Annotated in this window: 43 protein-coding genes and 1 tRNA gene (1 of these 44 cut by a window edge); 11 read left to right on the top strand and 33 right to left on the bottom strand. The window is 73.1% G+C overall.

Annotated elements, in window-relative coordinates:
• The 15 genes from ACZ4UX_RS13320 to ACZ4UX_RS13250 form a co-directional block, all read right to left on the bottom strand.
• Positions 1–944, bottom strand: partial view of an MraY family glycosyltransferase gene (locus ACZ4UX_RS13320; RefSeq protein ID WP_352289373.1) — the 5' portion only. 400 nt of this gene lie to the left of the window's left edge; only the first 944 of its 1,344 coding nucleotides appear in the window; the start codon lies at positions 942–944; its stop codon lies off the left edge, out of view.
• 132 nt (positions 945–1,076) lie between these two features.
• Positions 1,077–2,381, bottom strand: coding sequence for a serine hydroxymethyltransferase (locus tag ACZ4UX_RS13315; RefSeq protein ID WP_359803150.1), 1,305 nt, complete (start codon positions 2,379–2,381; stop codon positions 1,077–1,079).
• Between the two features lie 123 nt (positions 2,382–2,504).
• Positions 2,505–3,155 (bottom strand): arsenate reductase/protein-tyrosine-phosphatase family protein, encoded by a 651-nt coding sequence (locus ACZ4UX_RS13310; RefSeq protein WP_329492247.1) that lies wholly within the window; start codon positions 3,153–3,155, stop codon positions 2,505–2,507.
• Between the two features lie 29 nt (positions 3,156–3,184).
• The gene (locus ACZ4UX_RS13305; protein WP_329489610.1) at positions 3,185–3,832 is read right to left on the bottom strand and encodes an L-threonylcarbamoyladenylate synthase; all 648 of its coding nucleotides are present in this window, start codon (positions 3,830–3,832) and stop codon (positions 3,185–3,187) included.
• 78 nt (positions 3,833–3,910) lie between these two features.
• Positions 3,911–4,777 (bottom strand): peptide chain release factor N(5)-glutamine methyltransferase, encoded by an 867-nt coding sequence (gene prmC / locus ACZ4UX_RS13300; RefSeq protein ID WP_329489609.1) that lies wholly within the window; start codon positions 4,775–4,777, stop codon positions 3,911–3,913.
• Positions 4,778–4,837: 60 nt separating this feature from the next.
• The gene (gene prfA, locus ACZ4UX_RS13295) at positions 4,838–5,914 is read right to left on the bottom strand and encodes a peptide chain release factor 1 (protein WP_329489608.1); all 1,077 of its coding nucleotides are present in this window, start codon (positions 5,912–5,914) and stop codon (positions 4,838–4,840) included.
• A gap of 127 nt (positions 5,915–6,041) precedes the next feature.
• Positions 6,042–6,263, bottom strand: a complete 222-nt coding sequence (rpmE, locus tag ACZ4UX_RS13290; RefSeq protein ID WP_329489607.1) for a 50S ribosomal protein L31 — start codon at positions 6,261–6,263, stop codon at positions 6,042–6,044.
• A gap of 192 nt (positions 6,264–6,455) precedes the next feature.
• A complete protein-coding gene (locus tag ACZ4UX_RS13285; RefSeq protein ID WP_465706687.1) occupies positions 6,456–7,601 on the bottom strand; it encodes an LCP family protein in 1,146 nt (381 codons plus the stop codon).
• 126 nt (positions 7,602–7,727) lie between these two features.
• Positions 7,728–9,842 (bottom strand): transcription termination factor Rho, encoded by a 2,115-nt coding sequence (gene rho / locus ACZ4UX_RS13280; RefSeq protein WP_465706686.1) that lies wholly within the window; start codon positions 9,840–9,842, stop codon positions 7,728–7,730.
• A gap of 604 nt (positions 9,843–10,446) precedes the next feature.
• Entirely contained in the window at positions 10,447–11,382 is a 936-nt protein-coding gene (gene thrB, locus ACZ4UX_RS13275) for a homoserine kinase (RefSeq protein ID WP_465706685.1), read from the bottom strand.
• Positions 11,383–12,079: 697 nt separating this feature from the next.
• The gene (gene thrC / locus ACZ4UX_RS13270; protein WP_329489603.1) at positions 12,080–13,168 is read right to left on the bottom strand and encodes a threonine synthase; all 1,089 of its coding nucleotides are present in this window, start codon (positions 13,166–13,168) and stop codon (positions 12,080–12,082) included.
• An 8-nt stretch (positions 13,169–13,176) separates the two neighbouring features.
• Positions 13,177–14,469 (bottom strand): homoserine dehydrogenase, encoded by a 1,293-nt coding sequence (locus ACZ4UX_RS13265; RefSeq protein WP_465706684.1) that lies wholly within the window; start codon positions 14,467–14,469, stop codon positions 13,177–13,179.
• Positions 14,470–14,605: 136 nt separating this feature from the next.
• A complete protein-coding gene (gene lysA / locus ACZ4UX_RS13260) occupies positions 14,606–15,997 on the bottom strand; it encodes a diaminopimelate decarboxylase (RefSeq protein ID WP_465706683.1) in 1,392 nt (463 codons plus the stop codon).
• 87 nt (positions 15,998–16,084) lie between these two features.
• Positions 16,085–17,746, bottom strand: a complete 1,662-nt coding sequence (gene argS / locus ACZ4UX_RS13255) for an arginine--tRNA ligase (RefSeq protein WP_352289355.1) — start codon at positions 17,744–17,746, stop codon at positions 16,085–16,087.
• A 73-nt stretch (positions 17,747–17,819) separates the two neighbouring features.
• Positions 17,820–18,248 carry a response regulator gene (locus ACZ4UX_RS13250; protein WP_352289352.1) on the bottom strand — a complete coding sequence of 143 codons (429 nt, stop codon included), beginning with the start codon at positions 18,246–18,248 and terminating at the stop codon, positions 17,820–17,822.
• A 178-nt stretch (positions 18,249–18,426) separates the two neighbouring features.
• Between ACZ4UX_RS13250 and ACZ4UX_RS13245 the strand changes: the two genes are divergently transcribed.
• A tRNA-Arg gene (locus ACZ4UX_RS13245) sits at positions 18,427–18,498 on the top strand.
• A gap of 145 nt (positions 18,499–18,643) precedes the next feature.
• Here ACZ4UX_RS13245 and ACZ4UX_RS13240 read toward each other — a convergent pair.
• From ACZ4UX_RS13240 to ACZ4UX_RS13220, 5 genes are all read right to left on the bottom strand, one after another.
• A complete protein-coding gene (locus tag ACZ4UX_RS13240; protein WP_465706682.1) occupies positions 18,644–18,994 on the bottom strand; it encodes an LppX_LprAFG lipoprotein in 351 nt (116 codons plus the stop codon).
• A 93-nt stretch (positions 18,995–19,087) separates the two neighbouring features.
• On the bottom strand, positions 19,088–20,083 hold the full coding sequence (locus tag ACZ4UX_RS13235; RefSeq protein WP_465706681.1) for a trypsin-like serine peptidase: 996 nt from the start codon (positions 20,081–20,083) through the stop codon (positions 19,088–19,090).
• A 274-nt stretch (positions 20,084–20,357) separates the two neighbouring features.
• Positions 20,358–21,905 (bottom strand): MFS transporter, encoded by a 1,548-nt coding sequence (locus ACZ4UX_RS13230; protein WP_465706680.1) that lies wholly within the window; start codon positions 21,903–21,905, stop codon positions 20,358–20,360.
• A 246-nt stretch (positions 21,906–22,151) separates the two neighbouring features.
• Positions 22,152–23,855, bottom strand: a complete 1,704-nt coding sequence (locus tag ACZ4UX_RS13225; protein ID WP_329489596.1) for a DUF885 domain-containing protein — start codon at positions 23,853–23,855, stop codon at positions 22,152–22,154.
• A gap of 64 nt (positions 23,856–23,919) precedes the next feature.
• Entirely contained in the window at positions 23,920–24,609 is a 690-nt protein-coding gene (locus ACZ4UX_RS13220; RefSeq protein WP_465706679.1) for a rhomboid-like protein, read from the bottom strand.
• A 259-nt stretch (positions 24,610–24,868) separates the two neighbouring features.
• On the opposite strand from ACZ4UX_RS13220, the gene ACZ4UX_RS13215 reads away from it, so the two are divergent.
• The gene (locus ACZ4UX_RS13215; RefSeq protein ID WP_465706678.1) at positions 24,869–25,603 is read left to right on the top strand and encodes a TetR/AcrR family transcriptional regulator; all 735 of its coding nucleotides are present in this window, start codon (positions 24,869–24,871) and stop codon (positions 25,601–25,603) included.
• A 99-nt stretch (positions 25,604–25,702) separates the two neighbouring features.
• Here the strand turns inward: ACZ4UX_RS13215 and ACZ4UX_RS13210 are convergent, their stop codons facing one another.
• A complete protein-coding gene (locus ACZ4UX_RS13210; protein ID WP_465706677.1) occupies positions 25,703–26,554 on the bottom strand; it encodes a fumarylacetoacetate hydrolase family protein in 852 nt (283 codons plus the stop codon).
• Positions 26,555–26,926: 372 nt separating this feature from the next.
• Here ACZ4UX_RS13210 and ACZ4UX_RS13205 point away from each other — a divergent pair, with 372 nt between their 5' ends.
• The 3 genes from ACZ4UX_RS13205 to ACZ4UX_RS13195 all read left to right on the top strand — a co-directional run bounded on the left by ACZ4UX_RS13205 (position 26,927) and on the right by ACZ4UX_RS13195 (position 35,219).
• Positions 26,927–29,560 carry a PKD domain-containing protein gene (locus tag ACZ4UX_RS13205; protein ID WP_465706676.1) on the top strand — a complete coding sequence of 878 codons (2,634 nt, stop codon included), beginning with the start codon at positions 26,927–26,929 and terminating at the stop codon, positions 29,558–29,560.
• Positions 29,561–29,803: 243 nt separating this feature from the next.
• On the top strand, positions 29,804–32,482 hold the full coding sequence (locus ACZ4UX_RS13200) for a PKD domain-containing protein (protein ID WP_465706675.1): 2,679 nt from the start codon (positions 29,804–29,806) through the stop codon (positions 32,480–32,482).
• Between the two features lie 94 nt (positions 32,483–32,576).
• Positions 32,577–35,219 (top strand): PKD domain-containing protein, encoded by a 2,643-nt coding sequence (locus tag ACZ4UX_RS13195; RefSeq protein ID WP_465706674.1) that lies wholly within the window; start codon positions 32,577–32,579, stop codon positions 35,217–35,219.
• Between the two features lie 18 nt (positions 35,220–35,237).
• Here the strand turns inward: ACZ4UX_RS13195 and ACZ4UX_RS13190 are convergent, their stop codons facing one another.
• The 7 genes from ACZ4UX_RS13190 to ACZ4UX_RS13160 all read right to left on the bottom strand — a co-directional run bounded on the left by ACZ4UX_RS13190 (position 35,238) and on the right by ACZ4UX_RS13160 (position 42,125).
• Complete coding sequence (locus ACZ4UX_RS13190; protein ID WP_465706673.1) at positions 35,238–36,482, bottom strand: serine/threonine-protein kinase; 1,245 nt, start codon at positions 36,480–36,482, stop codon at positions 35,238–35,240.
• 93 nt (positions 36,483–36,575) lie between these two features.
• Positions 36,576–37,565 (bottom strand): ABC transporter substrate-binding protein, encoded by a 990-nt coding sequence (locus ACZ4UX_RS13185; RefSeq protein WP_352289328.1) that lies wholly within the window; start codon positions 37,563–37,565, stop codon positions 36,576–36,578.
• A gap of 59 nt (positions 37,566–37,624) precedes the next feature.
• On the bottom strand, positions 37,625–38,377 hold the full coding sequence (locus ACZ4UX_RS13180; protein ID WP_359803317.1) for an amino acid ABC transporter ATP-binding protein: 753 nt from the start codon (positions 38,375–38,377) through the stop codon (positions 37,625–37,627).
• Positions 38,378–38,397: 20 nt separating this feature from the next.
• Positions 38,398–39,414 carry an amino acid ABC transporter permease gene (locus ACZ4UX_RS13175; protein WP_465706672.1) on the bottom strand — a complete coding sequence of 339 codons (1,017 nt, stop codon included), beginning with the start codon at positions 39,412–39,414 and terminating at the stop codon, positions 38,398–38,400.
• Positions 39,415–39,454: 40 nt separating this feature from the next.
• On the bottom strand, positions 39,455–40,405 hold the full coding sequence (locus ACZ4UX_RS13170; protein WP_329489588.1) for an ABC transporter substrate-binding protein: 951 nt from the start codon (positions 40,403–40,405) through the stop codon (positions 39,455–39,457).
• Positions 40,402–40,962, bottom strand: coding sequence for a GNAT family N-acetyltransferase (locus ACZ4UX_RS13165; protein ID WP_352289319.1), 561 nt, complete (start codon positions 40,960–40,962; stop codon positions 40,402–40,404). Before ACZ4UX_RS13165 ends, ACZ4UX_RS13170 begins: the two co-directional genes overlap by 4 nt.
• Positions 40,959–42,125, bottom strand: a complete 1,167-nt coding sequence (locus ACZ4UX_RS13160; protein WP_465706671.1) for an LLM class flavin-dependent oxidoreductase — start codon at positions 42,123–42,125, stop codon at positions 40,959–40,961. Before ACZ4UX_RS13160 ends, ACZ4UX_RS13165 begins: the two co-directional genes overlap by 4 nt.
• A gap of 753 nt (positions 42,126–42,878) precedes the next feature.
• Here ACZ4UX_RS13160 and ACZ4UX_RS13155 point away from each other — a divergent pair.
• The 3 genes from ACZ4UX_RS13155 (at position 42,879) to ACZ4UX_RS13145 (ending at position 48,634) form a co-directional block, all read left to right on the top strand.
• Positions 42,879–43,919: an amino acid ABC transporter permease gene (locus tag ACZ4UX_RS13155; RefSeq protein WP_352289314.1), complete on the top strand. Its 1,041-nt coding sequence runs from the start codon at positions 42,879–42,881 to the stop codon at positions 43,917–43,919.
• Complete coding sequence (locus ACZ4UX_RS13150) at positions 43,916–45,946, top strand: FAD/NAD(P)-binding protein (RefSeq protein ID WP_465706670.1); 2,031 nt, start codon at positions 43,916–43,918, stop codon at positions 45,944–45,946. The genes ACZ4UX_RS13155 and ACZ4UX_RS13150 overlap by 4 nt, the downstream gene beginning before the upstream one ends.
• Positions 45,947–46,348: 402 nt before the next feature.
• Positions 46,349–48,634, top strand: coding sequence for an FdhF/YdeP family oxidoreductase (locus ACZ4UX_RS13145; protein WP_465706669.1), 2,286 nt, complete (start codon positions 46,349–46,351; stop codon positions 48,632–48,634).
• Between the two features lie 48 nt (positions 48,635–48,682).
• On the opposite strand, the gene ACZ4UX_RS13140 is transcribed toward ACZ4UX_RS13145, so the two are convergent.
• Positions 48,683–50,272 (bottom strand): C40 family peptidase, encoded by a 1,590-nt coding sequence (locus ACZ4UX_RS13140; RefSeq protein ID WP_359835012.1) that lies wholly within the window; start codon positions 50,270–50,272, stop codon positions 48,683–48,685.
• A gap of 384 nt (positions 50,273–50,656) precedes the next feature.
• Between ACZ4UX_RS13140 and ACZ4UX_RS13135 the strand changes: the two genes are divergently transcribed.
• On the top strand, positions 50,657–51,841 hold the full coding sequence (locus tag ACZ4UX_RS13135) for an inorganic phosphate transporter (protein WP_465706668.1): 1,185 nt from the start codon (positions 50,657–50,659) through the stop codon (positions 51,839–51,841).
• Between the two features lie 26 nt (positions 51,842–51,867).
• The gene (locus tag ACZ4UX_RS13130; protein WP_329489580.1) at positions 51,868–52,122 is read left to right on the top strand and encodes a hypothetical protein; all 255 of its coding nucleotides are present in this window, start codon (positions 51,868–51,870) and stop codon (positions 52,120–52,122) included.
• A gap of 85 nt (positions 52,123–52,207) precedes the next feature.
• On the opposite strand, the gene ACZ4UX_RS13125 is transcribed toward ACZ4UX_RS13130, so the two are convergent.
• Together ACZ4UX_RS13125 and ACZ4UX_RS13120 are read right to left on the bottom strand one after the other, a co-directional pair.
• Positions 52,208–53,704 (bottom strand): MDR family MFS transporter, encoded by a 1,497-nt coding sequence (locus ACZ4UX_RS13125; RefSeq protein ID WP_465602188.1) that lies wholly within the window; start codon positions 53,702–53,704, stop codon positions 52,208–52,210.
• Between the two features lie 215 nt (positions 53,705–53,919).
• Positions 53,920–54,378: a MarR family winged helix-turn-helix transcriptional regulator gene (locus ACZ4UX_RS13120; protein WP_329489578.1), complete on the bottom strand. Its 459-nt coding sequence runs from the start codon at positions 54,376–54,378 to the stop codon at positions 53,920–53,922.
• Positions 54,379–54,489: 111 nt separating this feature from the next.
• Between ACZ4UX_RS13120 and ACZ4UX_RS13115 the strand changes: the two genes are divergently transcribed.
• Entirely contained in the window at positions 54,490–55,533 is a 1,044-nt protein-coding gene (locus ACZ4UX_RS13115) for an ABC transporter permease (protein WP_329489577.1), read from the top strand.
• Between the two features lie 40 nt (positions 55,534–55,573).
• On the opposite strand, the gene ACZ4UX_RS13110 is transcribed toward ACZ4UX_RS13115, so the two are convergent.
• Entirely contained in the window at positions 55,574–56,788 is a 1,215-nt protein-coding gene (locus tag ACZ4UX_RS13110; RefSeq protein ID WP_465706751.1) for an ROK family protein, read from the bottom strand.
• Between the two features lie 151 nt (positions 56,789–56,939).
• Complete coding sequence (locus ACZ4UX_RS13105) at positions 56,940–57,461, bottom strand: GtrA family protein (RefSeq protein ID WP_329489576.1); 522 nt, start codon at positions 57,459–57,461, stop codon at positions 56,940–56,942.
• Positions 57,462–57,671 lie beyond the last annotated feature (210 nt).

The raw sequence follows: 57,671 nt of genomic DNA, 5'->3' as shown, positions 1-57,671 counted from the left end.
TGGAGGAGCCGGTGGTGCAGGTGCCGCTTGTCCGCGGCGAACGGCGACTGGCCGGCCCAGGTGCGGCGCACCACGGCGAGCAGCAGGTCGGCCAGCGGCAGCGCGATGACGGTCAGCGGCAGCAGCAGCGGGATGTAGATCGGGACCAGGGCGTGCACGGTGGCGGTCTGCGAACCGGTCTCGCTGGTGATGAGGTCCGGGTCGACCCGGCCGGTGATGGAGATCGCGGCGACGGCCAGCATCAGGCCGAGCATCATCGAGCCGGAGTCGCCCATGAAGATCCGCGCCGGGTGCAGGTTGTGCGCCAGGAAGCCCAGGCACATCCCGATCAGCAGCACGCTGAACAGCACGGCGGGCGCCGCGTCGGTGATCGTGTAGCCGTACCAGAGCCGGTACGAGTAGAGGAAGAACGCCATCGCGGCGATGCAGACCATGCCGCCGGCCAGACCGTCCAGGCCGTCGATGAAGTTCACCGCGTTGACCATGACGACGACCATGGTGACCGAGATGACCATGCCCTGGGTGGGGCTGACCGCGACCGCGCCGACGCCGGGCACCGGCAGGGTGATCACGGTGACGCCCTGCCAGACCATCACACCGGCGGCGATCATCTGACCGCCCAGCTTGACCAGGGCGTCGACGCCCCACTTGTCGTCGAGCACGCCGAGCAGCCACATGATCCCGGCGCCGGAGAGCAGCGCGCGGATGTCGGTGCCCTGCGAGAACACCTTGCTGAGGTTGTCCAGTTGGGAGGCGACCAGGATGCCCGCGCAGAGCCCGCCGAACATGGCGATGCCGCCCAGCCGGGGCGTGGGCTCGCGGTGCACGTCACGGGCGCGGACCGGCGGCATCGCGCCGGCCGCGATCGCGAACTTCCGGACCGGGCCGGTCAGCAGATAGGTGACGGCCGCAGTGCAGAACAGCACCAGCAGATACTCACGCACCACTGGCCTCCTGCGTCACTGTCCGACGGGTCGGTACCGAAGGTACTCCCGTGCCTGTCCGGGGTTCGAGGTGCGTCGCCACGGCACACACCTTATTGAGTCGGACGCCCGACGCGTGCATCGCGGTTCGCCCTACCGGGTAGGAGAGTGCGACGCCCCCCGGCCCGGGGCGGCGAAGGCGCCCGCCAGCTCACGGACCCGGGCCCCGATCCGGACGTCCGTGCCTTCGACGAGCAGGCGACCGACCAGTGCGGCGATCTCGGCCAGCTCGGCCTCCCCCATGCCCTGGGTGGTGACGGTCCCGCTGCCGAGCCGGATCCCGGAGGCCTCGGACGGCGGCGCGGAGTCGTACGGCAGCGCGCACTTGCCAAGCAGCAGACCGGCGGCGGCGCAGCGGCGCTCGGCCTCGGCCCCGCTGACCCCGAGCGGTCGGACGTCGGCCGTCACCAGATGGGTGTCGGTACCGCCGGTCAACGGGCGCATCCCGGCCTCCGCGAGCCCCGCTGCCAGCACCCGCGCCCCCGCGACCGTGCGGTGGGCGTAGGCGCGGTACTCGGGGGTGCCCGCCCGGGCGAAGGCGACGGCCTTGCCGGCCACCTCGTTCATCGCGGCGCCGCCCTGGCTGAACGGGAAGACCGCCCGGTCGATCCGCTCGGCCAGCTCGGCGGTGGAGAGCAGCAGGCCGCCGCGCGGGCCGCGGAGCAGCTTGTGGGTGGCGGCCACGGTGACGTCCGCGTACGGCAGCGGGGACGGCGCCACACCGGCCGCGACCAGGCCGGTGGTCTGGGCGACCGAGGCGATCAGATAGGCGTCCACCTCTTCGGCGATCGCCCGGAACGCCGCCCAGTCCGGGTGCCGGGGGTGGGAGATCGAGCCGGCCACGATGGCCTTCGGCCGGTGCCGGCGGGCGAGCTCGCGGACCTGGTCGAGGTCGATCAGGCCGTCGTCCTCGCGCACCCCGTAGCCGATGAACTCGAACCAGCGGCCCGAGAAGTTGGCGCGCGAGCCGCAGCTCAGGTGGCCGCCGTGCTCCAGCGACATCGCCAGCACCACGTCACCGGGGCGCAGCAGCGCGGCGTACGCCGCCAGCATCGCCGAAGTGGCCGAGCGGGGCTGGACGTTGGCGTGCGGGGCGGCGAACAGCTGACGGGCCCGGTCGATCGCCAGCAGCTCGGCGGCGTCCGCCAGGGCGCAGCCGGTGTGGTGGCGCCGTCCGGGGTAGCCCTCGGCGTACTTGTCGATCAGCGGGCCGCCCAGGGCGGCCAGGACGGCCGGATCGGTGAGGTTCTCCCCCGCCAGCAGCTGGATCGTCTCGGCGCGGCGCTCGGCCTCGGCGGCCAGCAGATCGGCCAGCTGCGGGTCGGCCCGGCGCAGCGCTTCGGACGCCCACCGCCCCGTCGTCTCGGAGGAACCGGTCGCGGCATCGGTGACGGTCATGGCGGAGCTCCCGGGCAGCGTCGGGCAGGTGCCTCCAGCGTAGGACCGGGCCCCGCCCGCGGCCTGCCGACGCGGACCCGATGCACCCGCCCGGGCGGCGCCGGCCCGGGGGCCGGCGGCGGCTCACCGCACGGAGCGCGGGGAGGGCATGCCGGTGAGGGCGGTGACCACCGGGTCCACCGCGTCGAATATCTCCTCGCCGCAGTTGCGGAACATGCCGATCGGCGCGCCGTACGGGTCGTGGACCTCGTCGGACTCCGGGCTGGCGGCGAGCAGCCAGCCTCGCAGCGCGGCCGCGGCCCGGACCAGGGCGCGGGCCCGCTCGGTGACGTCGGCGCCGCGGCGCGGATCGGGCAGGGTGCCCGGGTCTATCGTCCGGACCAGGCGGGTGAACTCCTTCAGGGTGAAGGTGCGCAGCCCCGCCTCGTGACCCATCGAGATCACCTGGGCGCGGTGGTCCAGGGTCGCGGTGAGCACCAGGTCGGCCTCGACCACGTGCTCGTCGAGCAGCTCGCGGCCGGCGAAGCCGCCGCTGTCGGCGCCGTACTCGTCCAGCACCGTGGCGGCGTGGTCCTCCATCGGCGCGCCCACGTGGCCCCAGGTGCCGGCGCTCTCCACCAGGATCCGGCCGGCCACCCGGGGGCTGAGCCGGGTGTCCAGTTCACGCCGGGTGAGCCGCTCGGCGATCGGCGAGCGGCAGATGTTCCCGGTGCAGACGAACAGGATGCGGAAGTGGTCCAGCGGCCTGGGGCCCACGCTCAGGTACGGCGATATGCCGGGCCCGGAGTGGAGGGAGGCGGTCGTCAACTGCCGGCCTCCAGGTCGGGGACGACCTCCCTCAGCTGCTCGGCGCTGATCGCGCCGGCCCGCAACAGGACCGGGACCTTGCCCGTGACGTCGACGATGGAGGAGGCGACGGCGTGGTCGGCCCGGCCGCCGTCCAGGTAGACGGAGATCGCGTCGCCGAGCTGCTGCTGGGCCTCGTCGCAGGTGGCGGGGGACGGGCCGCCGGTCAGGTTGGCGCTGGAGACGGCGAGCGGGCCGGTGGCGTTCAGCAGCTCGATCGCGACCGGGTGCAGCGGCATCCGGACGGCGACCGTGCCGCGGGTCTCGCCGAGGTCCCAGCGCAGCGAGGGCTGGTGCTTGGCGACCAGGGTCAGCCCGCCCGGCCAGAAGGCGTCGACGAGCTCCCAGGCCTGCTCGGAGAAGTCCGTGACGAGGCCGTGCAGGGTGGTCGGCGAGCCCACCAGGACGGGCGAGGGCATGTTGCGGCCCCGGCCCTTGGCGGCCAGCAGTGCGGCGACGGCCTCCGGCGAGAAGGCGTCGGCGCCGACCCCGTACAGGGTGTCGGTGGGCAGCACGACGATTTCGCCGCGGCGGATGGCCGAGGCGGCCTCGCGCAGACCGGTGGCGCGGTCCCCGGCATCGGCACAGTCGTAGCGGCGGCTCATCGGTGCGGTCCCCTTCCGAGATGACTCATGACGGCGTTCACAGCGCGGCTCCGCGCCCGGTGGTGGTGCACCGGGTGTTCACAGCGAGACCCTTCGGGCCGTCGTGAAGCGGGGCCGGTTGTTGAGGTCGCGGTGGTCGGCGGTGTCCGTCCAACCACCTTCCTCGTTGAAGATCCACGGCACCTGGCCGCCCTGCGTGTCGGCGTGCTCGATCACCACGGCGCCGCCCGGGCGCAGCAGGCGGGCGGCGACCCGCTCGATGCCGCGGATGGTGTCCAGCCCGTCCTCGCCGGAGAACAGCGACATCTGCGGATCGTGGTCGCGGGCCTCGGGGGCGACGTACTCCCACTCGGTGAGCGGGATGTACGGCGGGTTGGAGATCACCAGGTCGAAGCGGCCGTCCCAGGAGCGGTCGTCCTCGAAGGCCTTGGTGGCGTCGCCGGCGTGCAGGGTGACCCGGGCCCGGTCGGAGCTGGCCTCGATGTTGCGCCGGGTGTACCGCAGCGCACCCTCGTCCAGCTCGAAGGCGTGCACCGTGGAGCGCGGCAGCTCCTGGGCGAGGGCGAGCGCGATGGCCCCGGAACCGGAGCAGAGGTCGACCACCAGCGGCTCGGCGACGTCCATGTCGCGGACGGCGTCTATGGCCCACTCCACGACCGACTCGGTCTCCGGGCGGGGCACGAAGACGCCGGGGCCGACCGCCAGCTCCAGGTAGCGGAAGAACGCGCGGCCGGTGATGTGCTGCAGCGGTTCACGCGCCTCGCGGCGGGAGACGGCCTCCCAGTACCGGGCGTCGAAGTCCGCGTCCTTCACCGTGTGCAGCTGGCTGCGCTTCACGCTGTGGACGTGCGCGGCCAGCTCCTCCGCGTCGAAGCGCGGCGACGGCACGCCGGCCGCGGCCAACCGCTGGGTGGCCTGGGCCACCTCGGCAAGCAGCAGGTTCACGAACGACCTCTTGTTTCTGCGCTGCGGCTTCTCTGGTGCATTCGGGCCCGGAGGCCGGTCTCAGTTCTGCTGGGCCGCGGCGAGCTTGGCCTCGGCGTCCGTGTCCACGCAGGACTGGATCACCGCGTTCAGCTCGCCGTCCAGGACCTGGTCCAGGTTGTAGGACTTGAAGCCCGTGCGGTGGTCCGAGATGCGGTTCTCGGGGTAGTTGTAGGTGCGGATGCGCTCGGAGCGGTCCACCGTGCGGACCTGGCTGCGACGCGCGTCCGAGGCCTCCCGCTCGGCCTCCTCCTGCGCGGCGGCCAGCAGCCGCGAACGCAGGATGCGCATCGCCTGCTCCTTGTTCTGCAGCTGGCTCTTCTCGTTCTGGCAGGACGCCACGATACCGGTCGGGAGGTGGGTGATCCGGACCGCCGAGTCGGTGGTGTTGACGGACTGCCCGCCGGGACCGGACGAACGGTAGACGTCGATCCGCAGGTCGTTGGCCACGATCTCGACCTCGACCTCCTCGGCCTCGGGGGTGACCAGCACGCCGGCCGCGGAGGTGTGGATGCGGCCCTGCGACTCGGTGGCGGGGACGCGCTGCACGCGGTGGACGCCGCCCTCGTACTTCAGCTTGGCCCAGACGCCCTGGCCGGGTTCGGTGCTGCCCCTGGTCTTCACGGCCACCGAGACGTCCTTGTAGCCGCCGAGGTCGGACTCGTTGGCGTCGATGATCTCGGTCTTCCAGCCGATCCGCTCGGCGAAGCGCAGGTACATCCGGAGCAGGTCGCCGGCGAAGAGCGCCGACTCCTCGCCGCCCTCACCCGCCTTGATCTCCAGGATGACGTCCTTGTCGTCGTTCGGGTCACGCGGGACGAGCAGCAGGCGCAGCTCCTCGGTCAGCTCCTCGCGCCGGGCCTCGGAGTCCTTCACCTCGGCGAGGAACTCCGGCTCTTCGGCGGCGAGTTCGCGCGCTGCCTCGATGTCCTCGCCGGCCTGGCGCCAGGCCCGGTAGACCCGGGTGATCGGCGTCAGCTCGGCGTACCGCTTGGCGAGCTTGCGCGCGTTGGCCTGGTCGGCGTGGACGGAGGGGTCGGCCAGCCTCGTTTCGAGGTCGGCGTGCTCGACGAGGAGCTCTTCGACTGCCTCGAACATGAAGGGGCCTTCTTCCCTGGGAACCGGTGGAGGGATGACACGGACGAGTCGTGGGACGCGAACGGCGCCGGTCTCCAGCGCCCCCGGAACGAGTACGGGGGCACCGGAAACCGGCGCCGAGGGAGCGCTAGGCCTTCGCGCTGTGCTGCTTGCCGAAGCGGGCCTCGAAGCGGGCCACGCGGCCACCGGTGTCGAGGATCTTCTGCTTGCCGGTGTAGAACGGGTGGCACTGCGAGCAGACCTCGGCGCGGATCTCGCCACTGGTCTCGGTCGAGCGGGTGGTGAACTCGGCGCCGCAGGTGCAGGTCACATGGGTGACCACGTACTCGGGGTGAACGTTGGGCTTCAAGGGGATCTCCTAGGTTCGGGAGGGCACCGGGTCGGCGGCTTGAATGCCGCACGTGAACCGGGACCGACGTACCAGTCTGCCAGGACCGGTCGCTTCTTCCCAAACCGGGTCGCGTTCCGGGATATTCCGGGCCCGGCCGACGGGACCGCCGGGGCGGCCACGGGGGCTGCCACCGGCCGGCCGGCGGGCGGGTCAGCGCCGCGGCGAGGGGCTCGCCGCGGTGCCCGCGGCGGGCTGCGCGGAGGCCCTGCCGGAGGCCTTGGGGGCCGCCGTGGGGGCCGCCGGGGTGGTCTGGGCGGGGTTCTGCGGCTGCTCGGCCAGGACGGCCTGCGGGAGCGGCTGGTCGGCCTTCAGGGCCGCCCAGAGCTGGTCGGCCCGGGGCTGCTGGGCGACCACCCGGTTGGCGTCGCCGGGCGCCGTCACCACCGGCAGGGTGACCATCGAGAGCTGGTCGGGTCCGATCCCCTTGAGTTCCTCGGCCAGCCCCACCAGCGAGTTCACCGAGGCCAGCGCCGAGTCGGTGGTGATGCTGCGGGTCAGGGTGTCGCCGACCGACCAGAGCTTGACCGGGTTGCCGAACAGCCCGATCCCGCCGGCCTGTCCGAGCAGCGACTTCACCATCTGCTTCTGCAGCTCGATCCGGCCGAGGTCGCTGCCGTCGCCGACGCCGTGCCTGGTCCGGACGAAGGCCAGCGCCTGCTGCCCGTCGAGGTGGTGCTCGCCGGCCGCGAGGTTCAGCCCGCTGTCCTTGTCGTCGATCGGGACGGTGGTGGTCACGGTGGCCCCGCCGAGCGCGTCGACGACCCGGGCGAAGCCGGCGAAGTCGATCTCGATGTAGTGGTCCATCCGCAGGCCGGTCAGCGCTTCGGTGGTCTTGACCGCGCACGCGGCGCCACCGGTCTCGTACGCGCTGTTGTACATCGCCCGCTTGGCACCGGCGGCGGTCTTGCCCTTGCCGTCCGTGCAGTCGGGGCGGGTGACCAGGGTGTCCCTGGGTATCGAGACCACGTCGGCCCGGGTGTGGCCCTGGTCGACGTGCACCACCATCGCGGTGTCCGAACGGGCGGTGTCGCCGGTGTCCCCACCGGCCAGCGCGCCGTTCCCGCCGGCCCGCGAATCCGAGCCCAGGACGAGGATGTTGAACGAGCCGTCGGTGGCGGACGGCGGCCGGGCCGTGCCCAGCCGGGCGTCGATGTCGACGCTCTTGATGTTGCCGTTCAGCTTGAAGTACGCGTACCCGGCCGCACCGGCGCCGAGGACGACGAGCGCGGCGAACGCGCACGCGGCCACCCTCAGGACCGTGCGGCGGCGGCTCGGGATCCTCTTGTGGTCGGCCATACGGTCCAGAGTAAATCGGACAACATGATCCATAGGGTTCCAAATGTCCCAACTCTGGAACAAGCAGAGAACCCTGGCCCGCTCGCGCGGACCAGGGTTCTGTGCTCACGAGCCGCTCGGCAGCGGTCAGTCGCCGGACCCGGGGGTCGTCTTGGCGATCTGCATGAGGAACTCGGCGTTGCTCTTGGTCTGCTTCATCTTGTCCAGCAGCAGCTCGATCGCCTGCTGCGAGTCGAGCGCGTGCAGCACCCGGCGGAGCTTCCAGACGATGGCCAACTCCTCGCTGCCCAGCAGGATCTCCTCCTTGCGGGTGCTGGAGGCGTCGACGTCGACGGCCGGGAAGATGCGCTTGTCCGAGAGCTTCCGGTCGAGCTTGAGCTCCATGTTGCCGGTGCCCTTGAACTCCTCGAAGATGACCTCGTCCATCCGCGAGCCGGTCTCGACCAGCGCGGTGGCCAGGATCGTCAGCGAGCCGCCGTTCTCGATGTTGCGCGCGGCACCGAAGAACTTCTTCGGCGGGTACAGCGCGGTCGAGTCGACACCACCGGACAGGATGCGGCCGGAGGCCGGCGCCGCCAGGTTGTAGGCGCGGCCCAGGCGGGTGATCGAGTCCAGCAGGATCACCACGTCGTGGCCCAGCTCCACCAGGCGCTTGGCGCGCTCGATGGCCAGCTCCGCGACGGTGGTGTGGTCCTCCGCCGGGCGGTCGAAGGTCGAGGAGATAACCTCGCCCTTCACCGACCGCTGCATGTCGGTGACCTCTTCCGGACGCTCGTCCACCAGGACGACCATCAGGTGGCACTCGGGGTTGTTGTGGGTGATCGCGTTGGCGACCGCCTGCAGCACCATCGTCTTACCGGTCTTCGGCGGCGCGACGATCAGACCGCGCTGGCCCTTGCCGATCGGCGACACCAGGTCGATGATCCGGGTGGTCAGGATGCCCGGGTCGGTCTCCAGGCGCAGTCGGTCCTGCGGGTAGAGCGGGGTCAGCTTGTTGAACTCGGGACGGCCGCGGCCGCTCTCCGGGTCCATGCCGTTGACGGAGTCCAGCCGCACCATGGCGTTGAACTTCTCGCGGCGCTCGCCGTCGCGCGGCTGGCGCACCGCGCCGGTGATGGCGTCACCCTTGCGCAGGCCGTTCTTGCGGACCTGGGCGAGCGACACGTAGACGTCGTTCTGGCCCGGCAGGTAGCCGGAGGTCCGGACGAACGCGTAGTTGTCGAGGATGTCGAGGATGCCCGCGACCGGGATCAGCACGTCGTCGTCGCCGACCTGCGGCTCGGCGGGGCCGACCTCGAAGCCCTCGCGGCGGGTGCCACGGCCCCGGCGGTCACGGTAGCGGCCGCGGCGGCCGCGACGGCCGTCGCCGAACTCGTCGTCGTCGTAGCCGCCCTGCTGCGCCTGCGGCTGGGCCTGCTGGCCACCGCTCTGGCGGCTCGGCTGGCTCTCGCCCTGACCGCCCTGCTGCTGGCCCTGGCCACCCTGGCCCTGACCCTGGCCGCCCTGGCGGTCGGCACGGTCCCGGCGGTTGCGGCGGTCACGACGCGACTCGCGGGAGTCGGCGTCCTGGCCGGCCTGGGCGTCGCCGCCCTCCTGGCGGCCCTCGCGCTCGCCGCCCTCGCGGCGGTCGCGGCGGTCCCGGCGGTCCCGGCGGGTCTCGGTACGACCCTCCTCGCGGCCCTCGAAGCCGCGGGACTCGGCCGGGCGGGCCTCGGCCTGCTTGGCCTCGGTGGCGACGGCGGCGGGCGCCTCGGCGACCGCGTCGGCGGTCGGCGCGCCGGCGGCCGAGGTGGCCCGGCGGCGGGTGCGCTCGGCACGGGCCGGCGCGGCGGTCTCGGCGGCGGCCTGGACCGGGATGTCGATCTGGGCCTGCTCGTCGGCGGCCGGGGCCTCGGCCTGGGCGGCCTTGGTCCGGCGGGCGGGCTTCTCCGCCGGCTCGGCGGAGCCGGCCTTGGCGGCGGTGCGCTTGGCGGCCGGAGCGGCGGCGGGAGCGGCACCGGCGGCGAGCAGCGGGTCCCCGCCGCTCTTCTCCTTGATGGCCTCGATCAGCTGGCTCTTGCGCAGGCGTCCCGTGCCGCTGATACCGAGCGTCGAGGCGAGCTTCTGCAGCTCGGCCAGGACGAGGCCGTCCAGGCCCGCGGCAGCGGTGCGACGGCGCCGGGCCGGGGCCGCGGGGGCGGCGGCTGCGTCCGACGCCTCGGCGTCCGGGCGCGCGCCCATCAGATCGGTGGTGTCGCTCACTAAGGGTCCTTCCCTGGAGCGGACGTCGGCCTGTCTGGCTCGGCGACCGGTTGTGCTGTCCTGACCAACGCTCGACTGCGTCGGTCCGAGGCGGTGATCCCCCGGATGGCGGGTAGCCAGTCGGAGGAGAGCTGCGAGGTGCGGTGCGTGATGCACGGTGGTGCTGATTGGCGCGGTGGGACGGTCGCATGCCGACCCTCCCCCAGCCGGCCATGGCCGGGTGGTACCCCCACGCTGCCTGCGAATCCCGGGCCCCCGTCGCGTGACGGTGGCCCGCGCTCCGCCCGTCCTTGCCTCAAGGTGGGAGGCCGCGGGTGGGAGTCAGGTGCCGTCACGGCTTCGGGATGCGGCCGCAAGTCGCGCAGGCAGGCTGCGTACGCGCTGCGGTGGGCTCCCGGAGAATCGTCGCCCCGTACATCGCCGGGACTCCGCCTGGGCGGAGTGCTGGGATCGGGACGCGGCGCACCGAGCCCCGGAGGGCACCTGGTGCAGCAATGAGGTTAACACTACCGACCCCCTCAGACATTCCCCAGCCTTGCGCTTGCCAATCGTGTCCGGACGGTCCGGCCCGGACACGGCCGGATCCGGGCCGCCGGACCGGTGCTCAGCCGTCGAGCGGGAGCACCGAGGCCCCGGCCCGGTCGAGCTCCAGACGGTGTGCGGCGAACACCGCACCGCCCTGACCTGCGTCCTCGGCGAAGGCCAGCACCTTGCCGGCGCCCGCCTCGTCGGTGAGCGCGAGTACGGTCGGGCCGGCGCCGGAGATCACCGCGGGGATGCCCTCCGCGCGCAGCGCGCCCACCAGGGCGGCGCTGTCCGGCATCGCGGAGGCCCGGTAGTCCTGGTGCAGCCGGTCCTCGGTCGCGGCGAGCAGCAGCTCGGGCCGGCGGGTCAGCGCCTCGACCAGCAGCGCGGCACGGCCGGCGTTGACGGCGGCGTCGGCCAGCGGGACGGTCCGGGGCAGCAGACCGCGGGCGGTCTCGGTGAGCACCTCGGTCGCCGGGACGAAGACCACCGGGACGACCCGGTCGGACGGCTCCAGGGTGACGGCCTTGGCCGACTCCTCGTCCGTCCAGGCCACCGTGAAGTTGCCGCGCAGGCAGGCCGCGACGTTGTCGGGGTGGCCCTCCAGCTCGGAGGCGAGGGCCAGCAGCGCGTCGTCGTCCAGCGCGGACGGGCCGCCGATGGTGACGGCACGGGCGGCCACGATGCCGGCGCAGATCGCGGCGGAGGAGGAGCCCAGGCCACGGCCGTGCGGTATCCGGTTGGCGCAGACCACTTCGAGGCCGCGCGGCTGGCCGCCGAGCCGGTCGAAGGCGGCGCGCATCGCGCGCACCACCAGGTGGCGCTCGTCCCGGGCGAGCGTCTCGGCGCCCTCCCCGGCGATGTCGACGGTGAGCCCGGAGTCGGCGACCCGGACGACCACGTCGTCGTACAGACCCAGCGCGAGTCCGAAGGCGTCGAAGCCCGGGCCGAGATTGGCGCTGGTCGCGGGAACCCGGACCCGGACGGCGGCGGCACGGAACGCAGGACCGGCCATGCGGTGGACTCTCCTGGGGAAATCGGGCGGCGCGAAGCGCGTCGGTGCGAGGGTGGGAGGGGGCCGCGGGCCCCGATCGGGGTGGGCGGTCACAGCCGTCGTCGCGACCCCTGGAGGGGTCGGACCCGGGGCATGTGCCACACGGCCGAACCCAGAGTATCGAAGAGAGGTTCCACAGTGGTACACCCCGTGGGCCTTCGATCTGGTGTGTTGCCGTTTCTGGCCGGAATACGTGCCGGAATGGCACCGGAATACGTGGCTGAATTGACACAAAAGTGTCAGCCGAGAACGGCTGTGGGCCGCCCCCCGAAAGGGGGGGTCGGCCCACAGTGTGTTCGCCCGCTCGCCTCCGGGGCGCTCGACCCGGCGCCGACACTCGTCGCTCCAACGCCCCTCGTTCCTCGGGGCGTCCTCGCTTCTCCCTTTCGGCACCGGCGCGCCCCTTCGGCTCGGGGCGGGTTCGGCTCGGGGTGGGGTCGGCTCGGAGTGTCCTCGCTTCTCCCTTTCGGCACCGGCGCGCCCCTTCGGCTCGGGGCGGGGTCGGCCCGGGGCGGGGTCGGCTCGGAGTGTCCTCGCTTCTCCCGCCCCTACGGCGTCGCCGTGCCCCCTCGGCTCAAGGCGGGGTCGGCTGGGCGGATCCTGGTCCGGGGGCGGTGATTCGGCCAGGTCAGGCGGGTTCCGGTCAGGCGGGTTCCGGTCAGTCGAGCAGGCCGAGGCGCTGGGCGGCGGCCTCGGGGTCGATCGGGACGATCTGCGGCTGCGGCGCGCCGGCCACCGCCCAGTCCGGGTCCTTGAGGCCGTTGCCGGTCACCGTGCAGACGATCCGCTGGCCCGGGTCGACCAGGCCGGCCTCCGCCTTGGCCAGCAGGCCGGCCACCGAGGCGGCCGAGGCGGGCTCCACGAAGACACCCTCCTGCGCGGCCAACAGCCGGTAGGCCGAGAGGATCTGACGGTCCGTCACCTTGTCGATGAGGCCGCCCGACTCGTCCCGCGCGGCGAGCGCGTAGTCCCAGGAGGCGGGGTTGCCGATCCGGATCGCGGTGGCGATGGTCTGCGGCTTGAGCACCGGGGCGCCGTCCACGATCGGGGCCGAACCGGAGGCCTGGAAGCCCCACATGCGCGGCGTCCGGGTGGACAGTCCGTCGGCGGCGTACTCGCGGTAGCCCTTCCAGTACGCGGTGATGTTGCCCGCGTTGCCGACCGGGAGCACGTGGATGTCCGGCGCGTCGCCGAGCATGTCCACGATCTCGAAGGCGGCGGTCTTCTGGCCCTCGATCCGCACCGGGTTCACCGAGTTGACCAGCGCCACCGGGTACTTCTCGGACAGTTCACGCGCAAGGGTGAGGCAGTCGTCGAAGTTCCCGTCCACCTGAAGGATCTTGGCGCCGTGGACCAGTGCCTGGCCCATCTTGCCGAGCGCGATCTTGCCCTGCGGCACCAGCACCGCCGACACCATCCCGGCGCGCACCGCGTAGGCGGCGGCGGAGGCCGAGGTGTTGCCGGTGGAGGCGCAGATGACGGCCTGGGCGCCGTCCTCCTTGGCCTTGGAGATGGCCATCGTCATACCGCGGTCCTTGAAGGACCCGGTGGGGTTGGCACCCTCGACCTTGAGGTAGACCTCGCAGCCGGTGCGCTCGGAGAGCACCTGGGCGGGCACCAGCGGCGTGCCGCCCTCCAGCAGGGTGACCACGGGCGTGGTGTCGCTGACCGGCAGGCGGTCACGGTACTCCTCGATCAGCCCGCGCCACTGGTGGGTGTGCGCGCCTCTGGCGATCACGGCGTTCATGGCTCTTCCTACTCCCCTTCGACCCGCATGATGCTGGCCACGTCCCGCACGCTGTCCAGCGCGCGGAGCTTGTCGACCGTCGCCGACAGGGCGGCGTCGGTGGCACGGTGGGTGACCACGACGAGCGAGGCGTCGCCGTCGCGGCCCTGCTGGCGCACGGTGTCGATGGAGACCCCGTGGTCGGCGAAGACGGACGCCACCTGGGCGAGCACGCCCGCGCGGTCGTCCACATCGAGACTGACGTGGTACCGGGTGACGACCTCGTCCATCGGCTTGGCCGGCAGCCGGGTGTACACCGAGTCGCCGGGGCCGGTGGCGCCGGCGAGCTTGTTGCGGCAGACCGCGACGAGGTCACCGAGGACCGCCGAGGCGGTCGGCGCGCCGCCCGCGCCCGGGCCGTAGAACATCAGCCGGCCGGCCGCCTCGGCCTCCACGAACACCGCGTTGTACGCCTCGCGGACCGAGGCCAGCGGGTGCGTGAGCGGGATCATCGCGGGGTGGACCCGGGCGGTGACGGACGCGCCGTCGGCCGCCCGCTCGCAGATCGCCAGCAGCTTGACGACGCAGCCCATCTGCTTGGCGGAGGCGATGTCGGCGGCGGTCACCTCGGTCAGGCCCTCGCGGTAGACGTCCGCCGCGGTGACCTTGGTGTGGAACGCGATACCGGCCAGGATCGCGGCCTTGGCGGCGGCGTCGAAGCCCTCCACGTCGGCCGTCGGGTCCGCCTCCGCGTAACCGAGCGCGGTGGCCTCCTCCAGCGCCTCCGAGTAGCCGGCGCCGGTGCTGTCCATCTTGTCGAGGATGAAGTTGGTGGTGCCGTTGACGATCCCGAGCACCCGGTTGACCTTGTCCCCGGCCAGGGACTCGCGCAGCGGGCGGATCAGCGGGATCGCGCCGGCCACCGCGGCCTCGTAGTACAGGTCCACCCCGGCCTCGGCGGCCGCGGCGTGCAGCTCGGTGCCGTCCTTGGCGAGCAGCGCCTTGTTGGCGCTGACCACCGAGGCGCCGTTGCGGAACGCCGACAGGAGGAGGTGTTTGGAGGGCTCGATGCCACCCACCACCTCGATCACCACATCGATGTCGCCCCGGTTGACCAGGGCCTCGGCATCCGTCGTGATCAGGTGCTCCGGCACGCCCGGGCGCACCCGCCCGGCCCGGCGGACCGCGATGCCGGCGAGCTCGACCGGCGCGCCGATGCGCGCGGCGAGGTCGGCGGCGTCCGTCGTCATGATGCGCGCCACCTCGGAGCCCACCACACCACAGCCCAGCAACGCCACCTTCAGCGGCCGCGTACGCATCATCCGACTCCGCTCTGCATTCTTCGTGCTTCGGTTTCCGGCGGTATTTCGGGGATCCGCCGGATCTTCGGTCTGTACCAGTCTCCGGGACTTTCCGTACGGATCTACGGTCGTTCCATGATCTGAGACAAGAATTTCGTCATCCGATATCGAGACGCAGGAGATCCTCCTCCGTCTCGCGCCGGACGATCACCCTGGCCGCACCGTCCTTGACGGCCAGCACGGGAGGCTTCAGGGCGTGGTTGTAGTTGCTCGCCATCGAGCGGCAGTACGCACCGGTGGCGGGCACCGCGATCAGGTCGCCCGGGGCCAGGTCGGCCGGCAGGAAGGCGTCCCGGACGACGATGTCGCCGGACTCGCAGTGCTTGCCGACCACCCGGACCAGCATCGGCTCGGCGGCGCTGGCGCGCGACACCAGGGCCACCGAGTACTCGGCGTCGTAGAGCGCGGTGCGGATGTTGTCCGACATGCCGCCGTCCACGCTGACGTAGGTGCGCAGACCCTCCAGCGGCTTGATCGTGCCGACCTCGTACAGCGTGAAGGCGGTCGGGCCGACGATCGCGCGGCCGGGCTCGACGGAGAGCCGGGGGGCGCTCAGGTTCGCGGCGGCGCACTCGCGGCGGACGATGTCGGCCAGCGCGGCGGCGATCTCGGCCGGCTCGCGCGGGTCGTCCTCGCTGGTGTACGCGATGCCGAGGCCGCCGCCGAGGTCGATCTCGGGCAGCTCGACGCCGTGTTCGTCGCGGATCTCGGCGAGCAGGCCGACCACCCGGCGGGCGGCGACCTCGAAGCCGGCCGTGTCGAAGATCTGCGAGCCGATGTGCGAGTGGATGCCGCGCAGCTCCAGGCCGGGGTGGCCGAGCACCCGGCGGACCGCCTCGGCCGCCGCGCCCCCGTTCAGCGAGAGCCCGAACTTCTGGTCCTCGTGGGCGGTGGCGATGAACTCGTGGGTGTGCGCCTCGACGCCGACCGTGACCCGGATCAGCACCGGCTGGCGCACGCCCTGCCGGCCGGCGATCGCGGCCAGCCGCTCGATCTCCTCGTAGGAGTCGAGCACGATGTGGCCGACGCCGGTCTTCACCGCGTGTTCGAGCTCGTCCACCGACTTGTTGTTGCCGTGCAGCGCGATCCGCTCCGGCGGCATCCCGGCGGCCAGCGCCACGGCCAGTTCGCCGACGCTGCACACGTCGAGGTTGAGGCCCTCCTCGTGCAGCCAGCGCACGACCGCCTTGGACAGGAAGGCCTTGCCCGCGTAGTAGACGTCCGCGCCGGTGCCGAAGGCCTCGCGCCAGGAGCGGGCCCGGGTCCGGAAGTCGTCCTCGTCCATGACGTAGGCCGGGGTGCCGAACTCGGCGGCGAGCCGCTTGACGTCGAGGCCGCCGACGGTGACCACGCCGTCCGCACCGCGGGCGACGGTCTTCGACCAGACCTTGGGGTCGAGCGCGTTCAGGTCGCTCGGCGGCGCCTGGTAGTGGCCCTCGGTCAGCACGTCGCCGTGCCGGGGGCCTGCGGGGTGTGCGGAGCGGCTCATCTCTGCTTACTTCCTTGGCTTATGGCGAGGGGCGGCGACGGTCCTCGTTGACCGTCCGCCGCCCCCGCTGTGCGCTTGGGGGTGGTCCTACATCCGCTCGGGCGCCGTCACGCCCAGGAGCGTGAGGCCGTTGGCCATGACCGTGCGGGTGGCCTCGACCAGCCACAGCCGGGCCCGGTGCGTGTCGTTGAGCTCTTCGTCGCCCTTGGGCAGGAACATGCAGTTCTCGTACAGGCGGTGGTACTTGCCCGCGAGGTCCTCCAGGTAGCGCGCGACCCGGTGCGGCTCGCGCAGCTCGCCGGCCGTGGCCAGGATCCGCGGGAACTCGCCGAGGGCGCCGAGGACGTCGTTCTCCCACTGGGTGGCGAGCAGCTCGGGTTTGAAGTCCCCGGCCGGGCCCTTGTCGACGCCGAGCTCCGCGGCCTTGCGGGCGACGCCGCACATCCGGGTGTGCGCGTACTGGACGTAGTAGACCGGGTTCTCGTTGGTCTGGCTGGTCAGCACGTTGATGTCGAGCGTGATCGTGGAGTCGGTGGAGGAGCGCGCCAGGGTGTACCGGGCGGCGTCCACGCCGATCCAGTCGACCACGTCGTCGATGGTGATGATGTTGCCGGCCCGCTTGGACATGCGGACCTCTTCGCCGTCGCGAAGCATCTTCACGAACTGGCCGATCTTGACCTCGATGTTGCGGTCCATGTCGTCGCCCGCGCAGGCCGAGATGGCCTTGAGGCGGTTGACGTAGCCGTGGTGGTCCGCGCCCAGCATGTAGACGGAGACCTCGGAGCCGCGGTCGCGCTTGGAGAGGTAGTAGGCGGCGTCGGCGGCGAAGTAGGTGGTCTCGCCGTCGGCCTTGACCAGGACGCGGTCCTTGTCGTCGCCGAAGTCGGTGGTGCGCAGCCAGATCGCGCCGTCCCGGTCGAAGACGTGGCCCTGCTCGCGCAGCCGCTCGATGGCCTTCTCGACGGCGCCGGAGTCGTGCAGCGACTTCTCCGAGAACCAGACGTCGAAGTGGGTGCCGAACTCCTCCATCGAGCGCTGGATCTCGGCGACCATGAGCTTGAGGCCCTCGGTGCGGAACACCTCCAGCTGCTCGCCCTCGGGCAGGTCGAGCACGCCGGGGACGCCGTCCACGATCGCCTTGGCGATGTCGACGATGTACTCGCCGACGTAGCCGTCGGCCGGCACGGGCTGCCCGTTGGCGGCGGCCTTCAGCGAGCCGGCGAACTTGGAGATCTGCACGCCGGCGTCGTTCAGGTAGTACTCGGTGGTGACGTCGGCGCCGGTGGCCCGCAGCACCCGGGCGAGCGAGTCGCCGACGGCGGCCCAGCGGACGCCGCCGATGTGGATCGGGCCGGTCGGGTTGGCGGAGACGAACTCCAGGTTGATCTTCAGGCCCTTGAGCGCCTCGTTGCGGCCGTAGGACTCGCCCGCCTCGACGATGCTCCGCGCCAGCGCGCCCTGGGTGGCGGCGTCGAGCGTGATGTTCAGGAAGCCCGGCCCGGCGATGTCGACCTTGGCGACCCCGGGCAGTTCACGCAGACGGGCGGCCACCAGGTCGGCCACGGCTCGCGGCGGCCGACCGGCCGACTTCGCGAGCTGGAGGGCCACGTTCGTCGCGTAGTCGCCGTGGTCCCTGTTCTTGGGTCGCTCGACCGTCACGTGCTCGGGCACGGCGACGGCCAGCTCGCCCGCCTCGACGGCGGCGCTCACTGCGGCCTGGACTGCCTGGGAAAGCTCTGCGGGGGTCACGACGCCAAGCGTAGGCGAGACGGGGTACCCGCTCGCCACCCGGTTTGCCGGTTGAGACGCCCGCGCGCCGTGCTCAGCCGCGATCCGTGCGCTCTGTTCGCTCAGGGCGAAACCCGTCCGGCCTCGCCGCCCGCGCCATCAGCCGCCACACCAGCGCCACCAGATCGGCGGGGTCGAAGGGCTTGCCCAGGTAGCCGTCCACCCCGACCGCCTCCCCGAGGTCGAGGTCGGCCGGCGTGCAGGCGCTGACGATCGCGATCGGCAGCCCGCTGGTCACCGGCGCCGCCCGCAGCCGGGCCGCCGTCCGCAGGCCGTCCAGCCGCGGCATCACGACGTCCAGCGTCACCACGTCCGGCCGCACCCGGCGGACCACCTCCAGGCACTCGGCGCCGTCGGCGGCGGTCACCACCTCGAAGCCTTCCAGCTCCAGGTTGACCCTGATCAGCTGGCGGATCACCTCGCTGTCGTCCACCACGAGGACCCGCCCGGACACTCCCGACACCTCACCGAGGGTATCGGCGCGCCCGCCGCTCCGTCCGGCCTTTCCGGACTTCCGCTCCCCCTCCGGCCCCGCTCCGCTCCCCGCCACCGGGCCGGTGGTGGAAACCCGTGCACGGACCACGCCCCGGGCCTGGTAATGTTCTCCACGTCGAAGCGAACGCGACGACAACACCAAGCAGGCCCCCGTAGCTCAGGGGATAGAGCACCGCCCTCCGGAGGCGGGTGCGCAGGTTCGAATCCTGCCGGGGGCACTTCGCGAGAAGTGCAACAGAGGCCCAGATCAGTGGAGTTCATCCACGGATCTGGGCCTTCGTCATGTCGGCGGCGGGGCGGGCGGCATGACCGGGGCCGCCGCCCGGGAAGGACGGCGGCCCCGGGGCTCCGGGCGGCTCGTGGTCAGCCGGCCGCCGGGGCGGCGAAGGTCTCGGCCGGGCCGAAGTCGGAGAAGGTGACCTCGTTGACCGCCTTCACGCCCTTCATCTCGACCTGCTGCTCGGCGTAGCGGGTGCGGCCCGCGCGGTCGATCCACTGGTCGAAGTCGAAGCCGGTGGTGCCCTTCGCCTTCAGCGACTTGTACGTCCGCGGGTCGACGGTGCTCAGCTGTTCGGTGCTGAGGTGGCCGGTGAGGTGGTGGACGGCGACGCCGTCACGCGTCTCCATGCCCTTGTGCGCACCGGGGCCGGCGGCCAGCAGCAGCTTGGCGTAGTCGGTGTGGTCGACGACCGCGTTGTCGGTGGAGCGCGGCATCTCGGCCCACTCGTCACCCGACGTGGACAGGTCGCGCAGGTGGCTGGCGTCGGCCGTCGTCAGGCTCTCGATCCAGAGGATTCCGGGCCGGGCTCAGGAGGCCGCCTCCACCGCCTCCTCGTAGAGGGCCGCCACGGTGTGGTCGAAGGCGGCGCTGTAGGAGGTGTCGGGGCTGTCGCCGCCCTCCTGGTAGCCGCCGATGACGCCGACCACATGGCCGGTGGTGGTGCTGATCCACGGGCCGCCGCTGGTGCCGCCGGGGTAGCCGGGGCAGTCGACGACGCGCTGGTAGGTGCTCTGGCGGCCGGTGGTGTTGCCGCACAGGAGCGGCGCCTCGGTGCCGCTCGGGTACCCGTAGAGGCGGACGGTGACACCGAAGGGCTCGTCGGTGCCGAGCTGGTTGGCGCCGACCACGTCCTCGATCCGGCGGCCGCCGTCGGACGCGGTCTCCAGGACGGCGAAGTCCTCGTCCTGGTCGCCGTCCCGCGACCAGCCGGTGGTGGTGTGGATCGCGGTGACCCGCCAGGTGCCGTAGGGGGCGGCGCCGTCGCGGTAGCCGGGAACGAAGGTGACCCCGGCGGCGCTGTCGAGGCAGTGGGCGGCGGTGATCAGCAGGTTCTTCGTGGTGCTGTGCAGCACGCTGGCGGTGCAGAAGTGGTCGCCCGCCGTGGCCTTTCCGCTGAACAGGGCTCCCACGGTGGCGGATTCGGGCGTGGCCGGGGCCACCGCAGTGGTGCCGAGCGGGCCCGGGACGGTGACGGCGGCGGTGGCCGGGTCGGTGGGCGCCTCGGCGGCGGCCTGGTCGGTGGTGGCCTCGCCGGCGGCCCCGTCCGCGGGCGCCCCGGTGGTGGCCGGGGCCGCCGCGTGCGCCGCCGCGTCCGGCGGCGAGGCAGAGGACGAGGGCGCGGGCGAGGGGGACGACGTGGCGGCCGCCGGGGCGGTCACCGTCGGGCTGCCCGCCGCCGTCACCTCCGAGGTCACGCTGTGCGCGCCCGTGACGACGGCCGCCACGGTGAGCACCGAAAGCAGGGTGAGGAGGGTGGGGGCCAGAAGCCGGCGTCGGGGCTGAAGGCGACGGTGCTGGGCCATGCCTGGTCCTCCTGACCTGGATGTCGGTGCGAGTACCGTCCGACTATGGCCCAGGGAGCTGGGAGGGCTGTGATGTCCGGCTGGGAGCCGGATGAGAAATCCTCCGCCCGGCGGCCCGGGGCCGGTCGGTCCCGAGGCGTCACCCCGGGGTCCGGCGCCCCCCGGCACGGCGGCGCCTCCCCGCTCCCGGGGTGGCCGGGAGCGGGGAGGCGCCGGAGGTCGACTGCGGGACCTCGGGGCATCTTTCAGTCGGCGCGGGTGCCGGGGCCGCGGCTCATCGGGCGCGCTGCCGGTGGCTCGGCGCCGCCGCCCCCGCGGTGGCCGTCGCGCCGGCCTGCGCGCCCGCCCCGGACACGGTCTCCCCGGTGGCCTCGCCGGGTGCCGGGCGGTGGTTGATCATCAGGAAGGCGATCAGCGCCGCCGCCAGCAGGATGCCCATCGCCACCCAGGTCGCGATCACGTACCCGTGCACCGCGCCCTGGGCCTGGACCTGGGGATTGCCGGCGATCCGGGTGGCCAGGTACGTCGCGGTGGCACTGGCCGCGATCGTGTTCAGCAGCGCCGTACCGACGGAACCGCCCACCTGCTGGGCCGAGTTGATGGTGGCCGACGCGGCGCCGGCCTCGTTCGGGGCGACGCCCAGGGTGGCCAGGCTCATCGCCGGCATGAACACCAGGCCCATCCCGAAGCCGAGCAGCAGCTCGGCGGGGAGCACCATGCCGGCCCACGGACTGTCCACCTTCATCTGGGTCAGCCAGGCCATCGCGGCCGCGGCCAGCAGCAGCCCGGGCCCGATCAGGTTGCGCGAGGGCACCCTGGTCATCAGCCGGGCCGCGAACCCGGTCGAACTGATCACGATGGCGGCCGTCATCGGCAGGAAGGAGACGCCGGACATCACCGGCGAGAAGTGCTTGATCACCTGGAGGTAGTAGGTGAGGAACAGGAACAGGCCGAACATCCCGACCATCGCCAGGCCGATCGAGAGCGCGGCGCCGCCGCGGTTGCGCTCGCCCACGATGTGCAGCGGCAGCAGCGCGTGTTCGGTGCGCCGCTCCACCAGCACGAAGGCCACCAGCAGGAGCGCGCCGAGCGCCAGCGAGCCCAGCACCAGCCAGTCCACCCAGCCCCGGCTGACCGCCTCGGACGTACCGAAGACGATGGCGAGCAGGCCGCCGCAGCCCAGGAACGCGCCGGGCAGGTCGAGTTTGACCCGGCGGCCCTTGGCGACGTGGTCCGAGGTGAGGATCGAGAAGGCGGCGAAGGCCGTCGCGATGGCGATCGGGGTGTTCACGAACAGGCACCAGCGCCAGTTCAGGTACTCGGTCAGCAGGCCGCCCAGGAGCAGGCCGATCGCGGCGCCGCCGCCGGCGATGGCACCGAAGATGCCGAACGCCGTACTGCGTTCCCGTGGATCGCTGAAGGTGGTGGAGAGCAGGCCCAGGGCGGACGGGGCGAGGAGCGCGCCGAAGGCGCCCTGGAGGGCGCGGGCCGCGAACAGCATCGCCGACCCGGACGCGGCGCCGCCGATCGCGGAGGCGAGGGCGAAGCCGAGCAGGCCGATGATGAAGACGCGTTTGCGGCCGAAGAGGTCGCCGAGCCGGCCGCCGAGGAGCAGCAGGCCACCGAAGGCCAGCGTGTAGGCGGTGATCACCCACTGCCGGTTGGCGTCGGATATCCCGAGGTCCTTCTGGGCCGAGGGCAGGGCGATGTTCACGATGGTGATGTCGAGGACGATCATCAGCTGGGCGATGGCGATGACCGCCAATGCCCACCAGCGACGACTGTCCGCCGCCTTAGGACCGGTGGCAGGTTGAGCAGACACTGGGGGAGCCTTCCGCAGGGGTTCGGAGAGGTCACGCAGTCGCCTTCCAGCCAAACGCTCCGCGCGGCGAATGGCAAGGAAAAAGCTCACCAAATCGGACGAATGGGACTAATTGACCACTGGCCCGGGACCACGGGACCAGGCCCGCCCCGGCCGGAGGCGGCGAAGAGCCCCCGGGTGCCCCTGCACCCGGGGGCCGGGCCGTCGGCCGCCCGGGCCGGGGGACCCGCCGTCGTCGGCACCGCGCTACAGCGCGGCCAGCTCCGCCACCAGGTCGTCCAGCCCCAGCGAGCCCTGCGAGAGTGCCGCCATGTGCCAGGCCTTGAGGTCGAACTCCTCACCGCGCGCCTCGTGCGCCGCCCGGGCCGCCGCCCGGCCGCGCTGCCAGGCCCGCTCGCCGAGCTTGTAGCCGATCGCCTGGCCGGGCATGCCGAGGTAGCGGACCAGCTCGCTGTCCAGGACCTCCGGCGCCAGCCCGCAGTACCGGCCGAAGAACTCCCGGGCGGCGTCCGGCAGGACGGCCTCGCCCGGGCGGAACGGGGAGTCCGCGGGGAAGTCCAGCCCGACGTGCATGCCGATGTCGACGATCACCCGCAGCGCGCGCATCATCTGGGCGTTGAGGTAGCCGAGCCGGTGGCCCGGGTCAGTGAGGTAGCCCAGCTCGTCCATCAGGCGCTCGGCGTACAGCGCCCAGCCCTCCATGTTGGCGCTCACCCCGCCGATGCTGACCTGGTAGGTGGAGAGCCGGTCGGCGACGTAGTTCCACTGCGCGAGCTGGAGGTGGTGGCCGGGAACGCCCTCGTGGTACCAGGTGGAGACGAGGTCCCAGACCGGGAAGCGCTCCCGGCCGATGGTCGGCAGCCAGGTCCGCCCCGGGCGGGTGAAGTCCAGCGACGGCGAGGTGTAGTACGGCGCGGCCGCGCTGCCCGCCGGGGCGATCATCGACTCGACCCGGGTGACCGGCTCGGCCAGGTCGAAGTGGGTGCCCTGGAGGTCGCGGATCGCCCCGTCCATCAGCCCCTGGAGGTACTCACGCGTCGCTTCGGCGCCCTGGACGGCGGGGCCGTCGCTCTCCAGCCACCGCATCGCCTCCATCGGGGTGGAGCCGGGGAGCACCTTCTCGGCCTCCGCCTCCATCTGGGCGAGCAGGCCGTGGAATTCCTGCCAGGCCCAGCCGTACGCCTCGTCCAGGTCGAGGTCGGCGCCGGTCCAGTAGCGCACCCACCGGCCGTAGCGCTCGCGCCCGATGGTGTCGGAGGTGCCGGCGGCGGCCGGGCCGTAGACGTCGCGCAGCCAGTCGCGCAGCGCGGCCACCGCGGCGGCCGCGGCGGCGGCGGGCCCGGCCAGCTCGGCGCGCAGCCCCTCGGGCGCCTGCCGGACGAAGACGCCGAACCAGCCGGCCTCGTCCCCCTCCAGCCAGTCGCCGAGCTGCTCGACCACGGTGCTCACCTGACGGGGGCCGGAGAGCAGACCGCGCTCGATGCCCGCGGCGAGGGTGGCCCGGTACTGCTCCAGCGTGAGGGGCACCCGGGCCAGCCGGCGCCCGATCACCGCCCACTGCTGCTCGGTGTCGGCGGGCATCAGGGTGAAGACGTCCCGCACGTTGTGGACCGGTGAGGCCAGGTTGCGAACCGCGCGGAAGCCCTCCCCCGCGTCGTGGACGGCGAGCGAGGCGGTGAGCCGCTCGCGCAGCAGCCGGGCGCAGCGGCGCTCGGCCTCGTCCTCGGCAGCTCCGGCCCGCTCCGCGTCCGCGAGCCGGGCGAGCGTGCGGCGGCCGAGTTCGGCGAGCGCCTCGTCACCGGCCGGGGAGAGGTCGGGGAGTCGGTCGTCGTCGAGGTTGAGCCCGAGGTACACCGCGGTCAGCGGGTCGAGCTCGGCCAGGGCCTGCACGTAGTCGTCGGCAATACGGCGCGGGGTGGTGCCGTCGGAGCTGATCAGTTCTTCAACCATCCGGACATCATTTCGCGGCCCGGGCCGATTGCAAGCCCCTACCCTGTGGCATGGACCGGCCATTTCAGACCTCCGCCCGGCGCTCCCGCCTGCGCCGGAGCAGCAGTCCCGGGTCCCACCTGGACCGGCCGCGGGCGAACCGGAAGAAGCAGAGGCCGATCAGCACCGCGCAGAAGTGTCCGAGGTCCGTGAAGGTGTGCGAACCGACCAGCGGCACCAGGTAGAAGACCAGCACGCCGCCCCCGTACAGCAGCCGCCAGCGGCCGGCGAAGCGGTACGTCAGCACGGCGACCACACCGGCCAGCGCGTACGAGACGCCGACGTCCACCGTGCCGGCCAGGCTCTCCCCCAGCCGGCCGCGCGTGATGCCCCGGGCGACCACCCCCTCGCTGACGAGGGTGGCCAGCACGTGGGCGGTGGCGGCCACCGTGAACCAGCGCGGCGTGCCCAGCCAGCGCTCCGCGTTGGCGTGGAAGAGGGTGAACAGCACGAAGTAGAGGAGGAAGCTCGACTGCTCGGTCCAGAGCGCGCTGGCCACCAGGACGTGCACCGGGTCCGAGCGGAGGTTCTCCAGGTTGGTCGAGCGGGCGGCCAGGAACCAGTCCAGCCGCGCCGGGTCCATCCGCGCCACCACGAAGCTCGTGGCCGCCAGGAGCAGCAGCCACAGGTACGTCCCGGGCGCCGACCGGACCCACCGGAGGACCGCCCCCGGCACCCGGCGCACGGCCGCCGTCCACTGCACTGCCCGCGCCATCCGGCGGCCCTCCTCGAAGCGACGGCGACGATCCGTCCCCATGGTCGGCGCCCGGCCCGCCGTGCGGCGGGCCGACCCGCCGGGACGGGCGGTCGCGGAGCGGCGGCGGGTCACGAGCGGGCCGGGGCAGGTCGGGGCGGCGGGGGCCGGGGCTGCCGGGCAGCTGGAGCGGCCGGGGCGCCCGGGCGGCAAACATCCGTTCGGAATGATCGGTACAGGCAAGGATCCGATCGGACCGGCGACCATTACGCTGACCGCCATGGAAGCCAGCTCAGCGCCCGTCCCACCGTCCTCCGAGGCCCGGCCGCGGCGCAGCGGGTACCGGCGGCTGACGGTGCAGCAGCGACGGGACCAGCTGATCGCGGTCGCCCTGGAGCTGTTCGCCTCGCGGCCGCCGGACGAGGTGAGCCTGGACGACGTGGCGGAGGCCGCCGGGGCCTCCCGGCCGCTGGTGTACCGCTACTTCGCGGGCGGCAAGCAGCAGTTGTACGAGGCCGCGCTGCGCACCGCCGCGGAGGAGCTGACCAGCCGGTTCACGGTGCCGCTGACCGGGAGCCCGACCGAGCAGCTGGCCGCCGTGCTGGAGAGCTACTTCGCCTTCGTGGCCGAGCACGACGCCGGATACTCGGCCCTGTTGCGCGGCGGCTCGGTGGTGGAGACGCAGCGCACCTCGGCGATGGTGGACGACGTCCGGCGGGCGGCGCTCAAGCGGACCCTGCGCCACCTCGGGGTCCGGGAGGCCGGGCCGCGGCTGACCCTGCTGGTGCGCTCGTGGATCGCGGTGGTCGAGGGCACCTCGCTGACCTGGCTGGACGAGGGCCGCACGCTGCCGGTGGACGAGCTGCGGGAGTGGCTGGTGGACCAGTTCGTGGCGATGGCCGCGGCGACGGCGCTGCACGATCCGCAGACGGCGCAGGTGCTGACCGCGCTGCTGGCGCTGGAGGGCCCGGACGCACCACGGACCGCCCGGCTGCGGGCCGCGCTCGGCGGCTGAGGCGCGGGGCGCGGCGGTTCTTCGCGGGCGGGTCCGGCTCGCTCTCGCGGCCCGACCCGCGACCCCCGTGCCCGGGGTCGGGGTCGGGCCGCCCGGACGTCAGGCCTTGCCGAGCACCTGACGCTGGCGGCCCAGCCCGTCGATCTCGATCTCCACGACGTCCCCGGCGGTCAGGAACGGGGTGCCCGGGTGGCCCAGGGTGACGCCGGCCGGAGTGCCGGTGACGATCACGTCCCCCGGCTCCAGCACCATGAACTGGCTGACGTACCGGACGATCTCCAGCACCGGGAAGATCATCTCGGCGGTGGAGCCGTCCTGCCGCAGCCCGCCGTTGACCCAGAGGCGCAGCCGCAGCCGCTGCGGGTCGGCGACCTCGTCCGCGGTGACCAGCCAGGGGCCGAGCGGCGTGAAGGTCTCCGCCGACTTGCCCTTGTCCCACTGACCGCCGCGCTCCAGCTGGAAGGCGCGCTCGGTGACGTCGTTGGCGATCGTGTAGCCCGCGATCGCCTCCGCCGCCTCCCGGTGGCCAGCCAGGTATCGGGCAGTGCGGCCGATCACGATCGCCAGTTCGGCCTCGTAGTCGGTCTTCTCGCCGCCCCGGGGCACCAGCACCTCGTCGTACGGGCCGACCACGGTGTTGCTCGGCTTGAGGAAGATCACCGGCTCGTCCGGGATCGCCGCGCCGGCCTCGGCGGCGTGGTCCCGGTAGTTGAGCCCGATCCCGACCACCTTGCCCGGCCGGGGGACCGGAGCGCCGACCCGCTGCCCGGCGATGTCGGCCACCGGCAGCAGGCCGGCGGCCGCGTCGCGGGTCAGCGCGGCCGGGTCGAGCCCGGCCAGGAAGGCGCCGTCGATGTCCCGGGCGCGCCCGGAGAGGTCGTACGCGGTGCCGTCGTGGCCCAGCGCGATCGGACGCTCGGCGCCCGGTGGTCCGACACGGAGGAGCTTCATCTGAGCGTCACCACCACTTTCGTCTCAGCTCGCCGGTACGGCCGCACACACCGCACCGAACTCTTGTTGCGAGGTATATCAACGGCTGCCGCCTGCGAACCAGACAGTCCAGCTCGGCGAATTCCTATCAATTCCCACAACCCGGAGCAGCGCCGAATCAGGTGCCCGTACGGTTGACAGCCTCCGGCCCGGGCGACGGCCACCGGGGCGGGACCCTGACAGGCCTCCCGGCCGATTGAAATAACGATCTTCACAAGTGTCTCGACGGCAGGTCAGGGCCGCTGCCACACTTTGCCGGACCTGCCCAGCAGGTCCGCAGCCGCACGCTCCAAACGGGGGGGCGCGAGCTGCCTGCCTTCTGGAGACCCCAACGTGCGCATCACTCGCGCCCTCGGGCTGACGGCTGCCTCGGCCACCGTCGTCCTGGGCGCCCCACTGCCGGCCCTCGCGGCCCCGGCCACCACGCTGTACGTGAACAACGTCAGCTCGGCCTGTTCCGACGCCGGCGCCGGAACCCAGGCCTCGCCCTACTGCACCCTCACCTGGGCCGCCCAGGTCGTCGAGCCCGGCCAGACCGTGGAAGTACGCGGCTACTCCTACCCCGAGGGCCTCAGCCTGAGCCGGTCCGGCAGCCCGGACCGGCCCATCACCTTCGTCGGCATCCCGTACGGCACCGAGTCCACCTCCGTCCCGCGACTGGGCCCCGCGCGCACCGGGCCCGCGCTCTCCGTCACCGGCGCCCACGACGTGGTGGTCCGGGGTTTCGCGCCGAGGTCCGTCACCACGGACGCCGTCCTGGTGACGGGTTCCCAGCGGGTGACCGTCGACCGGACCCGTTTCGATTACGGCGAGTCCGGCCGCGGGGGTGTCCGGGTCACCGGGCAGAGCGACCACGTCACGATCTCCCGCAACGACTTCCAGGACGTCGGCGGCGTGGCCGTCGACCCCGGCTCGCACGACGTCGTGGTCACCACCAACGAGTTCTTCGGCGGCTACGGCGGGGTGTCGGCCAAGGACGCCCCCGGCCTGGTCGTCACCAACAACACCGTCGCGGCGGTCTGCGGCCCGAGTATCGCGCTGGCCGGTGCCTCGACGGGTGCCGTGATCGAGAACAACATCGCCACCAGCCGCCTCCAGAGCGCACGGAACCCGCTCTGCGACACCGTGCCGGGCGGCCCCGGGGACGCGGAGGTCACGGTCGCCCCCGGATCGGTCGAGGGCACCCGGATCGACTACAACGTCGTCCACGCCGTCGGCGGCGCCGCCTACGTCTGGGGCGACACCCGCTACGAGTCCCCCGGAGCCCTCGCCGACGCGACCGGCCAGGCGCGGCACGACGTCGACCAGGACATCGAGTTCGCCGACATCTACGACCGGCTCGAACTCACCGACGCGGCGACGGCCGCCATCGACTCTGCCGACCCGGACGCGCCGGGCCTGCTCCCCACCGACCTGGCCGGCCGGCCGGCGGTGGACAGCCCGCTGGCCCCCGGCACCACCGGCCGGGACCGCGGCGCCCGCGAACTCCAGGGCCTGCAGTGGGCCACGCTCGCCACCGCCGGGGCGGCCTTCCCGACCGCGAAGGGCCCGGCGCCGCTCGACGTGACGGCCACCGCGTCGGTCAAGAACAACTGGCCCACGACACCGGCCTACAGCTTCGACTTCGGTGACGGCACCACCCCCGTGGTGACCTCCGAGCCGTCGGCCGGCCACACCTACACCACGGTCGGCACCTACCACCCGACCGTCACGGTGACCGACGGCATCGGTGGCAAGGTCACCAGCCCGGCCGGTCCGGAGACCACGGTGTCGGCCCCCGGACCGCTGGTCCCGAAACTCCGCATCGACGGCAGGGACCTCACCTACAACTTCTCCGGGGTCGACAGCACCAGCCCGTACGCCCTCACCGGTTTCACGGTGGACTTCGGCGACGGCACGAGTGGCAGCTCCGCCGACCCGGGCAGCCGCTACACCGTCGCGCACACCTACGCGCGGACGGGCCGGTACACCGTCACCCTGACCGCGACGGACGAGGGCGGCCGCTCCGCGACCACCAGCCAGGTGCTGGACGTCGCGTACGACTGGCTCGCCGACCAGATGTGGGGCCAGCGGGTCCGGCTGCTCACCCAGACACCCACCGAGACGCTCATCGCCAACGCCAACTACACCCGGGGACGGTGGAACCCGTTCGCCCGGCTCGCGTGGCCGGAGCCCGACCGGCCGGCCACCGCACTCGCCGAGGCCTTCACCACCAACGGCGGCCTGCACGCCTACAAGGTCTACGCCGGCGCCCTGGAGACCACCAACCTGAACAGCCCCACCAGCCTGTGGGAGGAATGGCGGGGCGTGCCGCTGGGCAACATCGGCGAGCCGATCACCCAGGTCGCCGCAGCCCAGGCGGGGCGGGCCGTCCACGTCGTCGTCCTCACCGCCTCCGGCCGGGTCCGCGAGGCGACCGCCGACTACTCCGTCGGCTGGAGCGCGTGGGGCGACATCACCGAGGCCGCCGGGCTGCCGGGCCGGACCACCCAGATCGCCGCCGGGTTCACCGACAACACCCTGCACATCGCCGCGCTCGGCGACGACGGCCGGATCCGCATCGCCGAGGGCGACTACAGCAAGGGCCGTTGGAGCTCCGGCGACCTCACCTCGGCCCTCGGCGACCTCGCCGGGACCACCCAGCTGTCCGCCGCCGTCCTGGGCGGGAAGTTCCACCTCCTCGCCGTGGCCGACGGCAACGTCCGCCAGGCCACCGCCGACTACACGGCCGGCGCGTGGGGCGGCTGGTACGACATCTCGGCCGTCACCGGACTCCCCGGCAGCGTCAGCCGGCTCGCCGCCGCCACGACCGGCACCTCGCTGCGCCTGTACGCGATCAGCGACGGTCGCATCTACGACGCGAACGGCGACTACACCAAGGGCTACTGGACCCCGTGGGCGAACGTCAGCGGGGTCGCCGGTCCGCAGGCCCCGGCCTCCGTGCTGGCCGCCGCCGGGATCGGCTGACCGGACGCTCCCCCGCACCCCGGGCCCGCCCCACCGGCGGGCCCGGGGTACCGGGCGACCGGAGGGGCCGAACGAATCCGGACGGAGCCGGACATCCGGCGCAGCCGGACCGACGCCCCTCGGAATTGCCTCGACGCCCTGTCAGAAGCACTGCCAGACTCTGATCGACTTCCCCCAGGTCCACTCCCGCAGCCCGCACACTCCGTCGGAGCCGGCGCTGCCCTCCACCGGAGAACTCCCATCGTGCGCATCAAGCGCGCCCTCGGGCTGACGGCTGCCGCGGCAGCCGTCGTCCTGGGCGCCCCCCTGCCGGCCCTCGCGGAGCCGGCCACCACGCTCTACGTCAACAACACCCCGGCTGCCCACTGCTCCGACGACGGCAGCGGCACCCAGGCCCAGCCCTACTGCACGCTCACCAGGGCCGCCCAGGTCGTCGAGCCCGGCCAGACCGTCGAGGTCCGCGGCTCCGTCTTCACCGAGGACTTCAAGCCGGCCAGGTCCGGCACCCCCGACAAGCCGATCACCTTCGTCGGGATCTTCCCGGGAGGCAGCGGCTGGTACCGTCCCCAGCTCGCCCCCCACGGCACGACGGCGCTCGCCCTGACCGGCGTCCACGACCTGGTGATCCGCGGCTTCTACCTGAACACCCCGAAATCGGTGGTGGTGACCGACTCCAGCCGGATCACCCTCGACCAGAACTACCTCAACGACAGCAACCCGACGAGCTCCTGGGGGCCGACCGTCCGGGTGACCGGCCAGAGCGACCACGTCACGGTCAGCCGGAACACCTTCCGGCTCGCCAACGGCGTGGCCGTCGAGCCCGGCTCGCACGACGTCACGGTCACCACCAACGAGTTCAGCGGCGGCTACGCCGGCATCTCCGCCACCGACGCCCCGGGGCTGGCGGTCACCAACAACACGATCGCCTCCGTCTGCGGTCCGGGCGTCGCGCTCAAGGGTTCCTCGACGGGCGGCTCGGTCCAGAACAACATCATCGACGGCTACAGCTCCTCGCTGGCGTCGACCCCCGACTGCTCCCAGGTACCGGGCGGCTGGGGCGACGTCACGGTCGGCGTGGCCGCCGGCTCGACGGCCGGAACCACGGTCGACTACAACATCGTCCACCCCCGTGACACGGCCGCCGCGTACGCCTGGGGCGACGCCCGCTACGGCACCGCCGTGGAGTTCAACACCGCCACCGGCCAGGGCGCGCAGGACACCGACCGGCAGATCGCCTTCCCCAACGCCCCCAGTGCACTCGACTTCACCGAGGCCGCCACGGCCGCGATCGACTCGGCCAACCCCGCCGCTCCGGGCGTCCTCCCCACCGACCTGACCGGTAGGCCGGCCATGGACGACCCGCTGGTGGCCAACGTCCCCGGCAACACCGGCCGGGACCGCGGCGCGCACGAACTCCAGGGCCCGCAGCGGGTGTCGCTCCAGGTCGACGGCGCCGACTTCCCCAGCCCGGAGGGCCCCGCGCCGCTGGCCGTCAAGCTCACCGCCAGGGTGGTCAACAACTGGCCGACCAAGCTGACCTACACCTACGACTTCCACGACGGCACCGCACCGGTGACCAGCGACGAGCCGTCGGTTCGGCACACGTACACGACGGTCGGCCGCTACCTCGCGAGCGTCACCGTCCAGGACGAACTCGGCGCCGGTGTCAGCGCCTACTCGGGGGGTGACGCCGCCGTCAACCCGCCCGGCCCGCTGACCGTCTGGCTCGGCGAGGCGAAGCAGACCCGGCAGCCGCTGGAGTACGTCTTCGAGGGCGGTGCGAGCAGCCCCTGGCGGCTCGTGAGGTACGCGATCAACGGGGGCGACGGCAACAACCGCACCAGCCCCTCGTTCTCGTACACCTTCCCGCAGCCGGGTACCTACACCGTGACCCTCACGGCCACCGACGAGAGCGGCCGGAGCGCCAGCACGACCAAGACCGTCGACGTCGACTACACCGCCGACCAGAAGAACCTGATCTCCGGCGAGCGGGTGCGCGTCCTCACCGACACCCGTCCGACCATCATTGGCCTCAGCGACGCGGCGGCCAACTACACCAGCGGGACCTGGCGTCCGTGGACGACCGTCCAGGCCACCGACAACGTGTACGCCGGGTACAACATCCCGATGGCCTCGGCCTTCACCGCCAACGGTGACCTGCACGCCTTCCGCCTCGTGGGGTGGGACCTGGCCACCGCCGACTGGAACAGCAAGTCCTTCGGCTGGGGCACGTGGAAGGCACTCGCCCCCAACACCTACAACCGCTCCACCCCCCAGCGGGTCACCGTCGCCGCGATCGGCAACAAGGTGCACGTGCTGACGCTGGTCAGCGGACGCGTCTACCAGAACACCGCCGACTACGACGCCGGCAGCTGGTCCGGCTGGGTGGACATCACCTCGGTGACGGGGGCCGTCGGACCGGTCTCGCAGATCGCGGCCGGCGCGGTCGGCAACGTCCTGCACCTCGCCCTGATCGACGGCACGGGCCAGGTCCGGGCCGCCGACGGCGACTACGACCGCGGCACCTGGTGGTCCGGCCCGCTGCCCGGCTGGCTCGGCAACCCGACCGGGGTCAGCCAGCTCTCGGCGGCCACCGTCGGCTCCACCTTCCACGTCCTCGCGCTCGCCCGCGGCAGCGTCTACCAGGCCGCCGCCGACTACTCGGTCGGCAGCTGGAGCGGCTGGTACAACCTCTCCGACGTCGTCGGCCTCCCCGGCCGGGTCACCCGGCTCGCCGCCGCCGGCACCAGCCACTCGCTGCAGCTGTACGCCGTCAGCGACGAGTTCAGCGGCAACCACGTCTACAACGCCACCGGCGACTTCGCCCGGGGCGCCTGGCACCCGTGGGCGGAGATCACCACCGCCGGCGCGGCCGGCCCGCTGCCGAACCTCCTCAACCTGACCGCGGCCGGAACCGGCTGACCGCCGCCCGGCCCCGCGGTGCCCGGTCCGGCCGCACGGCCGGGCCGGGCACCGGCCGTCCTCCCCGTTCACCCCTCACCCGGAAAGTCCCCCCGTGTCCATACGCCGCGCCCTCGGACTGACCGCCGCCACGGCCGTCACCGTCCTGGGCCTGCCCGCGCCGGCCGCGACCGCCGCCGAACCGCCCACCACCCTCTACGTCGACGCCGGGGAGCCGCAGTGCTCCCCGACCGGTCCCGGCACCCCCGAGCACCCGTTCTGCTCGATCTCCGCCGCCGTGCACGTCGCCGACCCCGGACAGACCGTCCACGTCGCGCGCTTCTCCGGCAACGAGGGCAGTGTCGAGGTCACCCGGTCCGGCACTCCGGAGAAGCCGATCGTCATCGAGGGCGACGATCCGAACCTCCGCTCGGATCTGTCCTACCGGACCCAGCTCGGCTTCGGCACCACGCTGTTCGCCCTGACGGGCGTGCACGACGTGGTGATCAGGAACTTCAACCTGCACACCTACAAGACCGCGTTCACGGTCACCGACTCCAGCAACGTCGTCATCGAGCACAACGACTTCCAGTTCGGTTCCGACGGGACCGACATCCACGTCTCCGGCGCCAGCCACGACGTGACCGTCCGCGGCAACCGCTTCAACAGCTCCACGGGCATCTCGCTCGATCCCGGGGTCCGGGACACCGTCGTCGCCACCAACGTCTTCACGCTCGCGAACCGCAGCCCGGTCTCGGCGAACGGTGTCACCGGCCTCGCCGTCACCAACAACACCGTCACGGCCCCCTGCGGACCGGGCGTGGCCGTGACCGGCGCCTCCACCGGGGTGTCGATCCGCAACAACGTCCTGACCGCCGTCCCCGCCAACTGGACGCCGGCCTGCACGCCGGGCGCCGCACCCAGGGGCGGAGCCCAGATCACCATCGCCCCGGAGGCGGCCGCCGGGACGACCGCCGACTACAACACCGTCCACCCCGCAGCCGGTGGCCCCGCCTACGGCTGGGCGGGCTCCGCGTACCCCTCCCCGGCCGCCTTCGCCGCCGCCACCGGCCAGGGCGCGCACGACCTCGACCTCGCCCCCGTCTTCATCGACGGAGCGGACCACGAGCTGACCGAGGACAACGCCGCCGCCATCGACGACGCCGACCCGGACGCGCCCGGCATCCAGCCCACCGACCTGCTGGGCCAGGCCCCGGTGGACGACCCCGGCGTGCCGCACACCGGGCCGCGCGGCACGGTCCGCGACCGGGGCGCCTACGAGCGGACGGGCCTGCGCGAAGCGGACCTCGTCGTCTCCGGTACGGTCCACCCGAGTGTCCAGGGACCCGCGCCCTTCACCGTCAAGGCCACGGCGACGGCCCGCGACGAGTGGCCGACCAAGCTCCGGTACTCCTTCGACTTCGGGGACGGCACCCCGCCCGTGGTGACCACCGAGCCGACCGCCACCCACGTCTACTCCCGGACCGGCGAGTTCCTGCCCGTCCTCACGGTGCTCGACGAGCTCGGCGCGCAGCGGCCGACCAGCGCCCGGCCGGATCCCGTCTCGGTCCGCCCGGACGCCCCGCTGACCCTCGACTTCACCACGACGCAGGACCAGGACGTCGAGGCCGGCGTGATCCGGTACTCGATCAACAGCCAGTCGGCCCTCAGCCCCTGGGTGCTCACCGCCCGCTCCGTCGACTGGGGTGACGGCACCCGGGACAACGAGTGGCGGCACGTGTACGCCCGTCCCGGGAGCTACACCGTCACCGTGCAGGTGAACGACGCGGGCGGCCGCACCCGGACCACGAGCCACACCGTCGACGCGGACTACCTCCCCGCGATCAAGGCCCGGCTGTCCGGCCAGCGGGTCCAGCTCGTCGAGGGCTACGGCGGCGGCCAGTTGTTCACCATGCACGCCGACTACACCCGGGGGACGTGGACGCTCGGCAACCGGGCGCTCAGCAGCCAGGACGGCACGCGCCCGCCGCTCGCGGAGGCGTTCACCGCGAACGACCAGGTCCACGTGCTCAGGGTGGAGAACGGTCGCGTCCTGATCGCCGACCGCCGGCTGGTCGAGGACAACTGGCGGGGCTGGTACGACATCGAGGTCCCGGGAGCGGCCGGGCCGCTCGGCACGGTCACCGCGGTGGCGGCCGCCTCGATCGGCGACACGTTGCACGTCGTCGCCGTGGCCGACGGCCGGCTCTACGAGGCCGTCGCCGACTACGGCACGGGCAAGTGGAGCCGGTGGGGCGACATCACCGGCGCCGCCGGCCTGGCCTCGGGAGTCCAGCAGGTGGCGGCCGCCACGGTCGGCAACACCCTGCACCTCGCCGCGCTGGGCACCGACGGCCACATCCACACGGCCGACGGCGACTACGACCGGGGTAGTTGGAGGTCCGACGACATCACCGCCCTGTTCGGCGCGCCGGGCACCGTCACCCAGCTGGCGGCCGCGAGCACGGGCGCACGGTTCCACGTCCTCGCCCTGGTCGGTGGCAGTGTCCACCAGATCACCGCCGACTACGCGGCCGGGCGCTGGAGCGCCTGGGCCGACCTCTCGGCGACCCTCGGTCACCGCGGCGACATCGAGCAGCTCGCCGCCGCGGCCACCGGGAACACCCTGCGGCTGTACGGAATCGGCAAGTCCTTCGGCACCGTCCTGGACGCGGCCGGTGACTACGACGCCGGCCAGTGGACCGGCTGGGCGGACACCTACCGGAGCACCCGGCTGCTGGCCGCGGCCGGCATCTGACCCGGCCCGACCGGCGCGTCAGCCGCTCTGCGCGGGGCCGCCGAGGAGCTGGTCCAGGGGTTGCGCCCGGGCCGGGCCGGGGCCGGCCTCGTCGCGCTCCCGCTCCCAGCGGTCGAGGTCGCGCAGGACGTCGGCGTGCGCCCTCGGCTCGCCGGACAGGGCCGGGGCCAGCTCGCGCAGCAGCGCGGCGGCGGCGCCCGGGCTGCCGGCGCGGGCCAGCCAGAGGGCGAGGTCGTGACAGGTGCGCAGGGTGCGGAGGTCGGCCGGGCCGAAGCTGCGGGCGAACCGCGGGATCAGCTCGGTCAGCATCCGCACGGCCTCCTCGGGCCGGCCCTCCACGCCGTACTCCCAGGCCCGGTCGGCCCGCTGCCGCAGCGCCTCGGGCGGCTCGGGCGGCGGGGCCGGGGCGGCCGGGGTGCTCCGGCCGACCGGGGTGCTCTGCCCGACCGGGATCTCGCGCAGCCGGCGGCGCACCTCGGCGGCGTCGGCGGGCCGGTCGGCCGGGTCCTTGGCGAGCAGCCGGCGGATCAGGGCGGCGAGCGCCGGGTAGGGGGTGCGCACCGGCGGCGGCGCGTCGTTGAGGTGCTGGTACATCATGGTGACCGGCGATCCGGCGTTGAACGGGCGCTGTCCGGTGCAGAGTTCGAAGAGCACCACGCCGAGCGCGTAGAGGTCGGCCCGGCCGTCGATGGCGCCGCCGGCCCAGCACTCGGGAGCCAGGTACGGCGGGGTGCCGATGACCACACCGGTCGACGTGAGCCCGGTGCCCGACTGGGTGAGCAGCCGGGCGATGCCGAAGTCCAGCACCTTGGCCTCGCCGCTCTCGGCGATCATGATGTTCTCCGGCTTGATGTCCCGGTGCACCACGCCCGAACGGTGGGCGGCGTCCAGCGCCTTGCAGACCTGCCGGGCCCACTTCAGCGCGAGCGCCGGGTCGGGCGTGCCCTCCTTGAGCACCGCGGACAGCGGGCGGCCGCGGACCAGCTCCATCACCAGGTAGTGGGTGGACCAGGCACCCTGCTGGACCCGGCCGTAGTCGTGCAACGTGACGATGTGCGGATTGGACAGGCTGCCGGCGGTCTTGGCCTCGCGGACGAACCGCGCGACCGCCTCCTCGTCGCTCGCCTTCTCCTCGGAGAGGACCTTGACCGCGACCGCCCGCCCGATGTTGTTGTCGTGGGCCGCCCAGACCACCCCGAAGCCGCCCCGGCCGAGCGTCCGGTCCAGCCGGTAGCGGCCGTCCAGAACCTCCCCAGCCCTCATGTCTCCCCCAACCCCCGGGTGCACCGGATACGAACAGCGTCCACCGTGACCGGGGCCACCATAGCGTCGGGGGAGGACATGGGGGTGAACGGGCTACGGCTTGGGCTTGGGCAGGCCGGGCGGGTTGATCTCGGAGGTCTGGACGGCCTCGCCGTCGAGCCCCCAGCGCTTCAGCGCCTGGCCGTAGGTGCCGTTCTTGATGATCTCGTTGATCGCCCCGTTCAGTGCCTGGACCAGCCCGTTGTCCTTCTTGGTGGTCGCCGCGATCTTCCCCAGGACGTCCGCGCCGCCGCCGGAGTAGGTGCCGACCACCTCGGTCTGACCGGTCTGCACGGCGTGGAAGGCCGAGCTCGGGTTGGGGCCGACGTAGGCGTCGATCCGGCCGGAGGAGAGCGCCAGGTAGTAGTCGGAGGAGCTCTGGAAGTACTTGATGTCGGCCGGCTTGAGGCCGTTCTTCACGTTCTCCTCGTTCCAGGAGATCAGCAGCTTCTCCTGGTTGGTGCCGGAGGAGACGGCGATCGTCTTGCCGGCCACGTCCTTGGGGCCGGTGACCTTCCAGCCGGTGCCCTTCTTGGCCTCGAAGCCGAGGATGTCCAGCCGGTAGGTGGCGAAGTCGTACTTCTCCTTGCGGGCCTCGGTGACGGTGATGTTGGTCATGCCGACGTCGAACTTGCCGCTGTCCAGGCCCACGAAGACGTTCTCCCAGGAGACCGGGTTGAACTCGACCTTCAGGCCGAGGACGTCACCGACCAGCGAGGCGAGGTCCGGCTCCACCCCGATGATGGTCTTGTCGTCGTTCGCGTAGAAGTCCAGCGGCGGCGTGGTACCGAGCGAGTTGGCGACCGTCAGCGTCCCTCTCTTTCTGACCTCCTCCGGAACCAGCGCCGCGATGGCGTCCACCTTCGCCGTCGTGATGCGGTTCTGATTTGGCGTCAGGTTCACCGTGGTGCCGTTGGGCGCGGTACTGCCCTTCGCGGGGGCGAGCTCCGCGGCGGCGTCCGTGGAGCTGCCGCAGGCGGCGAGGGTGAGGGTGGCGGCGAGCGCGGCGGCGGCGGTCACGAGGGCGCGACGGGGTAGGGACATGGCGGAACTCCTGATGGCTGGAAGAGGGTCGGGGAGCGGGAGGGGGTCGGCGAGGGCGGTCAGAGGACCTTGGCGAGGAAGGCGCGGGTGCGCTCGTGCTGCGGATCGTCCAGGACGGCCTTCGGCGGGCCCTGCTCGACCACCACCCCGCCGTCCATGAAGACCACGGTGTCGGCGACCTCGCGGGCGAAGCCGATCTCGTGGGTCACCACGATCATGGTGGTGCCGGCCCGGGCGAGGTCCTTGATGACGTCCAGCACCTCGCCCACCAGCTCCGGGTCGAGTGCCGAGGTCGGCTCGTCGAAGAGCAGCACCTTCGGCTCCAGCGCCAGCGCCCGGGCGATCGCCACCCGCTGCTGCTGGCCGCCGGAGAGCTGGCGCGGGTAGGCGTCCGCCTTGTCGGCGAGGCCGACCCGTTCCAGCAGCGCCAGCGCGGCCGCCCGGGCCTCGGCCTTGGGCCGGCGCAGCGCGCTGACCGGGGCCTCGATGATGTTCTCCACCACCGTGAGGTGCGGGAACAGGTTGAAGTTCTGGAACACGAAGCCGATGTTGGTCCGCTGGCGCAGGACGTCGCGCTCCCTGAGCTCGTGCAGCCGGTCGCCGGAGCGGCGGTAGCCGATCAGCTCGCCGTCGATCGCGACGAAGCCGCGGTCCAGCTTCTCCAGGTGGTTGATCGAGCGCAGCAGCGTCGACTTGCCGGAGCCGGAGGGGCCGAGCACCACCGTCACCGAGCCGGCCGGCACGTCGAGGTCGACGCCGCGCAGCACGGCGAGCGGGCCGAAGCTCTTGTGCAGGCCCCTGACCTGCACCATGGGTTCCACGACGGGGGTGGTCACGAGCGTCCTCCGGTAGCGGTCTCGACGGGGGTGCGGGCGGCCCGCAGGCCCTGGACGAAGGCCCGGGCCCGCTGCAGCGGGGTGGGCGGCGGGGTGCGTTCGGCGCCCCGGGCGAAGTAGCGCTCGACGTAGTACTGGCCGAGCGACAGCACCGTGGTCAGCAGCACGTACCAGACGGTGGCCACCATCAGCAGCGGCACCACCCGGCCGGTGCGGCCGTAGACGACCTGCACCTGGTAGAAGAGCTCGCCGATGGCCATCACGTAGACCACCGAGGTGCCCTTGAACAGCGAGATCACCTCGTTGGCGGCGGCCGGCAGGATGCCGCGCATGGCCTGCGGCAGCACGATCCGCCAGGCCTGGCGCCAGCGCGGCACGCCCAGCGCGGCGGCGGCCTCGCGCTGCCCGCCGTCGACCGCGATGATGCCGCCGCGGATGATCTCCGCGGCGAACGCGGCCTGGTGCAGGCCCAGCCCCAGCACGGCGGCGCCGAGCGCGCCCAGCACCCCCATCGTCTCGAACTCGGCGAAGGTCGGGCCGAACGGGATCCCGATGCCGAACCGCTTGTAGAGGTAGGAGAGGTTGAACCAGAAGACCAGCTGCACGATCAGCGGGATGGAGCGGAACGCCCAGACGTAGGCCCAGGCGATGGACTGCAGGATCGCGCTGCGCGACAGCCGCATCGCCGCCACCACCGCACCCAGCAGGAAGCCCAGCAGCGTTCCGTAGAAGGTGAGTTCGATGGTGCGGCCGACGGCGCGCAGGATGGTGTCGGCGGAGAAGTAGACCCGGAAGGTCGCCCAGTCCCAGCCGGGGTTGGTGGCCAGCCCGTGGGCGAACTGGAGCAGGACGACGACGGCGGCGAGGCCGGCCGCCCAGCGCCACGGGTGGCGGGCCCGGACGGTCCGCAGACCGGCCAGCTCGCCGAGGTCGACGCGCCCGGCCGGGGCGGCCGGCGCCTTGGTGGCGGTTCTTCCGGCCGGCGGACCGGCCTCGGTGGTGGTGATGCTCATGGGGGGATTCCTCCAACAGGCCCGGGGCCCGGACAGGGGGTCACACGTGCTCGGGCGGGCTGATCTGGGATTCCTTGATCGCCGAATCGACGACTCCCCACTTCTTGACGATCTTGTCGTACGTCCCGTCCTTGATCAGCTGGTTGACCGCCGCCTGGAAGGCCGGGGCGAGCGGGGAGCCCTTCTTGAACGCGAAGCCGACGTCCAGCCGGTGGAACTCGCCGAGGAACTTCGTCCCCGACGCCTCCTGGGACGCCTGGTAGCGCAGGCCGTTGATGGTCGACATCACGACGTCGATCCGCCCCTGCTGGAGGCCGGTCAGCGTGGCGCCGTTGTCGCTGAACGCCTTCACCTCGAAGGGCTTCTTGCCGGCGTCGGTGCAGACGTTCTTCTTGGCGTTCAGCGTGGTCTCGAAGGTGGTGCCGGCCCCGGTGCCGATGACCAGCCCGCAGAGCTGCGCGAGGTCGGTGACCGGCTGGACGCTGGTGTTGTCCTTCTTGACCGCGAAGCCCTGGCCGTCGTCGATGTAGGTGACGAAGTCGATGGTCTTCAACCGGACGGCGGTGACCCCGAAGTTGCCGGTGCCGACGTCGTACTTGCCGCTGCCCAGCGCGGGCAGGATGGTCTCGAAGGCGGCCTCCTCGCGCTCCACGGTCAGGCCGAGCACCTTGGCCACCGCGTCGGTGAAGTCGATGTCCACCCCGGCCGCCTTCTTGGTGGCCTGGTCGGCGTAGAAGGCGGCGGGCGGCGAGGCGATCGCCGAGCCGAACTTCACCGTCCCGGCCTTGCGGACGTCCTCGGGCAGGAGGGCGGCCGCCGCGTCCGACTTCGCGACGCCGGAGACGAGGTCCTGCGCGGCGGCGTCGACCGCCGCCTGGCCGGCGCCCGGCTGGGCGGCGGTCTTCGGGTCCGAACCGCACGCGGCCAGGGCCAGGACCGGCAGCAGGGCGGTGGCCGCGAGCAGGCGGCGGCGGACGGTGGTGGTTCTCACGGGAGTTGGGCGCCTTTCGGGGTCGGTGCGTGATGGGGTCGCGCGGGGGCCTCGGCCCGCTCGCCGTCGGTGCGGGCCGGCAGGGACTTCTCGAACGCCAGCGGGCCGATCTCCAGCGGATCGGCGTCGACGTCGAACAGCGGGGTGTAGCCGGTCGCCAGGTAGAGCCCCCTGGCCTCGGGCTGGCGCGGGCCGGTGGTGAGGAAGATCCGGGTGTAGCCGACCGCCCGCGCGGCCCGCTCCAGCTCGGCCAGCACCCGGCTGGCCAGCCCCCGGCGGCGGTGCGCGGAATGCGTCCACATCCGCTTCACCTCGGCGGTCCGTTCGTCGTACCGCTTGTACGCACCGCCGGCCACCGGCTCGCCGTCCTCCAGCAGGAGCAGCAGTACGCCGGCCGGCTCCGCGAAGGCGTCCTTCGGGTACCGGCTCATCTCCTCCCGGGCATCCGGCCCGTAGCGGGTGACGTACTCGTGGGTGAGCTCCCGCAGCAGCGGCTCGACCAGGGGGTCGTCGATCGTCACCCGGCGGACCTCGGTCGCCAGGCTGGTGCCGCTCACGCCTGGACCGCGATCAGCTGGTGGCGGTCGCGCTCGGCCCGGGCCTCCCGCTCGGCCGCCCCGGCCGCCTTCGCGGCGTCCCGCCGGGCGACCTCCTCGCGCACCAGCGGGATGACGTACCGGCCGAAGTCGATCGCGTCGTCGAGCAGCGCGTAGCCGCGCGCGGAGAGGATGTCCACGCCGAGGTCGTAGTAGTCGAGCAGCGCCTGCGCGACCGTCTCCGGCGTGCCGACCAGGGCGTTGGAGTTGCCGGCCCCGCCGGTGGCGGCCGCGGTCGGGGTCCAGAGCGCGCGGTCGTAGCGCTCGCCGGCCGCGGCGATCTCCAGCAGCCGCTGCGACCCGGTGTTCTCCGGGGTCCGGGCCGCGACCGCACCGCGCCGGACCAGCTCGTCGGACTCCTTGCGGGCCCGGATCGCGTCCACCGTCCGGTACGCCTTCTCCCAGGCCAGTTCCTCGGTCGGCGCGATGATCGGCCGGAAGGCGACCTGGATGCGCGGCACGTCCGTCCGGCCGGCGGCCCGCGCGGCCTCCTTGACCCGCTCGATCTGCTCGGCGGTCCGGGCCAGCGGTTCGCCCCAGAGGCAGTAGATGTCCGCCTCCGCCCCGCCGGCCGCGTAGGCGGCCTCCGAGGAGCCGCCGAAGGAGACGCCCGGGCGCGGGGCCTGGACGGGGAAGACGTCCGAGACGAAGTCGTTGAAGCGGTAGTACTCGCCCTCGTGGTCGAAGGCCTCCGTGCTGGTCCACGCCTTCTTGACGATCCCGATGTACTCACGGGTGCGGGCGTAGCGCTGGTCCTTGGTCAGGAAGTCGCCCTCGCGCTGCTGCTCGTGGTCGTTGCCGCCGGTGATGAAGTGGACGGTGAGCCGCCCGTCGCTGATCCGGTCCAGGGTGGCGAAGGTCTTCGCCGCGTAGGTCGGGTAGGAGACGTTCGGCCGGTGGGCCAGCAGGATCTGGAGCCGGTCGAGCCGGGCCGCGAGGAACGCCGCGGCCGCCGCCGGGTCGGGGGCGCCGGCGCCGTAGGCGAACAGCACGCGGTCCCAGCCGTTGTCCTCGTGGGCCCGGGCCAGCCGCAGCGTGTAGTCGCGGTCGAAGGCCGCCGTGGAGCGGGGGGTGGTCTCCGAACCATCACCGGTGGCGGCGATGCCGAGGAATTCGACGGGCATGGTGACTGACCTTTCGGGTCGTACGGAATCCGGCGGCTGCGGGTGGGCAGACCGGAACAGGCCGTGGCAGAGCCAGGCTTGGAGCAGGGAGCACGGAGCGGGGAGCGAGAAGGCCGAGCGGGGAGCGCGGAGCGAAGAGGGCCGAGCGGGAGGGCGGAGCGGAGCGCGCGGATCGACGGGCACGGGCACGTGACGGTGACGACGGCGGCGGAGCCGTCGACGTCGGCGGAAGGGCGACGGAGAACTGCCGGAGTGCAGTGGGGTACGGAAGGCTGAAGGCGGCAGCGTGCGCCTGAAACGGCCGTCCGTACGGGACTGGACGGCCTACCCGGCCCGCGACGGGGCACCGAGGGAGAGGTCTCCGCGAGGAGGGCCTCCGAGGGAGGAGGCTCCTAGGAGGACAGGGCCGGCTGGACGGCCCGCTGCCGGGTCAGCCGCGACACGCCGCGGACCACACCCGACCGAAGTCGATGTGGTCGCGGGTGACCAGGAGCTGCTCGGCGTACATGAGCACAAGTTGAGCAGTGAAGGATGCACGGCGTCAACCACCGTCCATTACCGCTCTGTTGCGATCACTTGTCGCCGTGTGCCCCGGCGGCGCCACCCTTGACAGCCCTCGTTCGCGCATGCGTACGATCAATGCGGAGAGCAGTGCGGAGCCGGTCGCGTTGAGGGACGCGAGCCGGCCCGACGGCCGTACGTGACCACCCCCGTACCTCCCGCCTGCCCGCAGCTTCCGCCTGGAGCCTCCTCATGGCCACCCCGCAGGACGTCCTTCCCGCGCCCTCCCTCACCGAGAACCCCGTGCCGGCCCCGGAGCCGCCCGCCGGCGCCGTCGTCGACCCCTCGGCCCGGCTCGTCGCCCGCCGCCGGCCCGGCCAGTGGGTCTCCGCCGCCGTCGCGCTGCTGCTGTTCGCGATGGCCCTCAGTTCGGTGATCCGCAACAAGGCCTTCCAATGGGACGTCGTCGCCGACTGGTTCACCGCCACCTCGGTCCTGAACGGCCTCACCCTGACCCTCTGGCTGACCGCCGTCACGCTCGGCCTCGGCTTCGTCCTCGGCACGGTGCTCGCCACCATGCGGCTCTCCACCAACCCGGTGCTGCGCACGCTGAGCTGGACGTACATCTGGATCTTCCGCTCCACCCCGGCGCTGGTGCAGCTGCTGCTCTTCTTCAACATCGGCGCGCTCTACCCGACGCTCGGCCTGGGCATCCCGTTCGGCCCGGAGTTCGTCACCGTCCGGACCGTCAACCTGTTCGGCCCCACCCTGACCGCCGTGGTCGGCCTGACCCTGCTGGAGGCCGCGTACGCCGCCGAGGTGGTGCGCGGCGGGATCCTCTCGGTCGACCGCGGCCAGCTGGAGGCCGCCTCGGCGCTCGGGCTGGGCCGTTGGCGGGTGCTGCGCCGGATCATCGTCCCGCAGGCGATGCGCTCGATCGTCCCCACCGCCGGGAACATGCTGATCAGCGCGCTCAAGGGCACCAGCATCATCAGCGTGCTGGCCGTGTCCGACCTGCTCTACTCGGTGCAGCTGGTCTACCTGCAGTCCTACCAGGTCATCCCGATGCTGATGGTCGCCACCATCTGGTACATCGTGATCACCACCGTGCTGTCCGTCGGCCAGTACTACGTCGAGCGGCACTACGCCAAGGGCGCCACCCGCGACGGCCTGCCGCCCACCCCACTGCAGAAGGCCCGCGCGGCCTGGCGCCGACTGCGCGCCGCCGCCGACGCCCCGGCCGGGGCCGACGCCGCGACCGGCGCCAAGACCGCAGCCGGGGGGACGCGTTGACCACCCTGGTGATCGTCGGCGCCGGCCCGCGCGGCACCGGGCTGCTGGAGCGGATCGCCGCCAACGCGGCCGAACTCCTGCCCGCCGAGCGCCCGCTGGAGATCCACCTGGTCGACCCGCACCCGCCCGGCGCGGGCCGGATCTGGCGCTACGACCAGTCCCCGCTGCTCCGGATGAACTCGATGGCCGAGGACGTCACGATGTTCACCGACGAGCGGTCCACCATCGACGGGCCGGTCCGCCCCGGGCCCTCGCTGGCCGAATGGGCCGCCCGGCAGAGGGAGTTCGCGCCCTACCGGGAGGTCGAGGACCCGGCGGTCCGGGCCGAGCTGGGCGCCCTGGCGCCGACCGACTTCCCCACCCGCCGGGCCCAGAGCGCCTACCTGGACTGGGTGTTCCGCCGCGCCGTCGCCGACCTCCCGCCGCACATCACCGTCACCGTGCACCGGGACACCGTCCGCCGGGTCGAGGGCCCGGTGGACGGCCCGCAGCTGGTCCACCTCGGGGACCGGGTGCTCACCGCCGACCACGTCACCCTGACCCTCGGCCACCTCGACTCCGCCCCGCACCCCCGGTACGCCGCGGACGCCGGGTTCGCCGCCCGGCACGGCCGCTTCCACCTGCCGCCCGCCTTCTCCGCCGACGCCGACCTGAGCGGCATCGGCGCCGGCGAGCACGTCGTCCTGCGCGGCTTCGGGCTCGCCTTCGTCGACCTGGTCGCCCTGCTCACCGAAGGCCGGGGCGGCCGCTTCGAGGAGACGCCGGACGGCCCGGTCTACCGGCCCTCCGGCCGCGAGCCGGTGATCCACGTCGGCTCCCGACGCGGGGTGCCCTACCACTCCAAGACCGGCTACCGGCTCCAGGGGCCGCCCGCCCCGCTCCCCCGCTACTTCGACGCGGCCGCCGTGGACGCCGTTCTCGCGCGCCCCGGACCGCTCGAACTGCGCCGCGACTTCTGGCCGTTGATGGCGAAGGACATCGGCTTCGGGCACTACCACGAACTGTTCCACGCCCACCCCGAACGCACCGCGCTCCCCTGGGCCGAGTTCCTCGCCGGCTACGACGCCCACGACTGGTACGCGCCCGAGCTCGCCCGGCTGATCGCCCGGGCCGTCCCCGACGAGGCCGACCGGCTGGACTTCGAACGGCTCGACTTCCCGCTGGCCGGTCTCGAACTCGGCTCCGCCGAGGAGCTCCAGCGCCATCTGCGCGGCTACATCGCCGAGGACGCCGACCGCCGCGCCGACCCGGCCCACAGCGCCGACCTCGGCGCCTTCCTCGCCCTGCTCTCGCTCTTCGGCCAACTGCCCCGCGTGCTGGCCTCCGGCCGGCTCACCGCCCGCTCGGTCGGCGAGGAGGTCGACGAGTGGTTCTTCGGCTACTTCAGCTACCTCGCCTCCGGCCCGCCCGGCTTCCGGCTGCGCCAGCTGCTCGCGCTCTCCGAGGCGGGCGTGGTCCGCTTCCTGGGCGCGGGCGTCCGGGTCGACCGGGACGAGGCGACCGGCACCTGGCGGGCGTCCGGTAGCACCGTGCCCGGGCACCGCGTCGAGGCCACCGCGCTGATCGAGGCCTATCTGCCCAAGCACGCGCTGGCCCGCACCCGGGACCCGGTCCTGCGGGACCTGCACCGCGCCGGGCGGATCGTGGAGGAGGTGGTCAGCGACGAGGAGCACACCCACCGCTCCGGGCTGCTCACCATCCGGCCCGGGGACAGCCGGGTCCTGGACCCGGCCCTGGACGGCGGGCCGCACCCGCGGCGGACCGCCCTCGGCCCGCACACCAGTCTGCGCGCGGCGGCCGCCTTCGCCCGGCCGCGCACCGACTCCCCGGGCTTTCGCCAGAACGACGCCGCCGCCCGGGCCATCCTGCGGGCCCTGGCGGCCGTCCCGGCAGCGGGCGGGCGGCCCACCGGGCGGCCCACCGCGCCGCTCGCGGCCCGCGTGGTCGGCCCGGGGCCCCGCGCGGCCGGCTCGGGGCCCGAGCAGCTCCTCGACCAGGTCCTCGGCGGTGACGTGGTCCGGAGCTGACACGATCCAGCCCCCGCTCGACGTGATGCCGGTCCCGCGCTCCAACCCGGTCAGGCAGGCACCGGCCCCCTGGCCCGAGGCGACGTCCCGGGCCAGGAGGGCGCCGGATCGGCACCACGGCCCCTGGCGGGGCGCTCCTGCCCCGGCGGGCCACCCGGGGCCCCGGCGCGCGGGCAGCGCCGGCCGCTGCTGGTAGGCAGGCCGACAGGTCGTGCCGGGCCCGCGCGGTGGCCGGTCACCCGCGCCCCCGCCTCTCGAAGCGGCCGCACCCCGTCGACGCACCGTGCGGGGTCGGCCGGGACCGGTACCGGGATGGCCCGGACGACTCGAACGGGTGGAAGGATGGACGCCGGGCCACGCGACGGAGCGGCGGCCGGACGAGCACAGCCGAGGAGCGCAGTCATGGCCAAACCGGCCCCGCAGAGCGATCCCGCGCAGGACGCCCCCGTGGTGTCCGCGCCCCAGCACGCCGCGGCCGGACTGCCGGCGGTCGGCCACAGCCTCCGGATGGCCACCGAGCAGATGGGTGCTCGGCGCACCCTCGCCACCCTGCGCAAGGTCAACCAGCCGGACGGCTTCGACTGCCCCGGCTGCGCCTGGCCCGAGCCCGGGAAGACGCACACCGCCGAGTTCTGCGAGAACGGCGCGAAGGCCGTCGCCGAGGAGGCCACCGAGCGCCGGATCCGCGCCGAGTTCTTCGCCGCCCACCCGGTGGCCGAGCTGGCCGAACGCTCCGGCTACTGGCTCGGCCAGCAGGGCCGCCTCACCCAGCCGATGCTGCTGGACGAGGGCGCCACCCACTACACGCCGATCGCCTGGGACGACGCCTTCGCGCTGATCGCCGAGGAGCTGCGCGCCCTGGACACCCCGGACGGCGCGGCCTTCTACACCTCCGGCCGGACGAGCAACGAGGCCGCCTTCGCCTACCAGCTGTTCGCCCGCCGGCTGGGCACCAACAACCTGCCGGACTGCTCCAACATGTGCCACGAGTCCTCCGGCTCGGCGCTCACCGAGACGCTCGGCGTCGGCAAGGGCAGCGTCAGCCTCAAGGACCTCTACCAGGCCGACCTGATCATCGTGGCGGGCCAGAACCCGGGCACCAACCACCCGCGGATGCTCTCCGCCCTGGAGCGGGCCAAGCGCGCGGGTGCCACCGTCGTCAGCGTCAACCCGCTGCCCGAGGCCGGCCTCGAACGGTTCAAGAACCCGCAGAACGCCCGCGGCCTGGCCGGCCACGGCACCAAGCTGACCGACCTCTTCCTGCAGATCCGGCTCGGCGGCGACCTCGCCCTGTTCCGCGCGCTCAACCGGCTCGTCCTCGACGCGGACGGCGGCGTCGACGAGGAGTTCGTCGCGCGGCACTGCCACGGCTTCGAGGAGTTCGCCGCCGAGGCCCGGCAGACCCGGCGCGAGGAGGTGCTCGCCGCCACCGGCCTGCCGTGGGAGCAGATCGAGGAGCTGGGCCGCCTGGTGCTCTCCTCCCGGAAGATCATCGTCTGCTGGGCGATGGGCCTCACCCAGCACAAGCACGCCGTGCCGACCATCCGCGAGGTGGTCAACTTCCTGCTGCTGCGCGGCAACGTCGGCCGCCCGGGCGCCGGGGTCTGCCCGGTGCGCGGACACAGCAACGTCCAGGGCGACCGGACGATGGGCATCTTCGAGCGGCCCTCGGCGGCCTTCCTGGACGCGCTGGGCGGCGAGTTCGGCTTCGAGCCGCCGCGGGCGCACGGCTACGACTCGGTGGACACCATCCGCGCGATGCGCGACGGCCGGGTGAAGGTGTTCTTCGCGATGGGCGGCAACTTCGTCGCCGCCACCCCGGACACCGAGGTCACCGAGGCGGCGATGCGCCGCTGCCGGCTCACCGTGCACGTCTCCACCAAGCTCAACCGCTCCCACGTCGTGACCGGGGCCCGGGCGCTGATCCTGCCCACCCTGGGCCGCACCGACCGGGACGTCACCGCCAGTGGCGCGCAGTTCGTCAGCGTCGAGGACTCGATGGGCCAGGTGCACTCCTCGCGCGGCGGCCTGCGCCCGCCGGCGCCGGGGCTGCTCTCCGAGGTGGCGATCGTCTGCCGGCTGGCCCGCGCGGCGCTCGGCCCCCGGGACGACGTCCCGTGGGAGGACTTCGCCGACGACTACGACACCCTGCGGGACCGGATCGCCCGGGTGGTGCCGGGCTTCGACGGCTTCAACGACAAGGTCCGCCGGCCCGGCGGGTTCACCCTGCCGCACGGGCCGCGCGACTCCCGGACCTTCCCGACCGCGACCGGGCTGGCCAACTTCACGGTCAACCCGCTCACCGCGCCCGAGGTCCCGCCGGGCCGGCTGCTGCTGCAGACGCTCCGTTCGCACGACCAGTACAACACCACGATCTACGGCCTGGACGACCGCTACCGCGGCATCACCGGCGGCCGCCGGGTCGTGCTGGTCAACCCCGTGGACGCCGCCGAGCTGGGCCTGACCGAGGGCGGGTACGTCGATCTGGTCGGCGAGTGGAAGGACGGCGTGGAGCGGCGCGCCCCGCACTTCAAGGTGGTCCACTACCCGGTGGCCCGCGGCGGCGCGGCGGCGTACTACCCGGAGACCAACGTGCTGGTGCCGCTGGACTCCACCGCGGACATCAGCAACACCCCGACCTCCAAGGCCGTGCTGATCCGCTTCGAGCCGGACAGCGGCGCGAACTGAACCGGCCGACGGCCCGGGGCTCCCCGGGCCGTCGGCCGTCGGGCCGAGCTAGTGCTGGCCCGCCGGCAACGGGGTGGCCGAGGTGGAGCCCGGGGCCGAGGCGGTGGCCGAACCGGTACGGGTGCCGCTGGGCGAGCCCGCGGGAGTCCCGGCCGGCGTCCCGGTGGGGGTGCCTGTGGGCGTACCGGTCGGCGTCCCCGTGGGCGTCCCGGTCGGCGTGCCCGTCGGGGTACCGGTCGGCGTCCCCGTCGGGGTACCGGTCGGCGTCCCCGTCGGCGTTCCCGTGGGCGTCCCGGTCGGCGTGCCCGTCGGGGTGCCGGTCGGCGTCCCCGGGTCGGTCGGCGTGCCGGTGCCGGGCTGCGGGGTGCCGGGCGTCGGCGTCCCCGGGGTGGGCGTACCGGGCGCGGTCGGCGTGCCGGGCGCGGGGTTCGCCGCGTTCGGGTCGACCGGCACCTGGTTGGCCGGGCTCGGGGCGATCGGGGTGACGCTGTCCCAGCCCGCCGGGAGGTCCGGCACCTTCCAGGCACCGCCCGCCTCGTCCGAGGCGGTCTCCGGGTCGGGGCGGACGGCACCGAGGATCGGCATCGAGCCGATCGGCGACACCTTGATCACGGCGCCCGGGCGGGGCGCCTGGACCACCAGCCCGCCGCCGATGTAGAGCGCGACATGGGTGGCGCCCTCGAAGTAGATGACCAGGTCACCGGGGCGCAGCTGGTTCAGCGCGACGTGCTGGAGCTGGGCCCACTGCTCCTGGCTGGTGCGCGGGATCGGCTTGCCGGCGTGCAGCCAGGCCTGCGAGGTGAGGCCGGAGCAGTCGAAGACGTCCGGGCCGGCGCCGCCCCACACGTACGGCTTGTTGAGCTGCGCCAGCGCGTACGCGACGGCGGCGCGGCCGGCCAGCGACGGGGTGCGCTCGCCCTTGCCGAGGGCGCCGGAGGCGAGGAAGGCCAGCTGGGCCTCGTCGGCCTTGGCCTTCTCCAGCTGCTCCAGCTCGGTGCGCTGGGCACCGGTGAGCGAGGAGACCAGCTGCTCGACGGCGGCCAGGTCGGTGGCGAGCTTGGCTTTGGCCGCGTCCTGCTGGGCGACCAGTGCCTGGGAGTTCTTCAGCGCCTCCTCGCTCTGCTTCTGCAGGCCGGTGAGCGCTTCGCGGTCGAGCTTGAGCCGGTCCAGGAACTCGGACTGCGAACGGCTCGCGGCGGAGAGCAGTTCGGCGATGGTGACGGCCTCGTACGGGTCCTGGGAGAGCAGCAGTTCGGCGTAGGCCGAGGTGGCGCCGTTGCGGTACTGGGCGGCGGCGAGCTGGGCGGCCACGTCGGTACCGGCGTCCACGAGCTTCTGCTGACGGTCCAGCCGGTCGCCCAGGTCGGTGACGGTGGCCTGCTGCTCGGCGACCTTGGTGACGGCGGCGTTGAACTGCTCGGTGGCGGCCTCCGCCCCCGTGTACAGCTCGTGCAGCCGGTCGAGCAGCGGCCCGAGGGTGGCCTTGGCCTCCGCGAGCGGGTCCGCGCCGGGCACGGCGGCCGGGGCGGTGATGCCCGGATTGCCCGGGTCCGGTGCCGCGTAGGCGGCCTGGGCGGCCAGCGGCAGCGCCAGCGCGGCGGCCGCCAGGACGGCTCCGCAGCGCAGGGCGGCCCGCACCCACGGTCGTGTTCCCGCTGTCTCCGTGCGCTGTGCGGCCCCGCCCATGGATTCGTTCCTCCCCGCCCCTGCCGATCCCCGGGATGCCCGGATCCTCGCCGATCCTGTCATGGGTCACCCGGCAGAAACAGACCGCACCCGTACGGCCCGATGAATTCTTCGGTCGGTTGTGAGACAGGTCTCAGCAAACCGGAGCGAACCAGGACGTTCTGCGCCAATGCCCAGTTCAGCGGGCCTGGGGACACCTCCTGGCAAGGTCATGGCAATCCCTTGGACACGTCCGGAACCACGCGGCCCGTCTCAGTTCACCTTCCGTTCACCGAGGCTCCCTACCGTCGCGATCGACACCAACGTCAGTGCGACAACTACGACGATTGTTTGGGTATGGAACACATCTCGTTCCTGGTGGCCGTTGTGATCATCACGGCGCTCGCCTTCGACTTCACCAACGGGTTCCACGACACCGCCAACGCGATGGCCACCTCCATCGCCACCGGAGCCCTTCGACCCAAGGTCGCGGTCACCATCGCGGCCGTCCTCAACTTCGCCGGGGCGTTCCTCTCGGTGAAGGTCGCCACCACCATCTCCGGCGGCATCGTCAACGAGAAGGCCGGGATCCATCCGGAGATCATCTTCGCCGCACTGGTCGGCGCGATCCTCTGGAACCTGATCACCTGGCTGAGAGGCCTTCCGTCCAGTTCGTCGCACGCGCTCTACGGCGGCCTGATCGGCGCCACCGTGGTCGGCGTCGGTCTCCACGGCGTCAACTTCGACACCGTGGTCACCAAGATCCTCATCCCGGCGATCGCCTCCCCGCTGGTCGCGGGCCTGGCCTCGTGGGGCGCCACGAAGCTGGCGTACGCGATCACCCGCAAGAGCGACGGCGCCACCGTCACCAAGGGCTTCAAGACCGGCCAGGTGTTCTCCTCCTCGCTGATCTCGCTGGCCCACGGCACCAACGACGCCCAGAAGACGATGGGCATCATCACCCTGACCCTGGTCTCGGTCGGCGCCCTGCCGACCGGCGCGCTGCCCCCCACCTGGGTGATCGTCTCGGCCGGTGCGGCGATCGCGCTCGGCACCTACATGGGCGGCTGGCGGATCATCCGCTCGATGGGCAAGGGCCTGGCGGACATCCAGGCGCCGCAGGGCTTCGCCTCCGAGTCCGCCGCCGCGACCGTCATCCTGACCTCCTCGCACATGGGCTTCGGCCTCTCCACCACCCAGGTCTGCTCCGGCGGCATCATGGGCGCCGGCCTCGGCGGCCCGAAGGGCGAGCTGCGCTGGAGCCTGGTGCGCCGCATGGTCTACACCTGGGGCCTGACGCTGCCCGCCGCCGCCGCGGTGGCCGGCCTCGCGGCCCTCGTGGTCGAGCAGGGCACCTGGGGCGTGGTCCTGGTGGGCGCCGTCCTGGTCGCCGGCTCGGGCGCGATGTGGCTGATCTCCCGCCGCCAGCCGATCCACGCGGACAACGTCAACGAGGCCGGCGACATCACCCCGGTCGAGATCACCCCGACCGCCGCGGCCGGCACCCCCACCACTCCCGCCTCGACCACGGTCGCGGCCTGAGCGCCGACGGCTGAGGAGCACACAGCATGCACATCAAGTGGAACGCCCTGGCCCAGACCGCCGGCTTCAGCTTCGGCATCACCGTCGCGGTGGTCACCGTCTTCGCGCTGGGCATCCTGGCCCTCTCCCGCCGTGAGGCCGCGCTGACCGCGCAGCGCTCGGCGGCGGGCTCCGACGCCCCGGCCGGCGGCGGCCGACTGGCCCTGGCCGGTGCCTACACCTGCTTCGCGGTCTGCGGCGCCGCCGTCCTCTACGGTCTGTCCCTGATCGCCGGCCACTGACGCACGGAGTACGGCGAAGGCCGGGGAGCGGTGTTCCGCTCCCCGGCCTTCGCCGTGTCCTGCCCCGTGCCCCCGCCGACGGCGGTCAGCCCTGGTGGCCGGTGCGCAGCACGGTCTCGCGGATGAACAGCACCGTCACGAAGGCCAGCAGCGCGAACGGCGCCGCGACCAGGAAGACCACGCCGACCCCGTGCCCGAAGGCGTCCGTCACCAGCGGGACGAGCGGGGCGGGCAGCTTGTGCAGGTCCGGGATGCCGCCGCCGGCCGCGGCGCCGGTGGCCGGGACGTGCGCGGCCGCCAGGTTCTCCGTCAGGTAGTGGCCGACCCGGTTGTTCATCAGGGCCCCGAGGGCGGAGACGCCCATCGCGCCGCCCATGGTGCGGAAGAAGGTGACCACCGAGCTGGCCGCGCCGAGCTCGTGCCGGGGCACCGTGTTCTGCACCGCGAGCACGAGGTTCTGCATGGTCAGGCCGAGGCCGATGCCGGTGATCGCCATGTAGACGGCGAGCAGCACGTAGTCGGTGTCGGCCCGGGCGGTGCCGAGCAGGGCGAAGCCGACGGCCAGCATCAGGGTGCCGGCGACCAGGTAGGCCTTCCAGCGGCCGTACTTGGTGATCAGCTTGCCCGCCACGGTGGAGGCGACGGCCAGGCCGAGGATCATCGGCAGCGTCATCAGGCCGGCGATGGTCGGGGACTTCTCCCTGGCCAGCTGGAAGTACTGGCTGAGGAAGGTGGTCGCGCCGTACATCCCGATGCCGACCAGCACGCTGGCGACCGCCGCCAGGGTGACGGTGCGGTGGCGGAAGAGGCTCGGCGGGATGATCGGCTCGGCCGCGCGCTTCTCGATCGCCACGGCGAGCCCGCCCAGCACCAGGCCGCCGCCGACCATGGCCGCGGTCTGCCAGGAGAGCCAGGCGTAGTTCTTGCCGGCCAGCGTGATCCAGATCATCAGCAGGCTGACGGCGCCGGTGATGACCAGGGCGCCCAGGTAGTCGATCTTGACCTTGCGCTTGACCACCGGCAGCTTCAGGGTGCGCTGCAGCACCGCGATCGCGGCCAGCGCGAACGGGATCCCGACGTAGAAGCACCAGCGCCAGCCGAGCCAGGAGGTGTCCACGATGACGCCGCCGATCAGCGGTCCGCCGATGGTGGCGAGGGCGAAGACCGCGCCGAAGTAGCCGCTGTACCGGCCGCGCTCGCGCGGCGGGACCATCGCCGCCAGGCAGATCTGGGCGAGCGCGGTGACACCGCCGGCGCCGATGCCCTGCAGCGCGCGGCAGGCGATCAGCTCGCCGGTGTTCTGGGCGAGGCCGGCCAGCGCGGACGAGGCGATGTAGATCACCAGGGCGATCTGCAGGAGCAGCTTCTTGCTGGCCAGGTCGGACAGCTTGCCCCAGATCGGGGTGGAGGCGGTGAGGGTGAGCAGGGTGGCGGTGATCACCCAGGTGTAGGCGGACTGGCCGCCGTGCAGGTCGGTGAGGATGCGCGGCAGGGCGTTGGAGACGACGGTCGACGACAGCACGGCCACGAAGAGGCCGAGCAGCAGGCCGGACAGGGCCTCCAGCACCTGCCGGTGGGTCATGGGTGTGTCGTCGTCGGCGGTGGCGGCTCCGGTCGCGGCTCGGGCGGTGACGGTCATCTGGGTCCTTCGGCGGGTGCGGGGCGGAAGCGGGAGGCGGCGACGGGGGACGGAAAAGTCGTTGCCTTAAGCAACCATAGGATCAATGGTTGCTTAAGGCAACTTTCTTCAAGCCCAAGTAAAGTCCCGCCCCGCGACCCGCGCCGGACCGCCGGACCTCAGGTCCCGACAGCCTCCCCGACCACGTCGTTGAAGCGGTGCAGCAGCCCGGCGAAGCGGATCACGTCCTCCTCGGACCAGTTGGCCATCAGCTCGCGCACCCGCTCGATCCGGGCGTCCCGCGCGCCCAGGTAGCGCCGCCGGCCGTCGTCGGTGAGCGAGACCAGCGCGGACCGGCGGTCCAGCGGATCCGCCTCCCGGGTCACCAGGCCCAGCTCCTCCAGCGCCCGGATCTGCCGGCTCACCGTGGCCTTGCCCACCGCGAAGTGCACGCCGACGTCGGTCACCCGCACCCGCCCGGCCTGCTCGATGTAGCCGAGCATGCTGTACGCCGCCCCCTCCAGGCTGGGGTGCACCCGGCGGGAGAGTTCCGCCACCCGGGCCCGGCCCCGGCGGAACATCAGCGCGACCTCGCGCTCCACCGCCAGCAGGGGTTCCTCGTCATTCGCCGCACTCACCGCGCAAGTATCCCGCAGCACAGTGCCCCCACATACGGCGCGGGAAATCGGGAAAGCCAACTACTTGATGGTATGAAGTATCCGTTTTTCCCGATACGCAAGGAGATGTGGATGACCACCCCAGGGCAGGGACCGAGGCCAGGACTCGTCGCCGAACTGAAGGGGGCGGTCACCCCGCGCGCGGCGCTGCTGGTGATCGCCGTCCTCCTCCTCCAGCTCGGCTTCATCACCTCGTACGTCGGGGCGCTGCACAGCCCCACCCCGCACGAGCTCTCGATCGCGGTGGTCGCGCCGCCGCAGGTCTCCCCCAAGCTGGTCGAGGCGCTGGAGGGGGTGCCCGACAACGCGGTACGGGCCTCCACCGCGCCCGACGCGGAGACCGCCACCGCCCGGATCAAGGACCAGAAGCTCTACGCCGCGCTGGTGGTGGACCCGGCCGGCACCGAGGACACCCTGCTGGTCGCCAACGCCCGCGGCCCGGCCGCAGCCCGGGCCGCCCAGACCATCGTCACCGCGGTGGACCAGACCCAGGGCCGGACGGTGCGCACCGTCGACACCATCCCGCTGGCCAAGGGCGACACCAACGGCCTGTCCTCCTTCTACCTGGTGATCGGCTGGTGCGTCGGCGGCTACCTGGTCGCCTCGATCCTCGGCGTCAGCGCCGGGGCGAAGCCCGCCAACGCCTACCGGGCGGCCATTCGGCTCGCCGCCCTCGCGCTGTACTCGATCGCGGCCGGCATCGGCGGGGCGGTGATCGTCGGACCGGCGCTGAACGCCCTGCCCGGCTCGTCCTGGGGGCTCGCCGCGCTGGGCGCCCTGGTGGTGTTCACGGTCGGCGCGTTCACCATGGCGCTGCAGTGCCTCTTCGACATCATCGGGATCGGCGTCGCGGTACTGATCTTCGTGGTGCTCGGCAACCCCAGCGCGGGAGGGGTCTTCCCGCCACCGATGGTGCCCCCGTTCTGGCGGGCCATCGGCGCCTGGATCCCGAACGGCGCCGGCACCGACGCGGCCCGCTCGATCGCCTACTTCGGCGCGACCAACCTCACCATGCCGCTGCTCGTGCTGCTGGTCTGGGCACTGGTCGGCGTCGCGGTCACCTTCGCCGCCGTGCTGCGCCGGCCGCGCGGGGGCCGCGAGCTGCCCGCCGGGTAGCCGGACCACCGCCACCGCCCGGGCCGGCCCGACACCGCCCCTACCCGTCGAGCCGGCCCGGGTCCGCGACGATCGCCCGGACCACGCCGACCGCCGCCCCCAGCAGCGGCCCGCGCCGGCCCAGCCGGGAGACCGTCAGCCGCTCCTCCGTCCAGGGGCGGACGGTCACCCGGGCCGCCAGCTCGGCCCGCATCCCCGGCAGCAGCCAGGGCGCCAGCCGGGCGTAGCCGCCGCCCAGCACCACCTCGGCCGGGTCGAGCAGGTTGACCGCCCCGGCCGAGGCGATCCCCAGGGCCGACCCGGCCCCGTCCAGCGCCCCGCGGACCTCCTCGTCCCCGGCCCCGGCCCGCTCGGCGAGCAGGGCGACCCAGTCGCCCCGGATCCCCTCCAGCCCCGCCGCCCGCAGCACCGCCGCCTCCCCCGCGTACTGCTCCAGGCAGCCGTGCGCCCCGCAGGCGCAGCGCGGTCCGTCCGGGTGGACCGGCACGTGCCCCAGCTCTCCGGCGTATCCGTGCGTCCCGCGCATCAGCCGGCCGCCGACCACGATCGCCGAGCCGACCCCGGCCTCGGCCGAGACGTGCAGGAAGTGATCCGGGGCGCCGCCCAGCCAGAGCTCGGCGAGCCCGCCCAGGTTGGCCTCGTTCTCGGCCTCGACCGGCAGCTCGGCCAGGCCCTGCGCGCCGGCCGCGCGCAGGGCCGGCCGCAGCTCGGCGGCCAGCGGCACGTCCTGCCAGCCCAGGTTGGCGGCGCGCTGGAGCACCCCGTCGCCGTCGCCGACCAGCCCGGGCACCGCGAGCATCAGCCCGGCCGGGCGCAGCCCCGCGTCGACGACCGCCCGGCGCAGCAGTTCGGCCAGGTCGGCCATCACGGCGGCGGGCCGCCGGTCCCGGTTGCGGATCTCCTGACGGTGCCAGGCGCGGACCTCGCCGCGCAGGTCGACCACGCAGGCGCCGAGGTGCTCGACCCCGATCTCGGCGCCCAGACCCGCCGGTCCCTCGGGGTTGAGCCCCAGGGCCGTCCCGGGCCGGCCGACCTTGCCGCTGGGCGCCGCCGGACCCTCCTCGACCACCAGCCGGGCCGCGATCAGCTCCTCGGCGAGCGAGGACACCGCCGCCCTGGTCAGCCCGCTCTCCGCGGCGACCTCCGCGCGCGAGCGCGGGGCCCGCGCGATCACGCCGAGCACCAGCGCCAGATTGGCCCGCCGCATGCCCTGCTGGCTGGCCGGCCCGGCCCGGAGGCCGTCCGTCTCGCGCATCGCGCTCACCCCGCTCAGCTTCCGCCCGCCCCGCCGGTGGGCGGGTCCCGCAGTTCGGACCGGTGTCTGCAGCGTAACCGCGTTCGGCCGGGCGCTCCCGCCGGGCCAGGGGGGCGGATCGGCCGCTCCGGCGCCCCGCCGCGCCGGGCCGCTACGGGATCCGCTGCGGCTGCTCCACGCGGGGGGCGACGGGCTCGGGGAAGCGCGTGAAGACCCAGCGCTGCATCGCCCAGAAGCGGAAGAGCATCGCGACGAAGGTGCCGAGGACCATGCCGCTCAGGAAGTCGGCCACCTCCTGGGTGAAGGGCGTCACCTGCGGCTCGCGCAGGTCCAGGACGTAGCGCGAGACGATCAGCGGGAGGTCGTTGACGCCGATCGCCACCACGCTGACGAGCAGGAACAGCAACACCTCACGCCGGTGGCCGCGGGCCCGGAAGGACCACCGGCGGTTGAGCACGTAGGAGACGGTGGTGGCCACCACGGTCGCGATGGTGAGCGCCACCACCGGTTTGTGCTCCAAAAGGGTGAACTTCAGTGAGAAGTTGATCACTGTTGTCAGAACGAAGCACGTCCCCCCGACCAGCAGGACCTTCACCAGCCTGCGGTGCCTGACCAGGAACGGGCGCAGCCCCGCCGGCACCTTGGCCAGGGCGCGCTGAGTGGGGGACGGCATCCTCGCAGTTTCGCACGGGGTCCGCCGACGCTCCCTCCGACGGAATCGGCGGAAAGCGGCCCGGCGGCCCAGCGGCTCCCGGCGCTCCCGCGCCGCCCGGCGCCCCCGGTCGTGCGAACGGGGGGGGGGGGGGGGGGGGGGGGGGGGGGGGGGGAGGGGTGGGGGGGGGGGGGGGGGGGGGGGGGGGGGGGGGGGGGGGGGGGGGGGGGG

The sequence above is a fragment of the Kitasatospora sp. NPDC028961 genome, from assembly GCF_055564815.1.
The sequence above is the reverse complement of the archived record's forward strand: the minus strand, read 5'-3'. Positions and strand labels throughout refer to the sequence as shown.

Excerpts from the sequence above, each read along its gene's own strand:
- ACZ4UX_RS13315 (WP_359803150.1), bottom strand. The coding sequence starts at position 2,381 with ATGACCGTCACCGATGCCGCGACCGGTTCCTCCGAGACGACGGGGCGG.
- ACZ4UX_RS13305 (WP_329489610.1), bottom strand. The coding sequence starts at position 3,832 with ATGAGCCGCCGCTACGACTGTGCCGATGCCGGGGACCGCGCCACCGGT.
- prfA (WP_329489608.1), bottom strand. The coding sequence starts at position 5,914 with ATGTTCGAGGCAGTCGAAGAGCTCCTCGTCGAGCACGCCGACCTCGAA.
- ACZ4UX_RS13285 (WP_465706687.1), bottom strand. The coding sequence starts at position 7,601 with ATGGCCGACCACAAGAGGATCCCGAGCCGCCGCCGCACGGTCCTGAGG.
- thrB (WP_465706685.1), bottom strand. The coding sequence starts at position 11,382 with ATGGCCGGTCCTGCGTTCCGTGCCGCCGCCGTCCGGGTCCGGGTTCCC.
- thrC (WP_329489603.1), bottom strand. The coding sequence starts at position 13,168 with ATGAACGCCGTGATCGCCAGAGGCGCGCACACCCACCAGTGGCGCGGG.
- ACZ4UX_RS13265 (WP_465706684.1), bottom strand. The coding sequence starts at position 14,469 with ATGATGCGTACGCGGCCGCTGAAGGTGGCGTTGCTGGGCTGTGGTGTG.
- lysA (WP_465706683.1), bottom strand. The coding sequence starts at position 15,997 with ATGAGCCGCTCCGCACACCCCGCAGGCCCCCGGCACGGCGACGTGCTG.
- ACZ4UX_RS13240 (WP_465706682.1), bottom strand. The coding sequence starts at position 18,994 with ATGCCGCGCTCCACCGACAACGCGGTCGTCGACCACACCGACTACGCC.
- ACZ4UX_RS13235 (WP_465706681.1), bottom strand. The coding sequence starts at position 20,083 with ATGGCCCAGCACCGTCGCCTTCAGCCCCGACGCCGGCTTCTGGCCCCC.
- ACZ4UX_RS13225 (WP_329489596.1), bottom strand. The coding sequence starts at position 23,855 with ATGGTTGAAGAACTGATCAGCTCCGACGGCACCACCCCGCGCCGTATT.
- ACZ4UX_RS13220 (WP_465706679.1), bottom strand. The coding sequence starts at position 24,609 with ATGGCGCGGGCAGTGCAGTGGACGGCGGCCGTGCGCCGGGTGCCGGGG.
- ACZ4UX_RS13215 (WP_465706678.1), top strand. The coding sequence starts at position 24,869 with ATGGAAGCCAGCTCAGCGCCCGTCCCACCGTCCTCCGAGGCCCGGCCG.
- ACZ4UX_RS13210 (WP_465706677.1), bottom strand. The coding sequence starts at position 26,554 with ATGAAGCTCCTCCGTGTCGGACCACCGGGCGCCGAGCGTCCGATCGCG.
- ACZ4UX_RS13190 (WP_465706673.1), bottom strand. The coding sequence starts at position 36,482 with ATGAGGGCTGGGGAGGTTCTGGACGGCCGCTACCGGCTGGACCGGACG.
- ACZ4UX_RS13185 (WP_352289328.1), bottom strand. The coding sequence starts at position 37,565 with ATGTCCCTACCCCGTCGCGCCCTCGTGACCGCCGCCGCCGCGCTCGCC.
- ACZ4UX_RS13180 (WP_359803317.1), bottom strand. The coding sequence starts at position 38,377 with ATGGTGCAGGTCAGGGGCCTGCACAAGAGCTTCGGCCCGCTCGCCGTG.
- ACZ4UX_RS13175 (WP_465706672.1), bottom strand. The coding sequence starts at position 39,414 with ATGAGCATCACCACCACCGAGGCCGGTCCGCCGGCCGGAAGAACCGCC.
- ACZ4UX_RS13160 (WP_465706671.1), bottom strand. The coding sequence starts at position 42,125 with ATGCCCGTCGAATTCCTCGGCATCGCCGCCACCGGTGATGGTTCGGAG.
- ACZ4UX_RS13155 (WP_352289314.1), top strand. The coding sequence starts at position 42,879 with ATGGCCACCCCGCAGGACGTCCTTCCCGCGCCCTCCCTCACCGAGAAC.
- ACZ4UX_RS13145 (WP_465706669.1), top strand. The coding sequence starts at position 46,349 with ATGGCCAAACCGGCCCCGCAGAGCGATCCCGCGCAGGACGCCCCCGTG.
- ACZ4UX_RS13135 (WP_465706668.1), top strand. The coding sequence starts at position 50,657 with ATGGAACACATCTCGTTCCTGGTGGCCGTTGTGATCATCACGGCGCTC.
- ACZ4UX_RS13130 (WP_329489580.1), top strand. The coding sequence starts at position 51,868 with ATGCACATCAAGTGGAACGCCCTGGCCCAGACCGCCGGCTTCAGCTTC.
- ACZ4UX_RS13125 (WP_465602188.1), bottom strand. The coding sequence starts at position 53,704 with ATGACCCACCGGCAGGTGCTGGAGGCCCTGTCCGGCCTGCTGCTCGGC.
- ACZ4UX_RS13115 (WP_329489577.1), top strand. The coding sequence starts at position 54,490 with ATGACCACCCCAGGGCAGGGACCGAGGCCAGGACTCGTCGCCGAACTG.
- ACZ4UX_RS13110 (WP_465706751.1), bottom strand. The coding sequence starts at position 56,788 with ATGCGCGAGACGGACGGCCTCCGGGCCGGGCCGGCCAGCCAGCAGGGC.
- ACZ4UX_RS13105 (WP_329489576.1), bottom strand. The coding sequence starts at position 57,461 with ATGCCGTCCCCCACTCAGCGCGCCCTGGCCAAGGTGCCGGCGGGGCTG.